Origin of the sequence: Blautia acetica (genome assembly GCF_038739805.1) — a bacterium.
In the GTDB taxonomy this organism is placed as follows: domain Bacteria; phylum Bacillota; class Clostridia; order Lachnospirales; family Lachnospiraceae; genus Blautia.
Genome location: NZ_JBBEWO010000016.1, coordinates 1 through 57671, shown reverse-complemented (window position 1 = coordinate 57671; position 57671 = coordinate 1). Strand labels below are relative to the sequence as shown.

Sequence of the window (57671 nt, the reverse complement as noted above, 5' to 3'; positions counted from 1 at the left end):
GCCTTTGAAAAGGGCATGCACATTCTGGTTATCCTCACAGATATTACTTCCTTCTGTGAGGCCATGCGTGAAGTTTCCTCCTCCAAGGGGGAAATTCCTTCCAGAAAGGGTTATCCGGGCTATCTTTACAGTGAACTGGCCACGCTTTATGAACGGGCGGGCATTGTCCGGGGCGGTACGGGTTCTGTTACACAGATTCCCATTCTTACCATGCCAAACGACGACATTACTCACCCTATCCCCGACCTGACGGGCTATATTACCGAGGGACAGATTGTTCTGGACAGACAGCTGCACGGACAGTCCATTTACCCGCCGATTAACGTACTGCCTTCCCTGTCCCGTCTGATGAAGGACGGCATTGGTGAAGGATTTACAAGGGAAGACCACCAGGACGTAGCCAACCAGCTTTTCTCCTGCTACGCCAAAGTAGGAGATGCCAGAGCCCTGGCTTCCGTTATCGGTGAGGATGAGCTCTCTCCTCTGGATAAGAAATATCTGAAGTTTGGTACGGCCTTTGAAGAGGAATTTGTAGGACAGCGGGCCGACGAAAACCGAACCATTCAGGAAACACTGGATAAGGGCTGGGAACTTCTGGGCATGATTCCGAGAGAGGAACTGGACCGTATTGATACCAAGATTTTGGACAAATATTATCACCCAATAGAAGAAGAGAGGTGATTGCATGGACCCGAATACCTTTCCCACCAAGGGAAATCTCATACTGGCCAAAAATTCCCTGGTACTTTCCAGGCAGGGATTTGACTTGATGGATAAAAAGCGAAATATCCTTATCCGGGAACTGATGGACTTAATCGACCAGGCCAAGGATATTCAGTCTCAGATTGACGTGACTTTCCGCACGGCCTATGCGGCTTTGCAGAAAGCGAATATGGAAATCGGCATCAGCAATGTGCAGGAAATTTCCAGAACTGTGCCTGTAGAAAACTCCATTTCCATAAAGACCCGCAGTGTCATGGGAACGGAAATCCCTCTGGTGCGTTCCGAGCCTTCCTCAGACGCTCCCACCTACGCTTACTATGGCACCAAGGCGTCTCTGGACGAGGCAAGGGCTGCTTTTGAAAAGGTGAAAGAACTGACCATTCGCCTGTCCATGGTGGAAAATTCCGCTTATCGGCTGGCTGTGAATATTAAGAAAACCCAGAAGCGGGCCAATGCGCTGAAAAATATCACCATTCCCAAGTTTGAGGCATTGACAAAGAGCATTTCAAACGCTTTGGAAGAGAAAGAAAGGGAAGAATTCACCAGGCTGAAGGTGATTAAGAGAATGCAAAGCAAGTAAGAGAAAGACAAGGAGCTATCGGGAAATAGATAGCCCCTTGTCTTTCTCATTTTCACTCCGGTATCGTCAATATAAATCTGCTGCCTTCTCCCAGTGTGCTCTCCACCTTCACATCCGCACCTAAAAACATGCTTCCGTGCTTCACAATGGAAAGCCCCAGCCCGGTTCCGCCGATGGCTTTGGAATGGCTCTTATCCACACGGTAAAATCTTTCGAAGATGCGCATTTTATCTTCTTCTGATATACCGATTCCTGTATCCTCCACCACAATCTGCGCATTCCCTTCCACCTCGGAAATGTTCACCGTCAAACTGCCGCTCTGCTTGTTATATTTCAAACCGTTATCACAGAGATTATACAGCACCTCTTCCAGAATTACCTTCACGGTGTTCACCTTTACATGAGGGCCATAGAGATACAGATGAATATTTTTCTCTGCTGCACGCTCTTCCAGCCGTTTCAGAATTTCCCTTGCCGCTTCATACAAATCCACGTCTTCTTTTTCACAGAAAAACTTGCCTTCGTCCAGTTGGGAAATCTTAATAACATCATTTACCAGCGTAATCAGTCTTTGCGCTTCTTTAAAAATTCTGCCTGCAAATTTCTTCGTATCCTCCGGCTTCACAAATCCGTCATTGATGATTTCCGCAAATCCTGAAATGGAAGTCAGGGGTGTTTTCAGTTCATGAGACACATTTGCCGTAAATTCCCGGCGCATTTGTTCACCCTTCATGCGCTCTGTCACGTCCAGAATTACAATCACCGCACCGGTTACTTTCTTTTCCTTCCAAACCGGGTTTGCTGCTACCTGGCAGCTTCTTCCCTGAAATTCCAGATTCGTAACCATGTGTTTTCCTTCCAGCACACGCTCTATCAGATTCTGGAAGCCCTCGCTCCGATTCAGAGTCAGCACACTTCTGCGTCCGGTCTGGGCTTCTGCGCCCAACAGTCTTAAAGCACTGGAATTATAAGAAAGCACCTCTGTATGGGCATCGATGACCAGAAAACCTTCTTCCATATTTTCCGTAATAATGGAAAATTCCTCCTGCTGCCTTTTGGCCTCTGCAATTTCATGCTTCAAGGACTTCTGCTGACGGTTGATTTTTGTCAGAAGCGGCGCAATCTCATCATAAATCTGATTTTCTTCCGGATGTTCCAAATCCAGAGCGTTCACCGGATCCACAATATGGCGTGATACCCTTGAAGCAATCCATGCAGCCAGAGCCGTTACAGCCACCAGCATAATCAGCAGCGGCTGAATCATTCCCCGCAAAAGCGCCGGAAGATTGTACTGCACACTGGAAACTCTGAGAACGGTTCCATCTTTTAGTTTCATGGCATAGTACAGAGTCTTCCTGGAAAGTGTATCCGAATTCCGCACAGCCGTGCCGGAGCCCGTTTTCTGCGCTTCTTCGATTTCTTCTCTTTGGGCATGGTTCTCCATGGATTCCGAGTCTGCCACATTGTCAAAAAGCACTGTTCCGTCTTCATCAATATACGTCACACGCTCCGCCTGTGCCGGAAGGGCTTCCAACGCATCAATCCCGTCTCGCTCCACAGCAATGGCAAGGTAAGCTGCTTCTGTTTTCAATTCCTTTTGCAGCTGATTCCCGAAATAATGGTATAGAATCCCCAGCGTCACTCCCGTACATGTTGCCAGTACAATGAGAGAAACCGCAAAAATGGATTTAAAAATTCGTTTTGTCATGATGACCCTCCTATTTTATATCCCATACCACGGACAGTCTCAATATAATGCCCGGCATCTTTCAGTTTCTGACGCAGCGTCCGGATATGCACGTCCACAGTTCTGCTCTCACCGTCAAACTGATAGCCCCAGATTTTATCCAGAAGCTGTGCTCTGGTAAATACAATCCCCGGATTGGAGAGCAGAAGCAAAAGAATTTCAAACTCCTTTAACGTCAGGGTAATCTCCTCTCCATCTACCTTCACCTGATGTTTTTTCTGTGAAACATACAAATTTCCCAGGGTGTATTCCGTATCCGTACCTTCACTTTTTCCGCTCCTTCTAAGCAGGGCTTTCACTCTGGATACCAGTTCCATCATGCGGAAAGGCTTTGGAATATAGTCGTCTGCGCCGCTGTCCAGTCCTTTGACCGTATCGTATTCACTGCCTTTTGCAGTCAGCATGGCAATAGGAACCTGTTTTGTATCGCTGCGCTTTCTCAGCTTTTGCAGTATGCTCAGTCCGTCTTCTTCCGGCAGCATAATGTCCAGAAGAATCAAATCCGGCACCCTTTTCTCCAGGGTTTCCCAGAAGTCCGAAGGCATGGAAAAGCCTTCTGCTTCTATCCCCTGACTGTTCAGGGTATACACTACCAGTTCCCGGATACTTTCATCATCTTCAACTAAATAAACCATTCTCACTACTCCTGTCTGAGTTCTTGATGCGAGCCTGTAATGGAATATTCCACCCACTGGGCAATATTCTCGGCATGGTCTCCGATGCGCTCAAAATATTTGGCAATCATAATCAGGTCAATATAATACTCAGCATTTTTAGAATCCTTTTCCATCATGGCCGGCAGCTCTGTTTTTATTTTTAAGAATAAATCATCTACTACATCATCATATTTTACTACAGCTGCGGCTGCTTTTAAATCCTTTTTTACAAAGGAATTAATGCTTTCTGTTACCATTTTAATAGTGGCTTCCGCCATTTCCCCGATATGGATTTTGTGGGCAATTTCCTTTACCTGCATAAATCTGGCCATATCCGCAATATCCTGCGCCTGGTCTCCGATTCTTTCCATATCGGAAATCATTTTCAGCGCAGAAGAAATTTCACGCAAATCCTTTGCCACCGGCTGCTGCTGCAAAAGCAGCTTCATGCAAAGGGTCTCTATCTCACGTTCCTTGTGATTGACTTCCTCTTCAATCCGGTCTACATCGCTGACTCTGGTGTCCTCTGGATTTTGCAGCAGCTCTACGGCTCTTCGGATGGCTCTTTCACACAGCGACCCCATCTTAATCAATTCCACATTCAATTCTTCAAGCTGCTGGTCGAATCTCTTTCTCATTATCCAAACCTCCCCGTAATGTAATCTTCCGTTTTCTTATTCTTCGGCATGGAGAATATCTGCTCCGTCTCTCCGTATTCCACAACCTCACCCAGAAGGAAAAACGCCGTCTTGTCCGAAATACGGGCTGCCTGCTGCATATTATGGGTTACCATAATAATGGTATAATTTTTCTTCAATTCCACAGCCAGTTCTTCAATCTTAGACGTAGAAATAGGGTCAAGGGCAGAAGTTGGCTCGTCCATGAGAAGCACTTCCGGTTCTACAGCCAGAGCTCTGGCAATACAGAGACGCTGCTGCTGACCGCCGGACATTCCCAGGGCGCTTAATTTCAAACGGTCTTTGACCTCATCCCAGATAGCCGCATTTCTAAGAGAACGCTCTACAATATCATCCAGCTTTACCTTAGAACGGATTCCGTGAGTTCTGGGACCATAGGCAATGTTATCGTAAATGCTCATAGGAAAGGGATTTGGTTTCTGAAACACCATACCCACTCTTTTTCTCAATAGATTGATATTCATGTTTCCGTAAATATCTTCCCCGTCCAGCAGCACTTTTCCTGTAATTTTACATCCCTCCACCAGGTCATTCATACGGTTTAAGGATTTCAGCAGTGTGGATTTTCCACAACCGGAAGGCCCGATAAAAGCGGTAATTTCCTTCTCCTGCAGTTCCAGATTAATGTTTTTCAGCGCATGAAACGCACCGTTATCATAATATAAATCCAAATTGGAAATCGAAAACTTACTCATAGTTTCTGTTTATCCTTTCTTAATCTTTCGCGCAATTCTTCCTGATATCCAGTTAATAATCAATACAATGAGCAGAAGCACTACGGCTGTAGCGTATGCCTGGTCCACATATAAACCTTCACTTGCCAGGGAATACATATGCACAGACAGGGTTCTTGTAGAAGACATCACACTCTTTGGAAGTTCTGCCACGGTTCCCGCCGTGTACATCAAAGCCGCCGTCTCTCCCACAATACGTCCGATAGACAAAATCACACCGGAAAAGATACCCGGAACTGCAGAAGGAAGAATGACAACGAAAATGGTTCTCAAGCGTCCTGCTCCCAGACCAAAGCTGGCCTCACGAAACGTATCCGGTACGGAAAGAAGGGCTTCTTCCGTGGTTCTCATAATCACCGGCAGTACCATAATAGCCAGTGTAAAAGCGCCTGCCAGCATAGAATAGCCCCAATGCAGGGTCGTTACGAAAAACAGCATACCGAAAAGTCCGTATACAATTGAAGGAATTCCGGTCAGGGTTTCTGCAGTCACACGAACCAGAGAAACCAGTTTATTGCCTTTTTTGGCGTACTCTACCAGATAAACAGCCGCCAGGATTCCCAACGGCCCTGCAATCAGCAGAGACAGCACAGTCATACAAATGGTATTGATAATGGCCGGAAACATGGAAACATTTTCAGAATTGTATTCCAACTGAAATAATTCCGGAGTCAGATTGGGAATTCCCTTAATGAGAATATATCCCACAATAAACACTAAAGTAAGCACAGTAAGCAGTGCGGCAAGTCCCACAAGTCCTGCCAGAATCAGAGAACCTGGATTGTGGGAATATGATTTTATTTTCTGTTTTGCGCTTTGTACATTAATTGGCTGAATTGCCTCATCCATTTGTTCCTCTCCTCTTTACCAATGAAAATAACAGATTAATCAGCAGAATAAACACGAACAGAACTACGGCTGTTGCGATTAGTGCATCTCTGTGCAGGTCTGTCGCATATCCCATTTCAATAACAATATTAGAAGTCAGAGTACGGACTCCTTTAAAGAGTCCCTTTGGCATACGGGGCTGATTTCCCGCAATCATAATCACCGCCATGGTTTCTCCAATGGCCCTTCCCACGCCCAGGATAATGCCTGCCATAATACCGGATTTGGCTGCCGGGACTACCGTAAAGAACACACTTCTTTCATGGGTAGCGCCCAGAGCCAGAGCGCCTTCATAGTAGCTGTTGGGCACAGCACGGATGGAAGACTCCCCTACGCTGATAATGGTCGGCAGAATCATAATCCCCAGCATGACCGATGCCGTAAACATGCTGGCGCCGCTTCCGCCAAATCCCAGTGTCCTTCCGAAAAAATCACGGACAAAAGGAACCAGAACCACCAAACCAAAGAAGCCGTATACAACAGAAGGAATTCCTGCCAAAAGGTCTACGGCTGGCTTCATAAACCGATACAGCTTTGGCGGACAAAATCTTGCCATAAAGATAGCGGTCAGGATTCCCACCGGCACACCAATCACAATGGCTCCAGCGGTTACATAAATACTTCCCAGAATAAACGGAAGAATCCCGTAAATATCGTTGCCCGGCTTCCATTTTTCTCCCAGCAGAAAGTCAAAAATTCCTATTTTGCCAATGGCTGGAACACCATTGGCAAACAGGAACAGACAAATCAAAACAACTGCCAGAATGGAAGCGCATGCACACAGGAGAAACACATATTTCATAACTGTTTCTTTGATGTCTTTCATCGCACTTTGCTCCTATTCCTCTGTGATTACTGTAAATCTTCCCAGTCGGTTACTTCACCTGTATAGATTTCTTTTACCTGGTCAGATGTAATATCTGTCATAGCGTTTTCGTTATTGACAATCACCGCAATACCGTCAAGGGCAATTTCCTGTCCCTTCAAACCAGCTTCTGTTTCAGAATCTTTTAACTCTCTGGAAGCCATTCCGATATCACATACACCGCTGATAGCAGATTCCATACCTGTTGTGGAATCGCTCTGCTGAATTTCGATTTCTGCATCCGGATTTACAGCTTCATATCCCTCTTTTAATTTTTCCATAACAGGCGTTACAGAAGAAGAACCTGCCACTACAATTTTTCCGGAGGGTTTGCTTCCCGCATAAGCGGCTGCGTCTGCAGCTGCTGCAATGTAACCGTTGTCTTCTACAATTTTCTGTCCTTCTGCACTTAAAATGTAATCAATGAAATCCTGTGCCGCTTCACTTACTTTATCTGTAGTAGCAATGTTGAAAGGACGGGAAATTTTATAAGTATCGTTCTTTACATTCTCTGCTGTTGCTTCTGCGCCATCTACTTTCAATGCCTTTACAGACTTATCCAGGGAACCTAAAGAGATATAGCCGATAGCCTGCGGGTCTCCTGCCACGCTGGTCATCATAACAGAAGTATTGTTGGTAACCTGCGCGTCTTCCGTTGTATTGTCAATTTTTTCTCCTGAATCATCTTTTTCTTCAATACCGAAAAGTTCAATAAATGCACCTCTTGTGCCGGAACCATCTTCTCTGGAAATTACCGAAATTTCTCCTGTAGGCGCCTCTGCGCTTGCTTCCTTATCAGAACCGGAGTCGCTGCCCGCATCAGAAGTGCTTTCTCCATTGCTTCCGCATGCTGCCATACCAAATACCATAACACCTGTGAGTACTGCTGTTAATACTTTCTTCTTCATTACCAGAATCTCCTTTTCACTGTAAATTTCGTTTTTTATTTATCCTTTAAATTTGTTTTGCTTTCCTGTTGACAACATCAACTATAAAAAAGTTTTGTAAAATCACCAATCGTAAAAAGGTTAAATATTTGTAAAATCCAAATTTTACAAAAGCAGACCCCCATTTTACATTTCACCTGTTTTTACAATATATAGTAGATACACAAACGTTCCTCACCTAAATATCTTCTACCCTTTTATAAATTATGGTAAACTGATATTATCAGACAATTATTTTAATTTTTTCGTTATTTCACCAAATTGTATTTCTTCCTGTTAAAAATTTGACTATAGAAAAATCAACTCTTTTTCTCCTTTTTTCCACAAAAAAACCCTTTTTATAACAAGTACACAAAACCTTTGTTCTTTATTTCTTTATGTAAATCACATTCATCCACACACATTTTTGTGGACAATGTGGATAACTTGGTGTATAACTGGACTTTTCCCCTGTCTTGAGAAATTTTTAATGTGTATAACTTTGAGGATAAGATGTGGGAAACTTTCCACAGTTCGACATTCTTTGTATATTTTTTACAAACGTGAATATTCTGACAATAATTGATAAAAACAGAAGTGTTTCCGCTCTTTTCTACATTCGACGGGAAGACTGTTATTTCGGTATTCTTATGTAACCCAAAATCCAACCATTTTCGGTTAAAACTTCTTTTAAATATTACCGTTGCATTTTTCCTTTTTTTGTACGATAATATTTCCGTTATAATTATAGAAAGGAAGTGTATGTTTTGAAAAAATCGTTTCAGATTTTTTTCCGCGACCTGCGGCGGCTGGCGGGGAATCCCGTGGCTCTGATTGTTCTTATCGGCATTACGATTCTCCCCTCTTTATACGCATGGGTGAATATCGCCGCCAATATGGACCCCTATGGAAATACTTCCGGCGTAAAGGTCGCTGTTGCAAACAATGACAAAGAAGCGGTGAAAAAAGACCTCTCCATCAACGCCGGCAAGGAAATTATAGATAATTTGAAGAAAAACGACCAGTTGGGCTGGGAATTTGTTTCCGAAGAAAAGGCCATAAAGGGCGTGAAATCCGGCAAATACTATGCTGCCATTGTCATTCCTGATGATTTCAGTAGTTCTCTTGTCAGCGTTTTATCCGGCAAAATCGAAATTCCGGAATTAAAATACTACATAAATGAAAAACCCAACGCCGTAGCGCCTAAAATTACAGACGCCGGGGCTACGACCATTCAGACACAGATTAACAGCACCTTTTCTTCTGTAGCCTCTGAATCGGTTTCCAAAATATTGAAAACTGCTGTGCGTGATATTTCCGGAACTGTAACCTCCGTAAATTCTGAGATTACAGATATGCTGGACAAAACCCAGCAGAATATCGCTGAATATGAAACTCTTCTGGATACCTTCCGTACCCATGCAGACAGCAGTAAATCTCTGATTTCGGACACACAGGGAACTTCTGATAATCTGAAGACAGCTGCCCAATCCTCTGCTTCTGCCTTAAAGGACGCAGATTCTTTGCTTAAAGATACCAGAACAGCGGCAGGCTCCTTTTCTTCTGTTCTCTCCAAGTCCCTTTCTGATGGGGAACTGCTTCTGAATCAGGCAAACAGCTCCGCCTCTGCAGGGCTGACGGATTTGGAATCCAAGGCAGATAAAATCAACGGGCATGTGGGAAATGCTCTGGATAACGTAAATAGCGTAGTAGACTTAAACGGTCAGATTCTGAATAAAATGCAGGAAATTAATGATGTTATTTCCCAGTACCTCCCTATTGTACCGGATGAAATCGGAACAGCCATTGAGAAACTGCAGGAACACAACCAAAGCAATAAAGAACTGGTGGACAGCCTTACAGCCAGCAATGACGGAATCAAAAATGCTATTTCCGTCACCGGCTCTACCAGAGAAGAACTGACCTCCCTTACTGAAGAGAACCTGAACCAGCTTCACACACTGCGTTCTTCTTTAAACGAAAGCGTCCTGCCTGCACTCAGTCAGTCTCTGGATACCTTTTCTGCGCTTTCCGGGGAGCTTTCCGGGATTTTAAACAATGTTCCTGCCTCCGCTGACCAGATAAAAGGAGCACTGACCCAGCTTGGAACCGGACTGGAAGATGCCCGGACTGCCCTGGACAGCACACAGACTGCCCTGGCTAAGATTCAGGAAGATTTGAACACTGTACGCACCGATGTAAATGCCATTGTAAGCTCTGATTCTTTCCAGAAGTTCCTTTCACTGGAAGGCATTGACGCAGAAACCGTTTCCTCTTTTATGGCCTCTCCGGCTGAAATTGAGACGAAAACCTTCTATTCTATGAAGAACTACGGCTCCGGCATGGCTCCTTTTTACACCAACCTGGCTATCTGGGTGGGCGGCATTGTCCTCATTGCCATTTTGAAGCTGGAAGTAGACCGGGACAAAAAGATTCCTTCTTTTCGTCCTGTCTCCGGATTTTTCGGCAGATGGCTGCTTTTTGTCTTCATAGGCGTATTCCAGGGGTTGATTGTATGTGCCGGAGATATCTGGCTGCTGAAAATCCAGTGCAAACATCCTGCTGCCATGCTGGCTGCGGGCATGCTTTGTTCTTTTGTGTATGTAACGATTATTTATGTCCTTTCCCTGACCTTTAAGCATATCGGAAAGGCTCTGGCCGTCATTCTGGTTATCCTGCAGATTCCGGGCTCCTCCGGTACGTTCCCGGTGGAAATGACCCCTGCTTTTTTCCAGAAGCTGCACCCGCTTCTGCCCTTTACCTACGGGGTAGGCGCCATGCGGGAATGTATTGCCGGCATGTATGGAAACGTCTACGCAAAAGATATGCTGCTTCTGCTCTGCTATATACCGGTTTTCCTTCTTATAGGACTTGGGCTGCGCCCTATGCTGGCAGGGCTTAATCACTTATTTGACCTGAAGCTGTCTGAAACGGAGTTTATGATTTCCGATACACCGGGCAGGGAGCCGGGTCGAAGCGCACAGCTTTCTCTCCTTTTAAAGGCTTCCCTGTCACAGGAGGAGCTGCAGCTGCAGACCACCCAAAAAGCACAGGCTTTTGAGAAAAACTACAGGAAAATGGTTCGCCTTGGTTTTCTGGCGATTCTCATAATCCCGCTGATATTCCTGATACTCATGTTCAGTCTGGAATCCAAGCTGGTCTTCCTGGTGCTCTGGATTGTCTCCATTATCGCCATCTGCCTGTGGCTGATTATTATAGAATACATTCACACAAAACTGGCCGAACAGCAGCAGTTGGCAGGCATGTCCTTTGAACAGATGCTGGAAACCTTCCGCAGAAAGGAGAACGACTGATGAGAAATATTTTTTCTATTTTCCGTAATGACATAAAGAAAATACACAACAATGTCATTGCCATGGTAGTCATTATGGGAATTCTCGTAATGCCCACTCTGTATGCATGGTTTAACATTGCGGCGAGCTGGGACCCTTATTCCAACACGCAGGGCATTAAAATTGCCGTAGCAAGTTCGGATAAGGGATACACCGGAAAACTGCTTTCCATCCATCTGAACATGGGAGATGAGGTACTTTCCACACTCCATGAAAACGAACAGATGGACTGGGTTTTTACCTCTGCCAAAAAAGCGGCTGACGGTGTAAAATCCGGAAAATATTATGCCGCCATTGTGCTGCCGGAGGATTTCACCCAGGATATGATGAGTATTTTTTCCTCTGACGTAAAGCACCCGAAAATCATTTACTACACCAATGAAAAAGAAAATGCCATTGCCCCCAAGGTAACCTCCAAAGGCGCCACAACGGTTCAGCAGCAAATAAACAGCACCTTTACAGAAACTGTATCCGAAGTGGCTTTGGAGGCTCTGGACTATGTAAATACCTCTAAGGCCGAGGCAGGCGACGATTCCATTGCCTCCAATCTCCAGGCAAACCTGACGAAAATTTCTTCTGATTTGTCTGCCGCCTCTGATACAGTGCAGGCTTTCTCTCACATGGCCGGTGCAGGAACGGAAATGCTGAAAACCACATCTGCCCTTTTGGAAGACTCCCGGACCGGAGCCAAAGATACCCTTTCCCGGCTGAAAGAATCCACCGACGGCGCAGATTCTCTGAATACTGCCGTTTCCGGCACAACACAAACCATCAGCGATGCCATGGCACAAAACGAAGCCTTCTATCAGGCTGTATCGAATGAAATCGACAACGCTTTGAACTCCTATTCCAATGATGCGGCTGCGGCTGCCGATTCCCTGTCTGAAATCAGTAAACGGGTACAGAAAATCATTGACGGATACACGACCGTGCGAGACTCTCTGACAAGTGTTTCAGACGCTTACCCTGTGGTGGAACCTGTTATTCGCCCGGCTGTAAACTTAATACAGGAAGCGATTGACCGACAGACTGCTGTAAAAGACAAACTGGATAACGCAGCCTCTGATGTCACAGGAGCGGTATCGGATGCTGCCGCATTAAAAAGCGATATGGATACCCTGATTTCCCAGAGTAAAGATTCTGTAACTGCAGTGAAAGAAGAATATGAAATTTCCGTAAAAGACAAGCTGAACAGCCTTACAGAAAACCTGAATCGTGCAGATGACTCTGTGGCCGGTCTTATGAGCGAGCTGGACAACAGTGTAAAAAATATTTCCGATATTACAGACACGGCTTCTTCCGACCTGACCCAGGCAGAAGAGACGCTGAACAATTCCGCAGCGCTCTTAAAAGAAGCCTCAGATAAGCTAAATACTGCGATTTCGGCCCTGGCTTCCCCGGACAGCGAAGGACAGCAGACCTTAAAAACCATTTTGTCCGAAAGCCCGGAAACCATCAGTTCCTTTCTGGCTTCTCCTGTAAAGCTGAAGGAAATCAAGCTTTACGGAATCGAAAACTACGGCTCTGCAGTGGCTCCCTTTTACTCCACACTGGCCATCTGGGTAGGCGGCGTCATTATGGCAGCCATGCTGAAGACAGCCGTTTCCCAAACCACTATGGATAAGCTGAAAAACCCAAAACAACGGCATCTTTATCTGGGACGCATGGTACTGTTTCTTTTGCTTGGGCTCTTTCAGAGCGGGCTTATCTGCCTGGGCGATTTGTACTTTCTGGGCATCCAGTGCAAGCACCCCCTCCTGTTTCTGCTGGCAGGCTGGTTTACCAGCATGGTATATGTAAACATCATCTACGCCCTGTCCGTTTCCTTCGGGGATATCGGAAAAGCCATCTGCGTGGTTCTGATGGTTATGCAGGTGGCTGGAAGCGGCGGTACTTTCCCCATTCAGGTGGCGCCGGAATTTTTCCAGAAGGTTTATCCTCTGCTTCCGTTTACGCACAGCATGAACGCCATGCGGGAATGTATAGCAGGATTTTATGGAAATAACTACTGGCAGGAAATGGGTATGCTGGCTCTCTTCCTGATTCCCTCCCTGCTGCTGGGACTGCTTCTGAGAAAACCAGTCATTCGACTGAACAATGCTTTCATGGAAAAACTGGAAAGCACCCATGTGATTTAAGTAAAAAGGAGACTGCTGAAAACGGCAGTCTCCTAAAAAATCCTGTATTTTTTTCTGCTCTATGGCCATTCTTTACAGCACATGGATTCCGCCATGCTGACGTACCTTCAGCACATGGCAGGCTCCTTTTCCAAACACCTTATCCATAGCTTTTCTGTATTCTTCTACAAAGCTGTTCTCTACAAAGACCTGAATGGTTCCTGCGAAGCCGCCTCCATGAACACGGCTGACACCGTGGCTGCCAAGGACGCTTTCGCTGACGCCCAAAGCAATGGACATGGCCTGTTTCTGTACGTTTCTGTTGGTATAAATATTCTGCAGATATTTAAAAGAGGAATCTCCGGATGTTTTCACCAATTTTAAGAATTCCTCAAATTCTCCGTTTCTAAGAGCATGTACCTGTGCTTCCACACGCTTCTCTTCTTCAAAGAAATGCAGCGCACGCAGTACCGGACGGTCACCCAGAACACTTCTCAGTCCTGATATCTGCTGGAAAAATTCCTTCTCGTCCACTTCACGAAGCACTTTTTTCTTGAAGAATGCAGCCACTTTTTTCATTTCTGCAGGAATTTCTGCATAATCTTCGGTTAAATCATCATGGAATTCTTTTGTATCTACAATGCACAGGCTGTATTTATATGCCTCAAAATCAGACGGTACTTTTTCTACCACCGGTTCTTCCGGATTCTTGAAATCAATGTGAATCAGGCCGCCTACAGAACAAGCCATCTGATCCATCAGACCGCTTGGCTTTCCAAAATAAACATTTTCTGCAAACTGTCCTGCCTGGGCAATCAAAACCGGGCTGATACTCATATCATTAAACAGACCGGAAAGTATGGTTCCGATAATGACTTCAAAAGCTGCAGAGGAAGACAGACCTGCGCCAATAAGCACATCACTGGTAATATAGGCTTCAAATCCACCCAGCTTATATCCTCTTTCTTTCAGATTTGCCGCCACACCTCTGATTAAGGCAATCGTGGTTCCTTCTTCATAAGCCTTTTCTTCTAAATCTTCAATATCCACTTCCACCATGTCGTATCCTTCTGATACCACACGAATAAGATTTCCTTCTGTTCTGCTGACAACTGCGATAGCGTCCAGGTTAATAGAAGTAGCAAGCACCATGCCCAGCTGATGGTCTGTATGGTTTCCGCCTACCTCGCTTCTTCCCGGAGCGCTGTAGATTTCCACTTCCTTTTCCCCAAATAATTCTTCAAATTTTGCTACTGCCTCTGCATACCTTCTGTTCTGATATTCCAGAAGACTTTCATCCAGGTAAATATCCTGAAATAATGCACTGTGTTTCCCCTGACGTAATTCTTCCTTTAAAACTGCGGAATTTTTCATGTCAATTCCTCCTCCTTGTTCCTGTAAGTTTTTAGAATTTTTTGTCTATAAAGAGCATATCATACCCGGCAGCTTTTCGCCACTGGATTTATTCCTCTGCGGGCACTTTATTTTCGTCGGGAAGGACTGTCGAATTCGGTTCTTCCCCGGAAACTTCCTCTTCCTTCCCGTCCGAAAGACTTTCCGGGCTGTTGGATACCTGAATTTCCCGTACAAGACCCAGGTCTTTGTCTATGAAAATCCGGACAAAATTTTTCTTCGTCTCATCTGAATACAAATAATAAGAAGTTCCCTTTTCCTCCTCTTGGCTTTCAAAGGCATTTCCTCCCAAAAGAATTTTCATATTTTCCTCTGACATCCCCAGTGTAATGTTGTTCCCCACAGCAACCGGCACTTTTGTCACATCAAAATCTCCCGACAGACTGGTGAGGAATGCATACTTCACAGCAATGGTCTGCTCTCCGTAATTTCTCACCACTGCATACAGCGTATGGCCATCTTTTTCCAGCGTTACATATCCGTGGCGTCCGGGTTTTACATAGGTATCCGAACCCTCTTCCTGTATTTTCCATCCATGTTTTACAAACTCAGACACCGGTGCGGGAATACGGTACAGTTGATTATCATAAGAAACCACATAATCTCTGGGATTTTCCGAAAATTGCTCCGGTCTCTCATATTCCTTTACGGCCTGAGGCTCCTCTTTACTCACCTCTTCATCTGCCCCCTGGGATGCGCGGTAGTTCTGCAGAGAAACCCGATAAAGGGTTTCATCCTCTATATGAAATACAAACTCTGCCTTCTTGTAAAGACCAAATTCATAGGTAACATAGACATCCTCTTTTTCTTCATACTCGTCCGTAGGTGGACCGTACTGCTCTGTCACCTGGTTCAAAGTTGCCCTTCCCAGACAGAGTTTCCCCGGAAGCTGGTACACGGTGCCCCCTTCCCGGTATTCCAAAGTCACACCGCCTATCATACTGTCTTCCAGAGTCCGACTTTCCCCCTCTTGATTGACAAATGCTGCTGTCAGAGTGTCTTCTCCTCTTTTCAGACTTTCCCCTTCTATAAAAGATTCCGCTTCCAGATGTTCTTCTCCCCTGTCAGAGGGGATTTCCCATCCCCGCTCCTTCCAGACTTCCATGCTTTCCGGAAGGGTGTAAACTTCCTCGTTCATGGCAAATTGAAAATCTGAAAGTTTATCTGACAAATTCACTTCGTATTCCCGAAATGCTTCCTCGTTCTGTACCACAGTCTCATCCTTTCCCTGACATCCTCCCAGCGCCAACAGCAAAGCTGCTGTCAGAAGTATCCATTTCTTTTTCAAAAAAATCTCTCCTTCCATGACGGATTTCCTGCTATCACTAAGTTTTCCCTATATAAGAAATCTTAACACAAAGGTATGGCCTTTTCCATGAAAAATACACATACCCTGCCGTTTTTTTCATACACTGTAAAGAGTATTTTATGCAAAGAGGCCCTCCTTTGAAAAAGTTTTCTTTCAGATTCTCCCGCAAAATCACTGCTGCTGTTTTTCTTCTGCTTCTTGGCATTTTTTCGCTTTTCTGTCTGAAAACCCGTCCTTTTTCCTCCTGGGATACACGCTTTGAAGCCTTTACCCGGCAGCTTTTTTGCCAGGAACTTTCATCCAATACGCTGAATCTCCATTATACTCTGGCTTATCCTGAAAAATACAATATAGAGAATTACAGCATTAGCCTTGGCAGTATGAAACCCCAGAATCTGCAGGAAAATTTCGACTCCATAAAGGCTTTGAAAAAGCAGCTTGAGCGTTTTCCTGCCTCCAAACTTTCCACAGAAAATCAAATGGTTTATGATATCCTGCGGCTGCAGTTTGCCACAGAACTCTCCTCTGAAAACTGCTATCTGCTTCAGGAACCCCTTAGTCCCAATCTTGGAATACAGGCTCAGCTTCCTGCCCTTCTGGCAGAGTATACTTTCCGAACCCCGGCAGATGTCAAAGACTATCTCTCCCTGCTCACTTCTCTCCCGGATTATTTTAAGGAAATCCAGCAGTTTGAGCAGGAAAAATCCCGCCAGGGACTCTTCATGAGCGACGACAGCGCAGAACGGACCGTACAGCAGTGTAAAGAATTTTGTGAAGACCTAAACTCCCACTATCTCTCCGAGACTTTTAAAGACCGGGTTCAGAAGCTGACGGAACTCAAGGTCATAAGCAAAAAACAGAGGGATTCTTACATAAAAACACACGAAAAAATCTTAAAAAACTGTGTCTTTCCCGCCTATAAATCCCTTGCACAAAGTCTGGAAAAATTGAAGGGAAGCGGGAAAAACCAAGGGGGACTCTGTCACCTTCCAGAGGGCAAAAAATACTATGCTTATCTGATAAAAAGCAGTACCGGAGACTATCGTTCTGTCCGGGAAATTCAGAAACATCTGTATCAGCAGCTCTTCCTGGATTTTGAAGAAATTCAGAATCTGGTGCAGAAAGACCCTGACATTTTTACAAAAGCAGCACAACTTCCCCAGACTGCTTCCTCCTCTCCGGAACAAATGCTGGATTATTTAAGCCGGGTTATGACAGACGATTTTCCCAAACTGACGGTCAAAGACTATGAAGTAAAATACGTTCCGGATTCCATGGAAGAATTCTCCAGTCCTGCCTTTTATCTCACGCCGCCTGTGGATACTCTGACACCCAATACCATTTACATTAACCAAAGCACTACCGTCTCAGATGTCCAGCGTTTCACCACCCTGGCCCACGAAGGTTTTCCCGGCCATCTGTACCAGACCGTCTATTTCGGAAAGCAGGATTGTCCCCCCATCCGGCATCTTCTCGGCTGCAGCGGTTATGTGGAAGGTTGGGCCACTTATGTGGAAAATATGGCTTATGAATACAGCTGCTGCTTCCTGCAGACAGACCCGGAGGTTATGGAATTTCTCCGCCTGAACCGCTCCGTCACCCTCTGCCTGTACTCCATTCTGGATATCGGTATCCACGATACCGGCTGGAATCTGCAAACCGTTCAGGAACTTTTGAAAAGTTTCGGCATTACAGACGAAAATGCCTGCCGGGAAATCTTTCAATACATCGTAGAAAATCCTGCCAACTACCTGAAATATTATCTGGGATTTTTAAATTTTACAGCGCTCAAAAGCAATGTCCAGGAAATCCAGGGAACGGATTTCAACCTAAAACTCTTTCATCAAAACCTTTTGGAAATCGGGCCCGCGCCCTTCCCCATTGTGAAAAAATATTTGCTTATGCGGTACTGAAGCAAAAAGAGCCGACACCCCCTGCTATTTAAAGGTGTATCGGCTCTTTTTATTGTTCTTTTTTCTGATAAGAATTGAAGAATTCTCTCAGGTTCAACAGGGATTTCACCAGAACTTCCTGCTGGCTTTCATCCAAATCCTTCAGTACTGCCTGTATCATTCCCTCATGAAATTTCTTATGATGTGCATTGGCTTTGCGTCCCTTATCCGTAAGCGAAATCAGCACCACTCGTCTGTCTTCTTCGCTTCTTTCCCGGTGTGCATAACCCTTTTTCACCAAACCGTTCACAGCAATGGTCAGGGTTCCCACGGTCACAGACAAGGTTCTGGCAACCGAAGACATATTTCTGGGGCTTTCCTCTCCAATGGCTTCTATAATATGCATATCATTAACAGAAATATCTTTAAATTCAGGAGTAATCAGTGCCTTCCCTTCAATATCCATGATTTCCTGAAAGAGATTCACCAGAATATCATGAAAAACCTCATAATGCTTCACTTTATCACTGCCTTTTCTGCTTTTACTGTATTTTTTGTTCCTATTGCTTTCATTATAGCTGATTCAGGCAGCAAACACAATGAGATTTTTATAATCCGATTATTTTACAATCATTTCTCCGTAGCATTCTTTTCCAGGAGCTAACGCATTTGCTTCATCTGTATCAATGTGCGCTGCTGTTGCGTAGGATGCGCTTACACGAACCACTACATCACCGAAAGTCAGGCTTCTTCCATTTGGAGATTCGATAGCCAGTTCTACGATCTGTTTGTCAGCCACGCCTGCTTTTTCAGCGTCTTCCGGTGTCATGTGTACATGACGTTTTGCAGCGATAACGCCCTCTGTCAGTTCTACTTCACCTGCCGGTCCTACTAACTTACAGACACCGGATTCTTTGATGTCACCTGATTCACGAATCGGAGCAACTACGCCAAGACTTCTTGCGTCTGTTAAAGAAACTTCTACCTGTGTGTCTTTTCTAACCGGTCCTAAAACAGACATTTTCAGGCTGCCTTTTGTTCCGATTACTTCAACTTTTTCTTCACAAGCAAACTGACCCGGCTGGCTCAACATTTTTTTCACTGTTAATTCATGTCCTTTTCCGAACAGAGCTTCCAGATGTTCCTGTGATAAATGCACATGTCTTGCAGATGTTTCTACTAATACTTTCATGTTTAAATCCTCCAATTTTTGAAATATTCACTATCTTTTATTATAGCTTTTTCGTGGGGCTTGTCAACTTCTATTCTTGTTTTCTTCCAGAAACCTGTCTTTCAGATAATGATATTCCTTTACAATACTTCTGGTAATCTCATCCTCACCAAAATCATTCACCGGATGGTAAATCCGAAGCAGCGCCCCATATCTTCTTTTCAATTCTTCCACATTCTTAATTCCCTTAAAATAGTGTATGTGCACTTCCGAATCATTGCTTTCTCCGCCCCTATAGCTCTCATCAAAAGCGGACCATTTGTAATCAGGACGCTTGTAAAAAGCCTTCAGGCTGTCCGAATTTCCCATGTAAAACTTCCATATCCAGCTGCACACCGCCTCCAAAACCACCATAACCATGCCTACGCCTGCCACCGGTACATAAGCCAGACCTCCGGCAAGGGCCATTGTCAGAAAAACAGGTGCGATTCCCGGCCCTTTTCCCTGTATCTGCAGAATAATTTCTATCAGCACTCCAAGGGAAACCACCACGGATGACAAAATGCAGACAAACGAAACAACCGGTCCGCACAGCTTTAAGAAAAACTGTACGCACCGTATCAGAATAAATATAACTGTCAGCGGTACTGCCAACAGGATTTTCAGCAATATCTTGAACGCAATCCTCTTCTTTTCTTCCTTCATAGTTTTACCCGCATTTCCATAAACTGTCTTTTTTCTTACCCACAGTTTATCATATCCGGCAGGATTTTCACAGAATAAATTATGAACAAATCGGCAGAAATTTTATCCTCTGTTTCAGGTATTGTGGTCACTGACATGAAACGTTTTCAAATTTCCTATTTTTTGCCGTCTCTCCTCCAGAATCCCTTCTACTTCCTCTACAGAAATCCCGGCTTGTACCATCATGACAATAAGATGATACAGCAAATCACAGATTTCATTGGCCGTATCCTCATTGTTTCCGTTCTTGGCTGCAATAATCACTTCACTGCATTCCTCTCCGCATTTTTTCAGGATTTTATCCAGCCCCTGCTCAAAAAGATAACAGGTATAGGAGCCTTCCTGCTTTGTCTCTTTTCTCTGCTTTGCAACTTCATATAAACCTTTCACGACATCCATCATAGCATTTCTTCCTTTCCGATTTCTCTGAAAAAACAACTGTGGGCACCTGTATGGCAGGCCCCTCCCGTCTGAACCACGGTGATTAAAACCGTATCCTTATCGCAGTCTCCCTTAATATCCACTACCTTCTGTACATGGCCGGAGGTCGCTCCCTTGTTCCACAATTCCTGCCGGGAACGGCTGTAAAACCAGGTGTATCCCGTCTCAAGGGTTTTCTGAAAGCTTTCCCGGTTCATGTAAGCCAGCATCAGCACTTCTCCTGTTTCCGCCTCCTGTACAATAGCAGGAAGCAGGTCTGCTTTTGTAAAATATTCCTCTATCTCTTTCATCCTTTATTCTGTCTCCTTACCGGTATTTTATGTTCCTCCAAATGAGCTTTCACCTCATCTACCGTCAATTCTTTATAATGAAACAAAGAAGCTGCCAACGCTGCATCCGCCCCTGTCTCTTCAAATACCTGAGAGAAATGCTCTATCTTTCCGCAGCCTCCGCTGGCAATGACAGGAATGGAAACTGCCCCACAAACAGCCCTTAAAAGTTCCAAATCAAACCCCTCTTTTGCGCCGTCCGCATCCATAGAAGTCAGTAAAATTTCTCCGGCTCCCAGCCTTTCACACTCTTTTGCCCACCAGACAGCGTCCAGTCCTGTATCCTTTCTTCCGCCGTGAACCACCACATGAAATGCGCCTGTTTCATCTCTTTTTGCATCAATAGCCGCAACCACACACTGACTTCCGAATACCTCTGCCGCCTGGCGGATAAGGTGAGGATGATCCACCGCAGCTGAATTTACCGCTACCTTATCTGCACCTGCCCGGAGGATTTCCCGGAAATCCTCCACACTGCGGATTCCTCCTCCCACAGTCAAAGGAACAAAGACATTTTCCGCCGTTTTTCTTACCACATCAACCATGGTTTTCCTTCCCTCATGGGTGGCTGTAATGTCCAGAAAACAGAGTTCATCCGCCCCTTGTCTGTCATATGCAACAGCACATTCTACCGGGTCGCCAACCTCCCGGATACCTACAAAATGAATCCCCTTGACTACCTTGCCATCCCTGACATCCAGACAGGGAATAATTCTTTTTGCCAGCATTACTGCTCACCTGCCTTTTCTATCGCTTCCCGCAAATCCAGGCTGCCTGTATATACGGCTTTTCCACAGATACAGCCATAAAGCCCCAGCTTTTTGCACGCTTCAATATCTTCTATGGAGCGGACACCTCCGCTGGCAATAATATTACAGGACACCGTTTCGTTTAATTTTGCAAGCTGCTCCAGATTCACGCCCTGCAAGGTTCCGTCTTTGGATATGTCTGTATAAATAATGGTTTTTACACCTGCCTGTTCCATCTTTTTTGCCAGTTCCAGATAGGAAAGACTGCTCCTTTCCAACCAGCCTTCTGCTGCGGGTGCACCGTCCCTGGCGTCAATTCCCACTGCAATCTGACTGCCGAAAATCCGGACTGCTTCCTCTACAAGCACAGGATTTTTGATTGCTGCAGACCCCAGAATCACCCTGGAAATTCCCCTGGTCAAATACCACTCTATGGTTTCCATACTGCGGATTCCGCCTCCTACTTCTGTGTGCAGTCCGGATTCTTTTGCCACCTTCAGAAAGATTTCCTCATTGACCGGGCAGGCTGCTTTTGCACCGTCCAGATCTACCATATGTATCCATTTTGCCCCTTGCAGCGCAAAGTTTTCTGCTGTTTTTAAGGGGTCTTCCGCTACCTTATGCGCGGTGCTGTAATCCCCCTGTACCAGGCGTACACAGGTTTTATCTTTTACATCTATTGCAGGTAATATAATCATTTTTCCACCAGCCTCGCAAAATTTTTTAACATATTCAATCCCACACTTCCGCTTTTTTCCGGATGAAACTGTGCACCGTAAACCATATCTTTCTGCACCAGTGCGGGAATCTCTTCCCCATAAAAAGTGGTACAGGAAAGGTATTCAGGCTCTGTATCCGCTCTGTAGGAATGAACAAAATACACATAGCTGTTTTCCTCCATTCCTTCCGTCATACTGCAGGGTTTTAATACCTCCAGATGATTCCAACCCATATGGGGAATTTTTTCCCCTTTTCCATCTATTTTGATGACTTTGCCCGGTATCAGGCCCAATCCTTTTGTCTTCTTAAATTCCCAGCTTTCTTCAAACAAAAGCTGCATTCCCAGACAGATTCCCAGAAGGGGTTTCCTTGCCGCCTCTTCCTGAATTACGGACACCAGCTGCTTCCTTTCCAGCCTTTCCATGGCATCCGGAAAAGCTCCCACCCCGGGAAGAATCAGCCCGTCCGCCCGGCGTATTATCTCTGCTTTTTCTGTCACACAATTCTCTATCTGCAGGTAATCCAGGGCATTTTTCACACTGAAAAGATTCCCCGCACCGTAATCAATAATTGCTATCATCACAACACTCCTTTTGAAGAAAGAACACCGCCTCCGGTTTCTGTTACAGCGTCTTTCAATGCATGAGCAAATGCTTTGAAAAGGGCTTCTGCCTTATGGTGGTCATTCTCACCATAGAGGATTTTCATGTGCAGCGTAATCCCTGCCTGAAAGGCCAGCGCACGAAAGAATTCTTTTATCATACAGCAGTCCAGGGCGCCAATACTTTGGTTTTCATATTCTGCTTCATACACCAGAAAAGCCCTGCCGCTGATGTCCAAAGAACAGAATCCTAATGTCTCATCCATGGGAATATATGCCGTACCATAACGACGAATGCCGCCTTTTTCTTCTAATGCTTTTGCAAGAGCCATCCCCAGAACAATGCCCAAATCTTCCGTGCTGTGGTGACAGTCCACTTCCAAATCTCCCTTCATGGACAGTTGAATATCAAACTTTCCATGCACGCACAGAGCCTGCAGCATATGGTCCAGAAAGCCGATACCGCAAGTGCCTTCATAAATTCCCTGCCCGTCTGTGTTCCAAATCAGCGCAATCTGCGTTTCCTTTGTATTTCTCTCTATTTTTGCTGTTCTCACTGGTCTCTCCCCTTTCTTTTTGCAGCGGTTTTCCTATTGCAGCAAGTTCTCAAGGCTCTGTAAAATTTCCTGGTTTTCTCTTTGAGAACCGGCGCAGATACGCAGATATCCTTTCATAAAACGCACGGAAATCCCCGCCTTTTTCAGCCCTTCAAATACAGTTTCCCCAGCTTTTATATCGACGTAAACAAAGTTTGTACTGGTAGGATACAGTTTACGGATTTGCTGCTTTTTTTCCTTTAGCGCCTTTAACCCAGCATATAATTCTCCCACAGATTCTTTAATTTTCTCCGTACATTCCTGCAGATATTCCCTGTGTTTTAAGACAGCACAGCCCGCCGCCTGAGTGAGGGAATTCACATTATACGGAGATTTTGCCGCCTTTAAAATCCGGGTAATTTCTTCATTGGCTGCTGCAAATCCCAAGCGGATAGCCGCCATTCCAAAGGCCTTGGAACAGGTTTTCAATACAATTAAATTTCCGTAATTCTCGATTTCGTCCAATACAGAACCTTCTGAAAAATCCATATAAGCCTCATCTACAACCACCAGTGCATCTGTCTGTGCCACAATCTGAAGAATATCCTGCCGCTCCAGCTTCAGAGCCGTGGGATTGCAGGGGTTGGAAAAGATAATCAATTCTGCTCCGGTTTCTCTTGCTTTTTGAATCATATCCTCTGCACAAAGCACCATATCCTGCTTATCCAGAATTTCAACTTTGGCTCCTGCAGCCTGCGCATAAAATCCATACATGGAAAAATCCGGACTTACGGTAAGCATAGTCTGTCCAGGTTCCAGAAAGTTCTGCACAATCAGGGAAATCAATTCATCCGAACCATTTCCTGCAGTAAGAAGCCTGGAATCCACCTGAAAAAATTCACCAAAACACTGACAAAGTTCCTTTGCTTCCGGGTCCGGATAACGGTTAAATTCCACCTGACTGATAGCTTCCAGAACCTCTTTTCTAATCTCATCCGGCAGGTCTATAAAGCTTTCATTGGCATCCAGGCGCACTTTGTAAACTTCTGTAACCGGCTCATAAGCCTGGAGTTTTTTCAATTTTTCCGGTATCTGATATGCCATAAGTGCACCTCCCTATTCTCTGCTTTTTACATCTTGCTCTATCTTCTCAATGAGTTTTTCTATCTCATTTTTTCGCAGCTTCATGCTGGCGATATTGACAATCAGACGAGCGCTGATATCACAGATGTTCTCTTTGACTTCCAGTCCGTTTTCCCTTAATGTAGTGCCTGTTTCTACAATATCCACAATGGCATCCGCCAGTCCAAGCACCGGGGCAAGTTCTACAGAACCTTCTATTTTCACCAGATTAATGTCCATATTTTTGCTTTCAAAAAAGGCTTTCGCTACATTCATATACTTGCTGGCAATCGTTCTGGTTTTATATCCGCGATACACATCTGCCCCCTTTAAAGCTGCCAGGGCAAATCGGCATTTTCCGAATCCCAGGTCTGCAATTTCATAGAAAGTTCCACCTTTTTCCATAATGGTGTCTTTCCCTACCACACCCATATCACAGACTCCGGTTTCCACATAAGTAACCACGTCCGCAGCCTTGGCCAACACAATCTCAATACTGCCGTCCCCTATGGGCATAATCAGCTTCCTTCCCTTTTCTCTCACACTGGTACAGTCATATCCCAGCCGCTCCAGCATTTCTATGGTTTTATCTTCCAGACGCCCTTTGGTCAGTGCCATTCTAATTGGTTTCATCCTCTTTCCTTCCTTTCCCTGTCTGATATTCCGTGATTTCTTCACCAACCAAATGGACTGTTAAAATCCCTTTCTTACGGGCATATGCAAGAGTTTCCTCTAAGGTATCAAAGACACTGTTTTCTGCTGTTTTTCCCTGCTCTTCCAGTGTTTTTCTATAGCGCACACTATCCGGAACTGCACTGATATCCCTGGCAAAAATCAGAATTTCCGGTATTTTTTCCGGCTCCGGATGAACCATCTGACTTGCCAAATCCACATTGATTCCAAAGCCAATGGAACCGTGATTTTCTCCAAACTGACCCAGAAGCGTATCGTACCGCCCCCCGGAGAGTACCTGCTCTCCCACGCCGTCAAAGTAACCGCGAAAGATAATTCCCGTATAGTATTCCGCCAGATTTACAAGTCCCAAATCAATAATAACCTTATCTCCCAGGCCCAGTCTGCAGAGGTATTCATAAATGCCTTTCAGGTAATCCAGGCTTTCCTTTGCCCCATTTTCATCAAACAAGTCATAGGCTTTTTCAAAGACCTCTTCCCCACCGAACAGTCTCGGCAGTTTTCGCAGCGCTCTGGCCGCTTTATTCTCCTTGGCCTTGCCTAAAATATCTGTCAGGCTGGCATAATTTTTCTGTTCAATCAAAAGACGAATCTCTTCTTTCGTATCCTCATCTGCATCCAGACTTCCCATAATTGCCTTGAAATATCCGATGTGGCAAAGTTCCAGCCGGTACTTTCCACTGCCGATTTTGTCCAGACTTCTTGCGGCCAGTTCCACAACTTCCAAGTCACTGCGCAGAGAGGAGCCGCCTATTAATTCGATTCCTACCTGGTTGATTTCCACACTTTTACTCTTTCTCTCAGGAAAACCCCGGTAAATATTATGGTTATAATACAGTCTGAGAGGCAGCGGCATTCCTTTCAGTCTGGTTGCCGTCAGCCTTGCCACAGGAACTGTACAATCCGGACGCAGCACCATGAGTCTTCCTTTGGAATCTGTCAGCTTATACATGGTTTCCTTTGGCAGATATTTCGCTGCTTCTCCGAAAACATCGTAAAACTCCAGTGCCGGTGTCATCACCCTGCGGTATCCCTGGGAGACAAATAAATCCTTTAAAGTCTTCGTCACCTGAGAACGCTGGTCGCACTCGGCAAAGAGCAAATCCCTGGTTCCGTCCGGTGTTATTTTATCGTAGTATCTCATCTTTATCCCCCTTTGCTTTAGCGTGTTACCATATTAGCATTATGATGTATTTTTGTCAACAACTTTTCTATTACATCATTCCCGCCAATACCACACTGGCTGCAATTCCCGCAAAAGAAGCCAGCAGCGCCCCCCACACCGTATACCTGGTTTTGTTCACTTTTGCAGCAATAAAATATACAGAAATCGTGTAAAAAATCGTTTCTGTGCAGGACATCATAATAGACGCAATAAGTCCTACACGGGAATCTGTGCCGAATTCCCGGAAAATATCCAGTACCAGGCCTGTAGCGGCGCTGGAAGAAAACATCCGTACAATCGTTAAGGGAACCAGCTCCGCGGGAAAACCCACATGTGCAGTAAACTTTCCCAGCAGTTCTCCCAGCATATCCAGAAATCCCGAAGCCCGCAGAACCCCTACAGCTACCATGAGGCCAATAAGTGTGGGCAGAATTCCCACCACAGTTTTCAGTCCATCCTTTGCACCCTTTACAAACTCTTCATATACATGGCACTTCATCAGAATACCAAAGCCTACTATGTAAAACAGGATAAGAGGAATACTAACCTCTGAAAGAAAAATCAGAAATTTCATGTGTGTCTCCTTACTGTCTTTTGTTCAGTTTACGCAGGAAAAGGCAAAAAAAGAAGAGACTGCGAATTACAGTCTCTTCTGTATGCTATTTTTCTGATTCTTCACCCCTTTTCACTTCTCAATCCCGTTTTCCTTTATAAAATTTCGGATTTCCTCTGCAAATGCCTCTCCGTATTTCTCATACTTACTGTTTCCCACCCCATTTATGGAAAGCATTTCTTCCTTCGTAACCGGAAGATAGGTGCTCATCTGACGCAGTGTTTTATCGGAAAAAATAATGTAAGGCGGCACCTTGGCCTCCTGGGCCATTTTGTACCGTTTCTGCCGCAGACGTTCAAAGAGAAGGGGATATTTCACCTCATCTGTGACTTTCTGTTTGCCGGATTTCGCACTGCTTTGCATCTTAGGCTGCTCTTTTGGCAGTTTCAAAAGCACTTGTTCCTCTGCCCCGTCAAGCATTGCTTTTCCTCTTTCCCCCAGCCTTAAAACAGGATAATCTCCCGCTGTCAGAACCAGATAATCCTTTACCAGCAGGTCATTTAAAATCTGTCGTATCCGCACAATGGTTCGGTCTTTCAAGACTCCGTAATATGTATTTTCGTTTAAATGAAACTGCCGTACTTTGGCGCTGTCCGAGCCATGAACAGCGTCTGTAACAGCCTGTATTCCATATCTCTGTCCACTGGTTTTTACCAGTTTCAAAATACTTTCCGCCTCTTTCGTCACATCTGTATCCTGAAATTCCGTGAGACAGTTTTTGCAGTTTCCGCAGTAATTTCCTCCGTATTCACCGAAATACCGCAGAATATATTCCCGCAGGCATTCGTTGGTAAAACAATAGAATGTCATTTTCCGCAGCCGTTCAAAGTTTCTTTCCCGAATCAGTTCCATGTCTTCCCTGTCAAATTCCTCGTTTTCCATCTGCTGGTTAATAAGAAATTCATTCGTCTTCACATCCTGTCCGGCATAGTACAGCACACACTCTCCCGGCTCACCATCCCGCCCGGCGCGGCCTGCCTCCTGATAATAGCTTTCAATATCTTTTGGCATATTAAAATGCAGAACAAAGCGCACATTAGACTTGTCAATACCCATCCCAAACGCATTGGTTGCCACCATAACAGGCATCCGGTCATAGATAAAATCTTCCTGATTCTGCTTCTTTTCTTCATCAGACAGCCCGGCATGATACCGCACAGCAGGATATCCCTCCTGTATCAGACGACGGTGGATTTCTTCCACATTTTTCCGGGTATTGCAATAAATAATACCGCTTTTTTCCCGGTTTTTATCCAGATAATCTAACAGCGCCTGTATCTTATCCTTTGGCTTTTCCACTGCAAAACAGAGATTTTTCCGGTCATATCCTGTTACAGCCACAAAGGGATTTTGAAGTCCCAGAATACACAAAATATCCTCTTTTACTGCCCTTGTAGCTGTTGCCGTGTAAGCGGCAATCACAGGGCGTTTCGGCAAAACCTGAATAAATTCTGCAATTTTCAGGTAACTTGGACGGAAATCCTGTCCCCACTGGGAAATACAATGGGCTTCGTCTACAGCCACCATAGAAATTTCCACCTGATTGACAAGCGCCAGAAAGGAATCTGTCATCAGTCTTTCCGGTGCTGCATAAATAATTTTATACCGCCCCCGGGCGGCAAATTCCATGGCCTTCCTATACTGTCCTTCTGTCAGCGAACTGTTGATGAAAGCCGCATGTACGCCTGCTGCATTTAAAGCAGCCACCTGGTCCTTCATAAGCGAAATCAGAGGCGACACCACAATGGTTATCCCCTGAAAAAGCAGGGCAGGCACCTGAAAGCAGATGGATTTTCCCGCCCCTGTAGGCATAATGCCAAGCACATCACGTCCTGCCAGGGTACTGTCTATAAGCCCCTCCTGGCCTTCTCGAAATGTATCGTATCCAAAAACATCCTTTAAAACCTTGTATTTATCCATAAACCCTTCCTTTGCCCTCTGTATCTCTGCCAATTTTTCCTGCAGATTATAAAAATTCCTGCACTTCCTTCATCAGTTTTTCTTCTGTTTTTATGATATTTTCCGCCAGCGCAAGGCTTTGTCTGGAGGCATTCTTATACTGATTCACAAATCCCCCAAGGGTCTGAATCCCCATGTTGCAGCCATCCATAATCATCTTTGCAATCTGGCTGCTGTCATCTTTCATAAGCAGTTTCACATCCGTAGAAAGTCGGGAAAAGACAGAAGCCATAACGCCCGGCTCTTTCTCTTCGCTTCCTCCCTCCTTCAGCATTTTTCCAGCCTGTTCTTCGTATTCCTTATGTTTTTTATCATAGGTATTCATAAGTTCTTTCAGCTTTTCATCTTCCACATAATCCCGCATCTGATTGAAGCTGTTGATTGCCATTTTACATCCTGTACTGCATTCCCGCAGCAGGTTTCTGGTCTGTGATTCCATCTGAAATGCCCTCTTTTCTTTTTTATTAGTATTGGCATTTAAGATTTCTTTTTATTCTTCAGAAGACCTTTTTTCCTGAAATAACGAAGCTCCAGTCCAATGATAACAAGGGTCAGAAGCACCACGGTGAGATATCCGTACTTCCAGTTTAAAAGGGGAATGTTTCCGAAGTTCATACCGTACCAGCCTGCCAGCAGCGACAGAGGCAGGAAAATAGTTGTGACTACGGTAAGCATAGTCATAATTTCGTTCTGCTGAATGTCTATCTGTGCCTGATATAATTCGTGAAGCTGCAGCAGATTCTCTCTGATATTTTCTGTGTAATCATGAAGACGGGACACTCTGTTTGAAAACACGCACCAGGCATTTTCCTCTTCCTTCACCAGAATTTCTCCTGCCGCTCCCTGCAGTTCCTCCGCCATATCCAGAAGCTGTACATAGAATGTATGAAGCCTCATCATTGCTTTTCTAAGTCCCATCAAAACCCTTGGAAAATCCCTTGGTGTCTCCTCCAGAAGAATATTTTCCAGTTCTGTTATCTTTTCTTCCACCTTCTGCAGATAAGGAACTTCCTCATCAATCAATCCGTTAAACACAGCCAAAAGAAGCTGTCCCTCCAAAGCATTTCCACCAAATTCCATATCCTTTATTTTCTCTAAAATCCGGCTAATCTGCCCTCCGTCATCCAGAAAAATCAGTTTATTTTTCATAAAATACCAGGCGGCAATCCAGGGCTTTTTCTCTAAATTTTTCTTATCGGGAATCTTCAGCACTCCGAACAGACACTGGGCGTACACTTCCGCTTTGCAGGAAACTGCCTGCTCCATGCTGTGAATCAGTTCTCTCTTATGAGGATAATTTCCCTTTAATGCAGAAAATTCCTGCAGATTCATCAGACTTACTGATATGGTATGGGGGTTCTTTCCCAGCAGATATTCTGTCATTTTACTCTTCCTCTCCCTTTGACTGTTTTCCTCCGAGAAAATCCAGATTTTTCTCTATCCATCCGCGGTTTTGCCTTCCTTTAAAAAAGCCGCCATTGTACCTCTCACTATCCTTTTTGCTGACAGAAACCATAAACTGAATCCGAAAAGAAAAGTCCTCTGCCTCCAACAGCGTAAAAGGATGTTCCTCCATGGCCAGTATCTGCATACTGTCTTTTCGGAAAAAAGGATACGATCCCGTAAAACCTTTTTCCTGTAATTTCCGGGATACTGCCCGCCTTTTCTCCTCTGTTTCCTCATTGCTTTTTCTTCCGTAATCACGGATGGGATAGACCTTGGACGCAGCTTCTGTTTTCCTGTACAGCACCTCATAAAGAGGAATTCCCGCTCTGCTCTCCATATGCCTCTGTATCCGTTTTTCTGCCCAGGGAAAAGGAAATCTCCGGTAAACTTTCAGCAGGTGTGCCAATCTCCAATCTCCGGCTTCCAATGCCAGCTTTTTCATGCATTCCACCCCTTCCAGCGTGTCCGGATATTCCTCATCCAGGGATTCCTTCACCGGCGAAAAAGCACGAAAAGGCGCCAGTTCCATAAGAGGAAGCAGTTCTTTTTCCGCCTGTGTACACACAGTATCCCCCATATAAGAATATTTATCGTAAAGGGTTCCCACTATATATACCAGCCGCCGCCACTGTTCCTGTCCTTTTACCCAGAAATGTCCGATACGGTGATACTGATAACAGGTCATTTCTTCCCGAATAGACGAAAACCAAATGGTAAATACATTGTCGTCTCCCTGCCTGACTACCAAAAGATAAACTTCCCCGTCTTTTGCCATATGTGCTTGTGTTATTCCCTTAAAATCCACGAGATACCTGCCTGTCATGCGGCATTGCTCCAGAATCAGCAAACACTCCAGTGCATCGTTCATCATATAAGGAATATAATACTTTTCTTCCCCGGCCGGCAATGTTCTAATATGCAGTTCAAAGGCCTGTGCCCGGAACAATTCTGCCAGTTTCATGCAGGAATCCGGCATATCCGGAGAAAGTCCGGGGAGAAACTGCTGCAACTCTTCATAATATGTCTGCGCCATGATAAGCCCGTCCTGTCTTCAAATCTGTGATATTCTTATCTTATCACATGGGTGCGTATTTTAAAAGAAAGAGATTCACAACAAAAACAGGCATACAGGAATGCTTCTGCTCCTGTATGCCCGTTTTTTTTACAAATCTGTTCCGTACACTTCTATCTGCGCAAGAGCCGGAAATGGTGACGGTTCCGGGGAAGGAATCAGCTTGGACAGCTTCACCCAGGTCACTTTTTTCTTTTCAAAGGTGAATTCCTGTCCACAGCCTGTTTTCTTTAAAGAAAACTCTTTTTCTTCTCCGTCTGAGAAGGTTACAGTCACCTTTTTCCACCAGTTATCGTGTGGAAAATCTGCCCGGATATAGAGAATGATACGGTCGATTTCCACTTCCCGTCCGAAATCCACAGTCATTTCTGCGTCCGGATTCCGGTTGATTCCCCAGGAATCATAGGGCCATTCGCCGTGACATTCATTGGCTGTCACTCCGTCAATGGCATTCTTTGCCGCAAAAACAGACTCGCCTCTTGTCTCCACATTGGCAAAGGCATGGGGAAAACAGGTGGTATTTTCATGCGTATCGTTGACATTTAAAGCTAAATTACGATAGCTTTTCACCTCAAAATCTCTGGCTTTCCGCACACTGATTAAGTGCTTGTTTCCGGAAAATGCCTTTGGTGAAAGATTGATTCTCTTCTCGCCAAAAGGAATTTGATACTGCGCATTGCCGGTAAGATAAACCAGATTTCTGCCCAGGGCATCGTCAAACTGTACCCATGCATATTCTCCTTCTTTGGAGATTTCCAGAACAATTCTATCTCCTTCTTCGTAGGTTCTTGCCACCATGAGATTGACTTCTTCTTCCCCTCTGGCCCACGCCACCGTTCGTTCATTTTTATCAATTACTTTTAAACTAAACATGCTTTTCTCCTCTAGCAGCCCAGGATTTCTCTTACACAGGCAGCAATTTTTTCACACTTGCAGTTTGCGAAAAACAGTTCCTGGAAGTGCTCTCCTGCCAGTGCGCCTTTCACCAGTTCTCTGTCCATTTCCATTAAAATATCTGTGAATTCTCTGTAAGTAACCTTCTTTACTTCGTCCAGAATCTTCTTATTTCTCTGTTCCGGTACGGCTCTTTCTCTCGGATATCCCTGTCCGCTTTCTTCACAGAACAGCTTTTCAAAAATGTATTCCAGGTTCAAATCGCCGCCCCAGCCAAATCCTTTTGCAAAGGGCAGAGAAATAGCATTTCCGTCATTAATCTGTGCAAAAGTATATGCGTCCAAAGCGTCTTCTACATGTCCGCAGATAACGCCCGGGAAAGAATTACAAGCCAGCATAGCACCTTCTCCTGTGCCGCATCCGGTAATTACATAGTCCGCTGCGCCGGAATTTAAGAGCACTGCTGCCAGGATTCCCACCTGTACATAAGTGAGCTGTGCCTCGTCTTCTGCTGTATACATGCCGTAATTATCCACAGTAAATCCCATGGGTTCTACAACTTTTCTAAGAGATTTTTCAATCATCGGGTTCTTTGCACCCTGGCTGTTTTCATTCATTAATGCAATTCTCATTCTTGTTTTCCTCCGCTTATCTTTCATTCCTTATCTCAAATTATTTCGGCTGTTTTCCAATGTAAGCTAAAATACCGCCGTCTACATACAAAATCTGTCCGTTTACAAAGTCAGAAGCCTCGGAAGCCAGAAATACGGCCGGTCCCATTAAGTCTTCCGGATTTCCCCAGCGTGCAGCCGGTGTCTTGCTGATGATGAACTGGTCAAATGGATGTCTGGAACCGTCCGGCTGGATTTCTCTTAAAGGCGCTGTCTGCGGTGTGGCAATGTAGCCAGGTCCGATACCGTTGCACTGGATATTGAACTCCCCGTATTCAGAAGCAATATTCTTTGTCAGCATTTTCAGTCCGCCTTTCGCTGCTGCATAAGCAGACACGGTTTCTCTGCCCAGTTCACTCATCATGGAACAAATGTTAATAATCTTTCCGTGCCCCTTTTTCAGCATGCCGGGAATGACTGCTTTGGACACGATAAACGGGGCATTTAAGTCTACGTCAATGACCTGACGGAATTCTTCTGCACTCATGTCTGTCATAGGAATACGTTTGATAATTCCTGCATTATTTACCAGAATATCAATGGTTCCCACCGTTTTTTCAATATCCTGAATCATATCTGCTACCTGTGCTTCGTCTGTTACGTCACAGAGATATCCTTTTGCGTCAATGCCTTTTTCTTCGTATGCTTTCATAGCAATATCCATGTGTTCCTGGCCTCTGCAGTTAAACACAATTTTTGCGCCTGCTTTTGCGTAAGCTTCTGCAATGGCAAACCCGATTCCATATGCTGCACCTGTCACCAGGGCTACTTTTCCTTCCAGTGAAAAACTCTTCATAACGTCCATGTCTGTTCTCCTTTTCTACTTAGTTTCCTGTTATTTTAATTCCTGATTTGCAATGTGGTCCATATCGTCAAAGTCCTGATTTTCCCCTGCCATACCCCAGATAAAGGTGTACGCCTGAGAACCGGAACCAGAGTGGATAGACCAGCTTGGTGAAATCACGGCCTCTTCATTTCTCATCACAATGTGGCGTGTTTCTGTAGGTTCTCCCATGTAATGCATAACAAACGCATCTTCTGGAATATCAAAATACAGATAAACTTCCATTCTTCTGTCATGGGTGTGGCATGGCATAGTGTTCCATACACTGCCCGGCTCCAGTTTTGTCATGCCCATTTCCAGCTGGCAGCTTTCTACCTGTCCCGGCAGAATGTATTTACAGATTGTTCTGTGATTGGATTGTTCCAGTGTTCCCAGCTCTACCTTATTTTCATCTTTTACAATCACAACGCCCTCTTCCGGTGTTCCTTCCGGCTTAATCAACACCGTAGGATATGTATGGTGCGCCGGTGTGCTGTTAAAATAGAATTTCGCCGGTACTGTGCTTTCTTTGCTGGCAAAAGTGATTTCTTTTACACCCATGCCAATGTACATGCCTTCTTTGTGTCCAACTTCATATTCTTTGCCGTCTGCCACAATGACACCTGCACCGCCGATGTTGATAATTCCCATTTCACGTCTCTGCAGGAAATACTCTGCTCTTAATTCTGCCCCCGCAGTAAGCACCAGCGTTTCTCCTGCCGGTACTGCTGCACCTGTGATAATGCGGTCAATATGGCTGTACACCATTTTTATTTCCCCCGGCACAAACAGGTTCTGAATCAGAAATTCCTCTCTTAAACGGTCTGTTGTATAATGTTTTACGTCTCTTGGTGATGACGCGGTTCTTACTTCCATGTTGGTTCCCCTTTCTGTTTCCTGTACGGTAATCTTTCATATGACTTTATTATAGCAGGCCGCTCTTTGGGGAAGGTTTCTTTTCCTGTTTAAAACCTTGCAAATCTTGAACTTTCTTCATTGCTTTTTAGAATATTCTCTTATATACTGGATATAACGACATGGGAATTTTATTTCAGATATTTTACGAATTTACAGAAAACAGAAAAGGAGGCACGGGATATGAAACTGCTCAATTCCTGCAAACAGTCCATCACCGACTGCCTGCAGAATAAAACTTTTTCCATCGCACATTTATACAGCGACGAGAAGCCTATGGACATGCATATTCACGACAGTTACGAAATTTACTATTCCATTTCCGGCGGCAAACAGTTTCTCATCGATAACTGCTTTTATAACATTTTCCCGGGTGATATTTTCTTCATTAATCAGTACGAAAGCCACCATCTGACTCAGATTGACAGCCAGATTCATGAACGGATTATCTTGTCCATTTACCCGGATTATGTGAAATCCCTCAGCACGTCAAACACGGATTTAGATGCGTGTTTTCAGAATCGTTCCCTGCGTTCCAACCATAAGGTCTCCCTTACCCTGGAGGAACAGAAAAATTTCCTGTACTACATACACAAGCTCACACACACAGCAGGATACGGAACCGACATTCTGGAGCAGGCGGCTTTTCTGGAATTGATGGTGTTCCTGAACAAACGGTTTCAGAAGAATCACATTGCAGATACGGAAACTCAGATTAATTCCAATGCACAGGTGGACAGTATTCTTTCCTATATTAATCAGCACATTGAAGAACCTTTGAGCCTGGAACAGCTTTCCGCACATTTTTTCATCAGTTCTTCTTATCTGTGCAGGCTTTTCAAGTCTGCCACCGGAACCACCATTAATAAATACATTACGGCGAAGAGGATTTCCCATGCCAAAGAATTGCTTGCCGAGGGGTATACGGTGACTGAGGCCAGCGCCAAGTGCGGATTTAATGACTACAGCAATTTTTTCAAGGCCTTTACAAGGGCCACCAGCGTGTCGCCGAAGAAATATGCACAGTTTCTGACGCAGTAAAAAACTGCAGAAGCTTACGACTGTAAGAATCTGAAAACAGTATCCCAATATTGCTGTACCGTCCAGTCATCTGCATGATAAATCTCATGTTTTGTTCCCGGTACCAAAATCAGATGTATCAGACTGTCTGTATTTTTATGTACTCTTTTTACAAAACGGTTTTGCTCCTTATTAGAAACATAAAAGTCTTTCTCTGCCTGAAATACCAGAACCGGCATGTGCATTTTGCGATACGCTTTCCTCATGAGCACATGGTACAATCCCGCCATTTCCTTCAGCCAGCCATAAGAAGCCCCTCCCAGCTGGTAATCCGGTTCTGCAGCTTTCTTTTTCTGATAGTAAGAAAACCGTTCTTCTGATAAGGCTCCGCTCTGTGCAAAAGATTCCTCCCCTTCGTAATCATGCTGCCCCGGCATATAGTTCTTTCCCTTCCCCAGACAGCACATTATGTACGCAATACATACTGCAGCTCTCCATGGAACGCCAGGCGTCAGAGGACGAATCATGGGGGATGACAGTATGACCTTCTGAAAGAGTTCCGGCTTTTTCCCTGCCGCTGCGGCCCCGATTCCACCGCCCATAGAATGACCATAAAGATAAAGAGGCAAATCCGGTTCTCTTTTTTTCGCCCAGAAAGCCGCATAGAGCAAATCGCAAACATAACGTTCCCAGAAATCCACATACACCGGCGAATTTTTCTTCAGCAATCCATAACTCCTTCCGTGTCCGCAATGTTCGGGTATATACACGCTGTAATTCTGCTGCAGGAAATAATAAATGTTTTCTTTATACTTTTCTGCTGTCTCTGTAAACCCATGAGAAATAATTACAATTCCCCTGGCATTGTCTGCCCGATAATACACGCAATGAATTTTTCTTCCGGTTTCCCGTTCCAGCCAGAAATCCTCACGCCGTTGTTTCAAAAAAGGTTCTGCCACATCCTGCATTTTCTTTTCATACTCTTTCTGACTGATGAAACCTCTCATTTTTCTTCCTCCCGTATGAGTTTATTAATCTTCCCCTCATCATAAAGCAGGAACAGAATTCCTCCTGCCACACAAAATGCCGCTGCGCAAAATGCGGTCATCCGATATCCAGTCCCAACAGACTGTCCAATGGTAGAAACAGCCGTAAACAGCAGCATGGACAGACTTTGTCCCAACTTAAAGGCAAAGGTTCTGGCTGCATAAAACATTCCCTCCCGATTCTGGCCTGACACCAGGGCATCGCTCTGAGCAATGTCTGCTACCACGGCCTGGGGAAGAATTCCAAATATTGCCATAGGCAATGCCGCCCCTGCAGTAAGAATCCCGCCCTGCACTACAGGAGAAATCCCGGAGAATGTCCCCAGAAAACCCGTATAAAAGTAAGCACAGGCAAATATTGCGAAAGCAAACACCAGCAGTCTCTTCTTACCAAACCGCAAAACCAGCTTATGAACCGGAACATAAAATACCACAGAAAGTGCCGTCATTCCCACAAAATAAATGGTAGTCATGGATTCCGGAAGCTTTAAAAGACTGGTTACAAAAAATGGCAATCCTGTCTGAAACATAGTAAGCCCAATCCAGTAAAAAATATCAGAGCCCACAAATTTTCTGAATTCTCCGTTTTTAAACGTAGATGCCAGAGAACGAAATGCAGTGTCATTGGTCGGCACTGTGTTGACATACTCCTTCTCTTTTATAGAAAATACAGGAACCAGCATACACCAGAATGCCAAAAATGCCATTCCGGTAAAAGTAAGCCGAATGGCCTGCACCCGCCCCAATGAAGGAATCAGCATCCCCCAAATAGCCGGCGCCAGATAAGCTACCGCTGTTCCTGCAATAAACGTAAAGGAAATTACCGTAGAAATATTCAACCGTTCTTCCTGCGTATGGCCCAATTCCGGTATCAGGGCATTATAAGGGGTACAGTAAGCTGTAATAGAAAGATAATAAATCATCACCATAAAAAACAGAAATACTCCGTTTATCCAGCTTGTCTTTTCTACCGGTGACCAGAAAACCAGAACTGTGGACACGGCCAAGGGCAGGGAAGCCCATTTCAAAAATGGAATTCTTCTTCCGTTTTTTGACTGGCAGCGGTCAGACCAGGAAGCAATTAAGGGGTCTGTCACAGCATCAAAAATCCTCCCAAATGCAGTAATTCCTCCAATCACCGTTATAATTCCAAAGATAACCATCCCCTGAGGGATAAAAATGTTCTGTCCCTGAGCCACTGCTGTCTTATCCGGCTGATAAAAATAAACCAGCCAGTTGGATATAATCCCCGACAACAGGGACCACCCGAACTGTCCCACAGCAAACAGCCATATTTTACTCGTCGTCAATCTTTTCATGCCTGTAACCCCCTTATCATAATTTCCGAAACAATCTTTATCTGAGTAATCAGTTCCACTCTCTCGTCAGAAGAAAGCATGCTCCCATTGGAAGCCAGCTTCTGCATCAGGCTGAGCATGGCATGAGTCACAGAAAAATAAACTTTCTCCACCGGCTGCGTCAGATACAGACTGCCATCCTTAATTCCCTTCTCTAAAGCGTCTGTCACATACGGTTTCAGATTCAGAATTTCCTGCTCATACTCCTTTAAACGTTCCTGGGAAATTTGATATTTTCTTACAAACACATCGAACTCTTGAAGAAATTTCAGGAAATCAAACTCCTGTTCAAATATCCACACAAAAATATCCATAATCTTTCTAATCTGGTCCCTGCCGTTGCTTTCCAGATACTTCTGTTTTGATAAGTGAACCAAGTACTTCTCAGAAACCTCCCTCCAATACAAAATCCCACCCTGAATGGCAACTTCTGCTTTTGTTTCAAAGTAGCGGTACACCGTAGCCGGCCCCACCTCTGCTTTCCCGGCTATATCCTCAATCGAAGTTTCCTCAATTCCTTTTTCGCAGAAAAGTGTAAGCGCTGCCGACAAAATTCTTTTGTATCTCTGCTGATACTGATGCTTTCTTACTCCTGAACTTCCCATTGCACATTCCTCCTTTTGATAGTTATACTATCACTTTTAGGCAATATGTGCAATCTATTCTTAAAAACCAAATATTCCTATACATTTTGACGCTTTTTTATAAATACACAAAAAAAGGACTTTTACAGGAATGGTTTAAAAACTTTCACCGCTTCTTTAAACGCAGTACCTGTGTCAGTCCTTCTTATTTTCCTATTGCTATTTTATCCCTACTCCTCTATATGATTCCCCATATGCAGATATTTTTCTCTGGTAGCCAGTCCACCGCGGATATGGCGCTCGGACTTGTTCAAATCCAGGATCTTCCGCGCCTCCGCCGCCAGAGCCGGATTTATCTGAAGAAGTCGTTCTGTGCAGTCTTTATGTTTGGTCGTTACAATTTAGAGCTGTTTTATTTTCACATTCGTCTTCCACTAAAATGCTTTCATTTAATCCCAAATCACCTAGTAAACGAAGGTAAATATCCACATTTCCATCTTTGTCTACTTCTATTTTCTTAATCAGTCTCTTTAACTGTACATTGGTCATCTCATGAACATCTGTAATATTCTCAATCTGCTTAAAGGTATCATTTAAGATTTTTTCCATCTGATCTCCTTTTGTCAAATTACTGGATACCATTTTCAATTCATTCTCCAGACGATCCAGTTCTTGGCGAGTACCACCCAACTTATCGTTCAATTCTTCTCTGGAGATCAAATCATCGGTATACATATCCATATATTTCTGCCTCATCCGCTGTAATTTGGCAATCTGCAAATTCAATTCCTTCTCGTACTCTGCATTTTCATCTTTCGCTTTGTACACTCTTTGGAATTCTTTCACAACATAGTCAATTACTTTATTTTTTTGTTGAAGAACCCGATTAAAATATTCTTGTAAAACCTGGATCAATTCTTCTTCATCTACAGCGGTTTTATTTGGACAGCTATCTGCTCCTTTTCCATTTCTTCCGGAACAAACCCAACGCACATACGTATTTTTATAAGTACGAACTGTTCTTCGGAAAGACCAGCCACATTCTTTACATTTAATCAATGTAGAAAACAAATATTTGTTGCTTTGTCGCTCATGATTCAGATTGAATGCATCGTTTCTTCCACGAAGAATTTCCTGTGCTTTTTCAAACACCTCATCTTCAATCATACGAAGTTCTGGACGTTCCACAACAAGCCATTCCGTCTCATCCTTCTCTCTTCTCTGACCAGTCAGAAAATCACTGATTTCCTGCTTTCCATTGATAATCTTTCCCGTATAAATCTCATTGGTCAAAATCCGGCAGATGGCATTCTGGCTCCATTTGCAGTTTCTCTTTGTCCGATAACCTTTTTCATTCAGCATATTTGAAATTTTGGCAGCACCGTAACCTTCTTCTGTGTACCACTTATAAATTTGCTTTACAACCTTCGATTCTTCTTTGTTAATCTCAAGATTGAAATAATCTCCGATTGTTTTATCGTATCCGTATACAATGTTAGGAACTCGTCCTTTTTCTGCGTTTAGTTTCTTTCCAAATTTCACTCGCTTAGACGTATTGGCACTTTCTTCCTGAGCCAATGCTCCAAAGATGGTGAGAACAAACTCACTATTTCCCATACTTGTCATATTCGCTGTAAGGAACTGGGTTTCAATACCTAACGCTTTCAGCTTGCGAACATTCTGTAAAAGATCTACGGTATTTCTGGCAAAGCGAGAAATGTCCTTTACAACCACCATATCAAAAAGTCCCTTTTCCGCATCGGACATCATACGAAGAAATTCCTTACGATTTTTTATTTTCGTTCCGGAAATACCTTCGTCTGCATATAATTTTACTAAAACATCTCCGGTACGCTGGGTGTATTCGGAGAAAAATTCCTTTTGCGCTTCTAAACTGTTGAGCTGGTCGGCTTTATCGGTGGAAACACGACAATATGCTGCTATCTTCATAGGATTATCCTTTCTGTTAGGTAGATATCATTCTGTTACTACTTTTTATTATATCGTAAAAATAGGGGATGTAAACAGAAAAACAAGATATTACTGATAAAATCAATAATACCTTGTCTTATACTTATCCATACTATTTATATGAAACAATTTGTTGCCACATAATTGAATATTACTAGAATACTAGAAAGAGATATTAGTTTTAATATTTTCCATATAATTTATCTAAATAATCCAAATAGTCTTGTAATTCATAATCGTAGGGATTTATAAATAATCCATATTGTATTCTTCCCTTTAAATGTTGTAAATAATTTTCCTTAGATATATCACAATACTGCATATGCGATTCTAGACCATACTTTCTTACATAATACATTTCCTGACGAATTTGCTTTCTTACAGGCTTAGGTAATTGCATTTTTTCATTAACAACGATTCCCGTTACCTCTTGACGTTGACATTTTTTTCTTGTTCTTATTTTTCTTTCATTCAATTTTAATCCCAAGTTACTTAAATTATATTTTACAAAAGATATTATTTGTCCCGGTTTAAAATCTCCCGAAAAAGTCATATCATCAGCATATCTAGTATACCTAATTTTTTTTTCATTTGTATATTTCCCAATTATATTATCGAACTCAGTTAACACTATATTAGAAAGCATTGGACTTGTAGGTGCTCCTTGTGGCAAACATCCATTTAAACAACATAAATTGGTAAGTAACACTGATACATCTTCTTTATAACCCAATTTCAAAAACAAACTATATATTTTATCTGATGTAATACTATCGAAAAATCTTTCTACATCTAGTGACAATACTATTGGTTGCCGCTTATGAAACCTTGCATTCTCCTTAATTGATTTCTTTTTAACATAAGCTTTGGCATAAACACTTATATTTACTGGTGCTAAAACATTATCTAATATCCACCTTTGTATTTCTTTTAAACTCGGTAATGGTTCAGATATTTCTCTCGTTCCACCATTCTTTTTTGGAATTTTATAAGTCCTATAAAAATTAATTGCCGAATTACTTGCAGCATAAATATATTCTTCTTTATATCCAAGCAACAAACACAAATGTTTTTGATTATAAATTATAGGTAATTTTTTTTCATATAATGACTTTGCATATTGCAACCACGTATTGCAATATGTAGCGTTTTTACCGTTATGTTCTGCTTCCTTACAAAATTCATTACAATATTTATCCCAATTCACAATACCCTCCATTAAATATCTTGGAACTACTACAAAATTGTATCTGTCATATAACTGCGACAAATGAGACGCCTCATTTGTCACAGTTATATGATGAGAGAATTCTATGAATTCTCGAGTTTGTAAGAACAAGATAGATTTTGCTCCCGCAAAATCGAGCTTGTTCTTACACAGGCTTGTTAATAAGTTCTTCTTAAGTTGGCAGACTCGCCAACCTCGCACAAAGTGCATAAGTCTAGCAGTTCCAAGATATTTATATTATATCAAGGTAGATATACTTCTTCAAGTGACATTTTCTTAGTTTTATATTGTTCCAATTTTCCAATAGTACGATTCTTATATTTTTTTTCCAATTGAATAAGCTTATTTTCTCCTTTTTGTGTAATAAATTTACTAACATCATCCTCTATAAAAATATAACCTAAATTCTCTAAATCGGAAAACCATTTTATCACGCTAGAATAAGAATATCCTAATTTAAACATAACACTTATCGTTTCTTTTTTATAAATTGAATCTAATAACTTATACATCACAAATTCATCCATATCTACACATCTACTCCTACATTATTTCGCCTAGGAAACGGTGCTAAACTTAATTTTCCCTCTCTTTTCCCTTCATACCAATAAAAAGGAAAAGTATTATTTGGGGTTTTTATCATTGATACCAACCCTTCAGATTCTTTATACCCCAAATATAAATTCTTATCTTTTACTTTAAATCTTTTACTAATCCTCTTCATTTGTTCTTTTTTTTCCTGAGCCTCTTGTTCACTATAGTTATCTGTAATTCCTTTATTTCTTAAAACAGAAGTGTATATCTCTACACCATATTCATCTGCCACTTTTTTACCACATTCTTGCAATACTAATGTTAATACTTTGATTTTTTCTTTTTCGATTCCTTTTTCTTCTATCGAATTTACACATCCTAATAATGTATCTCCAGAACCAACAAAATCATCAACAACTAGCAGGCACTTAATGTCATCTTTATGCTTTACCAATCCGTCAAAAGTCTCTATTATTCTGACTCTCTTATTTCGAAACACATCGAATCTTCGCATAAGAAGTCCTTGAAACAAATAACACATCATATTTCCGCTCTTTGTTTTTTCTGGATAATCTTTGTCTTGTACAGGGAAAATATGTATCGTATCTATATCCATCATAACATCTCGATTACAATTGATAAATTTTTTGAATACATCAAACATATATTTATAATATTCTCCCGCTCCAACAACTAAATATTTACGAGTCAATTCAATCATCAATTCCCTGTCTGCATCCGTTTCTAAGTCTTCTAATCTTTTACAAAATATATCAAATATCGAATATTCATCATTTGTACTTTCCTCAATCTCCCAATTTTGATCATTAAAAATTGCTGCCAATTCAATAACAAACTTCTCTGCTAAAGTATTTTTCTTAATAAGCACATTTTCACCTTCGTTAATTCATTCTAAATCTCAATTCATGTATATTAAATTGATAATATTCACTTTTACTATTTTACACACTGACCTACATTATTACAATTAGTTTTGTCAGTGCATTATCATGCTATCATAGCGCAAACAAAAAATAATTGCAATTCGTATTTACTTCATTATATTAAATCAAGACTTCATAATTATCATTTTCAGTTTATCTTAGGCCATCCCCATTATTTGTTTAAAGTTCTCATATGCCGTTTCATCTTTTAAAATTTCAACCATTTCTGGGGTCACTATTTTCTGAAATGCAATAAAGGAATCCGGTTCCGCAACTTTGGATAATATAAAATTCTTAAGCATAAGTGTTAGCGGTTCTCCAATTGCAACTTTATAATTGAATCCCAATAATTGCATCGTCTTTAATGTGTCCACACTAATCAACGCTTTGATTTGCTCATATGACTCAACCTGTTTCTTTACAGCTTCTACAGCTTCCTCTCCTAGTAGTGTTGCACTTGCTACTTGAGATTCTTTTATAATTTCTAAAATTCTCGAAACCGTATTATGTAGATGTTGAATATCTTCATCACTAATAACCACTTTCTCCAATTCAGATTTATATGCCTGCGCAATGCGAACTGCTTCTTCTCGTTCATTAAGAAGTTCGTTAATAATTTCATCATATGTACTTCTTATTCTTTCTACATTTTTTTCCTCTTTAATTGCTTTTAATTTACTTGATACCGCAGTCGCAGTTCCTTTAACAGCCAATTCTGTTAGTGTAGAACCCAGCCCCAAAAGTTCTGTTGTATATATATCATTCATTTCTTAATGTCTTCCTCTTCACATTTTTTTACAACAAAGCTAAAAATCTTCTTTGTTCTTCTTCCGGCAAATACCTTGCCAATTCCTCCACCAACTCATATACTTTCGTTCCCGGTGCTATCTCCGTCGGTGTTTTCCCTTGTCCCTCTTTTATAATTCGCTTCGCATATCGTATCGCCAATTTGGGACTTCCATACTCCATTAACAGTTCAAAAATATTATCCATGTTTTTCTCATACTTCCCAATCCCAAGTTCTTGAAATTTCTCATTAAGGAACTTCTTATACTCAGATCTGTGATTGTTTGAAGTATAATATGCAAAATGCAGAAGAAACCAAAACTCTATGCACTCGTTACTCCATGCCGCATGATATTGTAACTCTGGATTCTGTTTATTCAATTTCTCAGCTCGTTCAACCACGCCATTAAAATGCTGCGCTGGAAAACTATCTTTATCATACACACACCATATCTGCCCTTTTTGAAGTCGGTTCTTTTTCACATATTCTTCTGCCATTCCGATTACACGCATGGTCTCCGCCTGACAAGGCTCTATTTCAATCAAAACCATGTCTTTGTAAATCGGATTTTCTTCAATCCATTTTTTGAACCCTTGGAAATAATTCGGTTCCGTTTCCTGACCTTCACAGAAAATGTAATATCTGTATTTTTTCATTTCCAAATGCTCTTGGCGGCGCTTCTTTCTCCACGCTTCTGTTCTGGCTTTCTTAGGCATTAACCTTCCCCCAATCTATAATTCTTCTGAGGTATGGATCTGCACCGTACTTACCTTCAAGATACTGTTTATCAAATTTGGCATCTTTACGAACAGACTCGCCCTTCTCATTTTTAAACTCTACAAGAGAATATAATTGAGAATTCTGTGCATTTCCTTTCGCCACAAACCAAATTTCATCCCTGCGAAATACCTCACTATTCATTGTAGATAAATCATGAGATGTAAAAATCAGCTGTGCCTTTTTCTTATTGATACTCATGTCATTGAACATCATAATTATATGGCGTAATAACACGGGATGGATTTTTGCATCTAGTTCATCAATTACCAGTGTTGCTCCGGATAATAAGCTATCAGCAATAAATGGCATTAACCCAAACAATTTCTTTGTACCGCTGGATTCATCAAACAAATTTAGTTCTGCTTCATATCCCTCTACCATGTGTTTTGTATACACATCAATTCGATCATTTTCATCTTTCACAACTCGGAAATCCACAATATCCAAATCCATTTCCTGAATCATATCCAACATTAATTGCTTTACATCCTCTGAATTTGATACTGCCATACGAAGTTCTTCGATCGGATTCCCATAGTTTAGGAAATCAATGCCGTATTCAAACCATTCTAAAACGTCTTTTACCACCTCATTTTTCTTATAGGTAATTCCTAAATAAGATAATAATGGTAATGTTTCAGAAAGTTCGTCACTAATCTTTAATTTTGCAAACACACCCTTTAATATTGTTTCCTCTGCATTTCGCTCAAAAAGAGCTGAACGTCTTCCCGTCTCCAATTTCACACGATCCAGGCACTCATATACAACAATTTCTCTTTTCACATGAAGTATATATCTATACTCTGCCAGTTCTGTTCGGAAGAAAACTTCAAATTCTGTCGGTTCATTTTTCATTTCTTCCGAAAATGCAAAGGGCTCAATCAATAATTTTTTCTGAAGAAAAACACGTTCCTCATTATCTCCTGTTGCATACAACGGGCGTAACACTTTTGCTGCCACAGTATGCAATGCTTCCAAGACATTTGATTTTCCACCACCATTTGGACCATATATTGCAGAAACCGGCAAAAACTGCTCCCCATTTTTATCCATTATCACTTTATCTTCATGCTCCGAAATAGCCGCCGCCTGCATATCAAACGTCATCTCATCTCGTATGCTCTTATAATTCTTAACTGTAAATTGACATAACATACCGTTACCTCCATTTCAGATTTTATCTTCTTTACTCTTTATTATACTTCATTTTTCATTTTTGTAAACAATATATGAGATTTTCTCTCATATATTGTTTTATAATTTTATTTTTTCTGTTTTTCACAGTTGAAAACAACTATTGATGGCATACATTTCGCAACATCTGAGACAATTCTTGATTTCCATCTCGAATAAACCTTGAATATGCTTGGATAATTTATTTTTCCTCCTGCTTGTCCTCTTCCAAACTTCTTCCAGCCACCTCCTGCATAATTCGTTCAACTTTCTTCGAATTCACCTCAATAAATACTTTTAATATGTAATCGGCGGTCACTTCCGCAGTATTCGGATTATGAAAACGATAATTCAGTTTTTGTTTCTTCATAGCGGTGCTCCCACCTCCCTTTTCTCTTTGTCCATTACTATGAAAATATCTATTAAAATAGACCTTAACTATCATCTATTCGTAATTACTCTGACATTGGCAGCTGGCAAAGGTATCTATAAAGACTGCCAATGCCAAAGCAGTTTTTTGCCAATGTCATCTTTTATTCTGTTGTCAACGCAACTGTTTTTCTTCCCTGCCACCAGTCGTAGCTCAGTCTGTTTTCCAGCTGCTTTCTTGCATCTCTTCCTGTTCTGGAAGAAATCCCATAGGCAAGTAGTTCTGCCTCTAATTCTTCTAAACACATTACTTTCCGTTTGGTTAATAACTCCAGGATCAATTTCTGTGCCTTTTCCAGTTTCGTTTCCTTTTTCGTTCCTGCTTTCCCCATCAGCAGATCTTCAATGGATATATCGTATTCTCCTAACCATTTTAAGCCTTCTTCTCCTAAAGAAAACGCTACCGGATTTTCCTTCTTAGCAAGAGAATCCTTTTGCTGATATACCACTCGGATATCCTGTTCCTTCTCTTTTTCCACCTTTTCTACAAATAAGATGCTTCGTACTGCCGCTGCGATATCAATGGATCCCAGGGAACGGTAATCGCTCTGACTTCCCGACGACTTATTCAAATGTCCAATGAGAACAATGGCACATCCAGTTCTCTCTGCAATCGTACTGAGATGCCGGAATAATGGCCGTATCTCATTGGCCCGGTTCATATCCACATTGGTTCCCAGATAGGCCTGTATGGGATCCATGATCATGAGGCGTACATTGTTCTGGCGGATGGCTTTTTCAATCCGATCGTCCGTCATAGAAAGCTGTTTTTCTTCTTCATTGATGAATCGCACCCTTGTCATATCTGCACCACATTTTGCTAATCTAGGCTTAATGGTATCTGCTATCCCATCCTCTGCTGTTTGATACAATACATTAAAGGGTTCTATGGGAAGTGCATTGGGAAGTTCTTTTCCATTCGTACAGTATGCGGCGATTGCCATTGCAAGCCACGTTTTTCCTTTTCCCGGATTCCCCTGGATCAAAGTAACCTTTCCAAAAGGAATGAACGGATACCATAGCCACTGGACCACCGTTTCTTCAACCTCCGACATCTTCATGACCGGAACTGGTTTTTCCCTGGCATCTCTCCAACACATCTGCTTTGCCATATTTTCTACCGGAACTTCTGCTACCAGACATTCATTCCAGTCTTTCTTCACCGGTTCTAATCGGTACACACTCAGTTCCTTCGGAATAAGAGAAACAAACTGCCTGCATCTCTCATTTCCAGGCTCATCATTATCCAGACACAAGTAGGTGGAATGGATATGAGGATATTCTGTATACATCCGTTTCATTGCTTTTTCACTCAATCCGCCCAGAGAAATATAACTATGCTTTCCCCAGTCTTCCGGAACTGCAGTGATATAAGACAAAAGATCAATGGGGGATTCAAACACAAACAGTTTTTCACCCGTTCCTATATGGCCAAATCCATAGGCTTTTTCCGAACCTCTTGCCTCCCCACGATATCGGTTCTCATCGGTTCCCCGCATAGCTGCATATCTAGGATTCTGTTCTTTGTCTCTTCCGACGAATACCACATTGTGATAGTTTTTACTTTCGTGAATATCCCCCTTTGCAATCATCTGATCTATCAGCCATTCCGATAGTTTCCTCTGCTCAATGAGATACTTCCTTGCAATCTCACAGCTTTCATTTCTTTCTGGCAATTCCAATCCAGGCAAGGGGATGGGGCAGACCTTCTGTCTGCCTGCATCTTCCTTGGCCGTTCTTCTGTTGGTTTCTCCAACTCCCTCTTCTCCTAATAATTCTTTGACTGCCTCTGCAAAAGAAAGACCGTAAAATTCTTTCATAAAATCGATGGCATGACCACCTTTATTCTGACTAAAACGATACCATTCGTTCTTGTTGATCATCACACTGTCATATCGCAACCATCGGTATTCCTTCCCACATCGTTTGAACTGTTCTCCTCTCCCAGAAAGAAAAACATATAAATCAGTATCATCTGCTCTTTGAATCTGTTCTCTTGTATATTCTTCCATCTTCTAAAATTCCTCCTATAACTCCATTCCATGATGTTTCTTCTTTCGTTTCATGGTTCTCACTGCTTCTTTTGTTTCTGTGGATTGCTCCCGTTTGTTTGTTTCTGGAAGAGAGACACCTTCTCCTTCCTCTGCCATCAAAGCTTCCACATGATTTTTGATTCCCTCATACTTTCGTAACATGGCATGGATCCGTTTATCTTCTTTTCGTAAAGCAGCTATCTCTTCTGATAAACGAGCGGCTTCTCGTTTCCATTGTCCTTCCGGAATCTTCCCACTTGGGTCTAGATTTTCTTTTAAGATTCTTTCCGAACGATAATATCCGCTAAGTTCCTTCTTATGTTCCTCTTTAAATTTTTCCCTGCCAAAATATTTGTTCTTTAATTCCAGATAAACAGGTCTTGTTTCAAAATACTCTTTCATTGCATAAAGGTTGCTGTTGACACTTCGCAAAGCAGACAGTTGTTGATTCAACCGCTGACTTACCTCTTTTAGCTGAGTATCTAATTCCTGGATTTTCTCTGTCAGCTGTTCTGGGGTTCTCACATCCTGCTCTTCCAGAAAGCGAATCGTCTCTGCAAATTGTTTCAGATTTGTATTCTTCGCCTTTTGTGTTCCATAAGCGTAGGATTCTGCAACTGCATTTCTCTTATCACAATAGTTTCTCAGATAATCCGCTAAGGTTGGCTGATGTAAGAACACCATCCGTTCCATCAGTTGGCTTTCTCGAAACAAGGACCATTGAAGAAGATTCTTTGCCCGTTCTTTCATATCATTTAAGGCTCGGATGAGTCGGTTTAAACTTCCCAGTGCGGTTGAAATCCCTCTTGCTTCCATTGCCTGTACATTCGGTCCTTCATGCACCATCGGGATCTTATCAATCCCCCGTTCCTCATAAGACCTGGCATCGACTCTTTCTGTAAGTCCTTTTTCTTCATACAGTTCATTGCACATCCTCGCCCAGGCACTTCGCAATTCTTCCAAGGTTTCTTTCCTGCTCCAATCCGTTGTATGTACCGCCCGAAATACCGGTTGTCCTTTCCGATTCAAAACCGGCTGTCCATCCGGTGTTAATACTGGAACCTTTTTTTGTTTTTGTCCCCAGGTACCATCTTCCTGTAAAGGGCGGATGGGAACCATGATGTGCATATGGGGATTGGGTATTTTATCCTTTGCCTTCTTCGGATCATGGATCGCTAGATCTGCGATCATCCCTCTTGCGACTAACTGTTTTTCTACAAATCTTCTTGCAAGCTCAATATTTTCTTCCATAGAAAACTCATTCATCAAGGCAATATCAAAGCTGTGTGCCAGCTGTGCTTTCTTATTCCCTTCGATCCATTCTACCTCATTCCAAAGAGTCTCCCTGTCTTTGAATCTCTCCGGAGCCTGTTTTGGAAGATGGATCTCCGCTAATACCACACCGCCTTTTCTCGTATAATCACTTACTTCTCCATAATACGTACATTCCAATTTTGTACCAGCCCGATAGGCAGCACTGGCAATGGCAGACTGTCCTTTTCCTCTGGATAATTGATTCAGATGAAAGTGATAACATCCCATCTTACTCATCTCCCTGTGGCAGTTCACCTCGTTGCATCGCCTTTAATAGTGCTTCCTCTTCTGCAAATTCTCGTTCCTTTGCTTCTGCCGCTTCCGCCCGTCCACGAACCATTTCATGAACAACATCACAAAACTTACAATCGAGATCATGAAGAAGTTCATCCATCAGCTGATAAAATTCTGCCTCTGTCAGATATTTGGTATCTTTACAGATTGCTTCTATGACTGCTCCTTTCTGAATCAACAGATGGGTTCGTGCCTTTCGCTTTTTCTTTTTCTGTGTATCCAGATAATTCAAGGATCTCTGGATCCTGTGCTCTGCCTGCTCCTTCTCAAGCTTTGCCTGTTTCAATGCAGCTTCTGTTTTTTCAATCTCATAAAGTGCTTCCTTCGTATATTCCTGAAATGTTTTTTTCTTCGCCATATCATTTTTTCTCCTTTTCAATTCTTCCTTTTTCTCTGTTACGAGATAGGCATTTCTGCCGGAAGGGGAACCCTTCTTCGGATGGATCATCCGCAAACACTTTCGGAATTCCCCTTCAGAAAGATGCTACTTCCGTAGGACGCACATACCTTGTAAGGTATATAAGTGCGCTCTTCTGCTTTCAGCATCCGAGTTATTCTTACTCAAACGGAAGTTCTTCTCCGTCTGGAAGATTCATAAATCCATCTGGAGCGGTATCTTCTTTCTTTTCTGATCCTGACAGTTTCTTCCCTTCTGCGAAATAATGTTCTTCTATGATCACGTTAGTGGCATAAACTTTATTCCCCTCCTGATTCACATATCTTCCAGTCTGGATCCGTCCGCTCACTAAAATCTTCAAACCTTTTTTCAGATATTTTTCTGCAAACTCAGCATTCTTCCCAAAGCTGACGCAAGAAATAAAATCTGTTTCTGCCTTTCCATCCTTTCGATATCGTCTGTCTACTGCCAGCGTGTATCTTGCCATTGCAGTACTGTTTTCATCCTGGAGATATTTCACCTCCGGATCTTTTGTCAGTCTTCCCATTAAGATTGTTTTGTTCATGTAATTTCTCCTTTCTCTTTTCATTTTTTCTTTGTTCTTGAATCCGGCCCGATTCTTTTAAGGCAAATGTAATTTGTTCCTCATATATCAGAACGTAGAGAGGGATTTTTACAAATAAAAAATGAATTTTATTTATTTGCCTTCACATAACGAAAGGCTCAGAGGGGAAAATACAGGGTGGAAAAGGAAATTTTTTATTTTTCTGCACAAAAAAACCCTATGACTTCAAAATCGAAATCATAGGAGTATTGAGTTCAACCTACTCAGTAGGTGTTTTATATTTCATTTTACATATTCTTTTACAGTATTTTCTCAGTTAAACAAACTGAATGTATCATTACTTATTATATTTATTTGTAAAATAAATATATGCATCCTCCAATGTTGCCGGAACAGACATACATTCCAACTCTGGCGGTGTTTCAGAAATCACTCTTAGTTGTAATCCTCCTTCAACATATTGTTTTGACGTAATGCGATACTTACGTTCTATATCTCTTGCCTTATTTTCATCAGGCACTTTGCAAATCCAGATTTTTCCCTGTGCTTCTTCTGACAAGTCTTTCATAGAACCCGCATATAAGAAACTACCTTTGTGCATAATCGCAAGTTGGTTACAGGTAGCAGCCAAATCTTCCACCACATGAGTTGAAAATAAAACCGTTCTGTTTTCAGAAAAATCTACTAACAAATTGCGGATGCGAATACGTTCCTCTGGATCTAAACCGGTAGTCGGCTCATCCACAATTAAAAATTCCGGTTCATTTAAAAGCGCCTGCACTAATCCTACCCGTCGTTTCATGCCGCCTGACAACTGTTTCATTTTCTTTTTCCGGTGTTCTGCAAGACTGGTCTTTTTCAAATAATATTCTATTCGTTTCTTGCACTCTGCTTTTGGAACACCTGCCAAATCACCCATATACTCTAAACACTCCTGAACAGTCAAATTAGGATAAAGTTCAATTTCCTGTGGCAGATACCCTATTTTTCTCTGAATTTTTTCATAGTTTCCTTCACTATATAAAATCCCGTCCAATGTGACCGTTCCACTTGTAGGCTTAAGTACAGTAGTTAAAACCCTCATCAAAGTTGTCTTTCCTGCTCCATTTTCTCCCAATAATCCGAAAATTCCATTCGGTATATTTAAATTCGCATGATTGATTGCTGTCACACCATTTTTAAATCTTACTGTTAAATCCTCAATATGAATACTCATAAACTTACCCTCTCTTTCTAACTATTTTCGGCAATACTACCAATAAAATCAATCCAATACCAATACACAAAGCTTTCCCTTGCAGCCATGTAACATCAGCAGTATTTTCTATATCTCTAAAAGCATAGGAAAACAGATTCCATGCCCCAAAAAATTTATCTCCTCCCGTGGAATTTGTTGTTACCCATATCAGAAGGCAGCTTCCAATCCCCATCCACATATTGCTAAAAAGCATAGACAATGTATTGACCAATATTCCCCAAAAGAAAATGGTTACTACAATCGCTAAAAAATAGGTAATAAACTGAAGTATTTCACTTTCCGTTGCCGGATGTGTAACTGGTTTTTGAAACACAAAAAACAATCCGTAACCTAAAACAGCAAGCAGTAATAAAAAAACTTCCTGTATCATTATTCGCTGCTTGATGGCGCAAATTCTCTTTCTTATTGGATACAGCCTATGGATTTCTGATCGCTTGCTTGTAATTTCCTGCACATAAGTGTCCGCACAAAAAACAGCAGTCAATATAGCAAAAGGTGCCTCAATGGAAAGTCCTATTTCATTTGTGAATACAACCCCACGTATCAAGCTTAAAATCACAACAAAAGATACTGCATAAGCAATCTTATAAAACGGCAGAACAATCTTCATTTCCTTCTTCATTTACATCCGCCTCCTCTTCCAAATCTGTATTGAAATCAGAATAATCACTACCGATGCTAAAATAAGTAAACTCTGATTTAAAAATGCCATTGGCGGCGGTGTCGTATCGAAAAGCTGATCGGGGAATCGAACCATAATCGCAAAAGGTCTTCCCCAATATCCATAAACTCCTTCCGCATTTCTTCCGCCCATATTGGAATATACCATGTAAAGAATCAGAAGCGGCACTCCCGGAAGTGGATTTTTAAATATGAGTGAAATCAATGTATATACACTTACAATCATCAGCATATTGGGAAGTATATAAAGTACAGTAGACACTATAAAATCCCAGAACCGCACTTCAAACCCACTGTCTTTTGTATAAATAACACACAATGCCCAAAATAATAGATTTATAATAGTCAGAGCAATCAAACAAATTGCAAATCCTGCGCTTACTTTTCCCAATACATACTTTCCGGCAGTGATCGGTTTCGTGTGAAGCAATTCATAAGTATGCTTTTTCGTATCCTGTAAAAACAGAACCGCTAACATAATTGTTGCAAAAAAACACATAAACAACCCTGCAAAATCAGCAAATTTTCTTGAGTAATAAAAAGAAAACGCCTTATTTTTCATTTTTTCGTTCAGATATGTGTTGATTTCTTCTGGTGTTCCTTTGTAATAGGCACTATCTTCGTACATATATCTTGCACTATACCAATCATATTTTTCCTCCAGATATACGAATGCTTCTTCTAACTCCATATCAACAAGTTTGCTCATTACGGATTGTGCCTCTAAATTAGACATTTCTAGTTCATCAATTAGTGCTTGTTTTATCTGTCCACTCCATATTTCTCGATGTTTTTCAGGATTCGCAGGAATATATCCTTCATAAACATCTCCTAAGCGAACTGTATCAGGATAATTATTGACAATTTTCTCGCCTTGCCCTAAATAATGTGTGGTTAAATATGGACTTGTCGTATTAAACACACCATAAATCACAAGCAGAATACCTACCCAAAATAACGGTCGCTTTAGATAATTCTTAATCTCTCTTTTAAAAATAGCAATCATACGTTTGCCTCCTTTCCTTGTTATAGACATAATAAAATATAAATCACAACAAAAAGACAACAGCATAAAAAATCGGACTGCTTATGCAATCCGATGAAATACTGCTGTTATTACAGCGCCACTCTGTTTTTCATTTTCTATTAGTAACTGTCCGCCATGCTTTTCACAATACAATCTACTGATATACATGCCCATTCCTGAATGTTTCAAACTGTCTTTCACATTTTGCTGATAAAAAAGCTCTGTTGCCTTTTGCTTGTCTACTGTAAAACCCACTCCATCATCCTTTACTCTGATTTCTAATTCAGAACAAGTAAGGAGAACTTCCATTTCCACTTTTGTTTTAGCATAACGAAAGGCATTTGACAAAAGGTTTTCTATAACTTCTAAAATCACTTCCTTATCTCCCGAAAATTTTTCTGCTGTTTCCACACATTCTAATTCGCATCTCTTCCCAAATTTTTTCTCAAACACATTCAACTCTGCCTGTATATCTATTTCTAACTGCATACTTGTAATTTCTTCTACCACTAACTCCCTTGTATCTAAACTGCTCATCTTCCTCATTGTTTCTACGAATGTATCCATGCGTTCAATCTGTTTTTTACTCTCATTTACCATACCTAAGGCTTGATCCATATCTATCTCTTCTTCAGGAAGATATTCTGAAAGCATTTCCTGATACCCCGCCAGTACAGATAGCGGTGAACGGATATCATGTGCAATCGCTGCTCGCAAAGCCTTTTCTTCCTCAATTATTTTCCATAATTGATGGTTATTTTCTGCAAGCTGCTCCTTCATCCGTTCAAATTCTTTGCACAATCTTCCCATTTCATCTTTATTTTCATAGGTAATATGAAAATCCAAATTGTTTCGACCAACTTGTTGTGATGCCAGTTCTAATTCTTCAATGGGATTTTTTAATTTATGTTTATAAAAAAGAAACACTGCTATGATATTGCCTGCCACAGACACAATAAGTACTGTAAATGTCTGAAGGAAATCGCATACCTCTGATATATGATAATCAACTTTCTTCATCTCGTAAGAATTCGGTCTCGGAACATCTGTCAAATACTTTCTACCCTCACCTTCTGCCATTTCAAAATACTTTTCTTGATCTACGTATTTCCACCAAATGTCATCTTGTATAGTGGCTGCTGTTCGCATAATCAATGCTGAAAGATAAAAACTAACTATCAAACTAACTATCATATATAAGACAATGGTTTTTCTTAACGAAAGATTTTTTATTTTCTCCATTTATATCCCATCCCCCATATCGTTTCGATATATTCATGTTCTGTATATCGTTTTATTTTATTACGAATTCTGCGGATTAGTTCAGTCACTACTCGACTATCTCCTTCCGTGTCATATCCACTAATCTTTTCATAAATACGTTCTTTATCAAAAACCATTTCCGGATTCATGGATAAAAATTCTATAATCTCATATTCCAATTTCGTAAGCTCTAAGGCATTCCCTTTAATATGTACACATTTACTGGCATAGTCAATTACTAATTCTCCATAAAACCTTTGTTCTTTTTTCCTATGTAAACGTTCTTCACGTTTCAAATGAGCAATTATTCTAGCATCTAATTCTTTCAAACTAAATGGCTTCGTTACATAATCATCACCACCAGACAATAATCCCTTTATCCGATCCTCCTCTTCTACCCTCGCAGTCAAAAAAATAATCGGACAAGAAACTATATCTCTGATTCTTCTGCACACTTCAATCCCATCCATTCCCGGCATATTTACATCTAATAAAACAATATCGGGATTTACACTTATCTTTTCCATTGCCTCTATGCCATTTTCTGCAATAATCACTATATAATTCTTCAATGTAAAGTATTGATTCAACATTTTTAGCAATTCTCTATCATCGTCAACCATTAAAATTTTATATTTCATTATGCTTACCTCTGATTTCATCATGTTTAAATTATAGTATAGTTCATAAAAAACAACAAATAAACAATCGTTTTAAAAAAGCCCGGTCAACACCGAGCTTTTTCATCATGAATCAGATTCTATAGAAACTTTTTCTTTTTCCTAATATATCTTATACACACTATCCGTTTTATCTTCACCTCACCTCATAAACGACCTTCACAAAAGTACCTATTTTGTTACATCTATATGTACCGTAGACTTCGATACCCCAAACTTCTTTGCTGTCTGCCTTACTGTTGCCTTTTCTTCAATAATATAATTTGCTATTTCAACCGCCCGTTCCTCAATATAATCTTTCAAGGAAAAATCCCCCGAAAACATTGTTTTTACAATGTATGCTGGGGATTTAGTATTTAGGACTTAGGAACTCTTTACTTTCCCTCTTTCCTATGCTACAGTAATTTTAATCACAGCAGACAGAGGAGACAGTTTTCTGTCAGAGAAGCGAGTCGCTTTTCTATTTTTTATTCCGAAAGGTATGGCTGCGCCAGCCCTCCTTCGGCTCCGAGGTACATCTGCACACTGCATGTGCTTTCTCGCCTGCGGCGCCGTACCTCTTCGCCGAATCCGGTATCACCATTTAGTGTCTGCTGTGTTTTTAAAAATACATTTTCATGAATAGCAATACAGGAAACACGGAGGTATCATATGGCTCCCTCTCTCTGGAAATATTATACAAAAGAACAGACACAGGATTTCCTTCTTTCTCTGCATCTGACAGAAAATCTCACCCACACACCGACCGCTGAAATGGCTCTTTTATACGCTCTTGCCAATCACGCAGACGAACACTACGAAAAAATCTCCATCCCTAAAAGAAACGGCACTAAAAGAATTCTTCATGCGCCGGACAGTGTATTAAAGTATGTCCAAACACAAATTTTGCGGCAGGTTCTAAGGGAATTTCCGGTATCCGGCTATGCCTGCGCCTATCAAAAAGGAATCTCTCTTCGCAGCAACGCTTTCCCTCACCAGGCACAAAAACTGGTGTTGAAACTGGATATACAGGATTTTTTTGACAGTATTTCTTATATCAGCGTCTATCAGCATGGATTTCCCTGTGAGAGAATACCGGATTCTGTACGCACACTTTTGGCTCATCTGTGCTGTTATAAAGACAGACTGCCTCAAGGCGCGCCAACTTCCCCCTATCTTTCTAATCTTGTCATGAAACCTTTTGACGAATACATGGGAAACTGGTGCCGGGTACGAGAAATTGCTTATACCAGATATTGTGACGATATGACCTTTTCCGGTGACTTTCATCCAAAAGAAGTACTAAAAAAAGCAGAGGGCTTTTTAAACCGTCTGGGCTTTGAGTTGAACCATAAGAAAACCCGTATCTGCTCCCAGAAAAACCGGCAGGAGATTACAGGCATTGTAGCGAACGAAAAACTTCAGGTTCCGAAGAATTACCGCCGTCGTCTGCGTCAGGAGTGTTATTATATCCGAAAATTCGGCTTAGAAAACCATTTATCTCATATTGAGTATACGGGTGATAAACAGAAATATCTCCAAAGACTCCTTGGCAAAATTCAATATGTTCTGCAGATAAATCCGGAAGACGGGGAATTTTGTGAATGGAAGAGGTGGATAACAAACTCTTTTTTTATTCATGAATCATGACCACCCGTCCAACGGGTGGTTTGCTCTAGGGCTATAAGCCCTTGTTACTAGGCCAGCGTCTCAAGGCGCTGGCTTTCTCTTTCGGCTATGGGAATTCTGTTTACACATCCT

General features: G+C 42.2%; 57 protein-coding genes and 2 pseudogenes (1 of these 59 running past the window's edge). 7 read left to right on the top strand and 52 right to left on the bottom strand.

The window, feature by feature from the left end:
• Together WBS51_RS11240 and WBS51_RS11235 are read left to right on the top strand one after the other, a co-directional pair.
• Positions 1-681, top strand: partial view of a V-type ATP synthase subunit B gene (locus tag WBS51_RS11240; protein WP_173749435.1) — the end only. Its footprint begins 708 nt before the window's first position; only the last 681 of its 1389 coding nucleotides appear in the window; its start codon lies off the left edge, out of view; it ends in the stop codon at positions 679-681.
• Positions 682-685: 4 nt separating this feature from the next.
• Positions 686-1303 (top strand): V-type ATP synthase subunit D, encoded by a 618-nt coding sequence (locus WBS51_RS11235; RefSeq protein WP_173749434.1) that lies wholly within the window; start codon positions 686-688, stop codon positions 1301-1303.
• A gap of 52 nt (positions 1304-1355) precedes the next feature.
• Here WBS51_RS11235 and WBS51_RS11230 read toward each other — a convergent pair whose 3' ends face one another.
• From WBS51_RS11230 to WBS51_RS11200, 7 genes are read right to left on the bottom strand one after another with little or no spacing between them, the layout of a single operon-like run.
• Entirely contained in the window at positions 1356-3011 is a 1656-nt protein-coding gene (locus WBS51_RS11230) for a sensor histidine kinase (protein WP_173749433.1), read from the bottom strand.
• Positions 3008-3685: a response regulator transcription factor gene (locus WBS51_RS11225; RefSeq protein ID WP_173749432.1), complete on the bottom strand. Its 678-nt coding sequence runs from the start codon at positions 3683-3685 to the stop codon at positions 3008-3010. Before WBS51_RS11225 ends, WBS51_RS11230 begins: the two co-directional genes overlap by 4 nt.
• 5 nt (positions 3686-3690) lie before the next feature.
• On the bottom strand, positions 3691-4344 hold the full coding sequence (gene phoU, locus WBS51_RS11220) for a phosphate signaling complex protein PhoU (RefSeq protein WP_173749431.1): 654 nt from the start codon (positions 4342-4344) through the stop codon (positions 3691-3693).
• Positions 4344-5099 carry a phosphate ABC transporter ATP-binding protein PstB gene (gene pstB / locus WBS51_RS11215; RefSeq protein WP_111920569.1) on the bottom strand — a complete coding sequence of 252 codons (756 nt, stop codon included), beginning with the start codon at positions 5097-5099 and terminating at the stop codon, positions 4344-4346. Before pstB ends, phoU begins: the two co-directional genes overlap by 1 nt.
• Before the next feature lie 9 nt (positions 5100-5108).
• The gene (pstA, locus tag WBS51_RS11210) at positions 5109-5987 is read right to left on the bottom strand and encodes a phosphate ABC transporter permease PstA (RefSeq protein ID WP_173749430.1); all 879 of its coding nucleotides are present in this window, start codon (positions 5985-5987) and stop codon (positions 5109-5111) included.
• Positions 5980-6852 carry a phosphate ABC transporter permease subunit PstC gene (gene pstC / locus WBS51_RS11205; protein ID WP_173749429.1) on the bottom strand — a complete coding sequence of 291 codons (873 nt, stop codon included), beginning with the start codon at positions 6850-6852 and terminating at the stop codon, positions 5980-5982. The genes pstA and pstC overlap by 8 nt, the downstream gene beginning before the upstream one ends.
• Positions 6853-6878: 26 nt before the next feature.
• Complete coding sequence (locus WBS51_RS11200; RefSeq protein ID WP_173749428.1) at positions 6879-7799, bottom strand: substrate-binding domain-containing protein; 921 nt, start codon at positions 7797-7799, stop codon at positions 6879-6881.
• A gap of 785 nt (positions 7800-8584) precedes the next feature.
• On the opposite strand from WBS51_RS11200, the gene WBS51_RS11195 reads away from it, so the two are divergent.
• On the top strand, positions 8585-11131 hold the full coding sequence (locus WBS51_RS11195; RefSeq protein ID WP_173749427.1) for a YhgE/Pip domain-containing protein: 2547 nt from the start codon (positions 8585-8587) through the stop codon (positions 11129-11131).
• On the top strand, positions 11131-13308 hold the full coding sequence (locus WBS51_RS11190) for a YhgE/Pip domain-containing protein (protein ID WP_294461217.1): 2178 nt from the start codon (positions 11131-11133) through the stop codon (positions 13306-13308). The genes WBS51_RS11195 and WBS51_RS11190 overlap by 1 nt, the downstream gene beginning before the upstream one ends.
• Positions 13309-13380: 72 nt before the next feature.
• Here WBS51_RS11190 and WBS51_RS11185 read toward each other — a convergent pair whose 3' ends face one another.
• Positions 13381-14661 (bottom strand): galactokinase, encoded by a 1281-nt coding sequence (locus tag WBS51_RS11185; protein ID WP_291681778.1) that lies wholly within the window; start codon positions 14659-14661, stop codon positions 13381-13383.
• Positions 14662-14749: 88 nt separating this feature from the next.
• Complete coding sequence (locus WBS51_RS11180) at positions 14750-15988, bottom strand: hypothetical protein (RefSeq protein WP_291681780.1); 1239 nt, start codon at positions 15986-15988, stop codon at positions 14750-14752.
• A 158-nt stretch (positions 15989-16146) separates the two neighbouring features.
• Here WBS51_RS11180 and WBS51_RS11175 point away from each other — a divergent pair, with 158 nt between their 5' ends.
• A complete protein-coding gene (locus tag WBS51_RS11175; RefSeq protein WP_226853607.1) occupies positions 16147-17922 on the top strand; it encodes a DUF885 domain-containing protein in 1776 nt (591 codons plus the stop codon).
• A gap of 49 nt (positions 17923-17971) precedes the next feature.
• Here WBS51_RS11175 and WBS51_RS11170 read toward each other — a convergent pair whose 3' ends face one another.
• From WBS51_RS11170 to kduI, 21 genes are all read right to left on the bottom strand, one after another.
• Complete coding sequence (locus WBS51_RS11170) at positions 17972-18421, bottom strand: MarR family winged helix-turn-helix transcriptional regulator (protein ID WP_173749457.1); 450 nt, start codon at positions 18419-18421, stop codon at positions 17972-17974.
• A 99-nt stretch (positions 18422-18520) separates the two neighbouring features.
• The gene (locus tag WBS51_RS11165; protein WP_291681786.1) at positions 18521-19093 is read right to left on the bottom strand and encodes a PduL/EutD family phosphate acyltransferase; all 573 of its coding nucleotides are present in this window, start codon (positions 19091-19093) and stop codon (positions 18521-18523) included.
• A 63-nt stretch (positions 19094-19156) separates the two neighbouring features.
• A complete protein-coding gene (locus WBS51_RS11160) occupies positions 19157-19777 on the bottom strand; it encodes a hypothetical protein (protein ID WP_294461225.1) in 621 nt (206 codons plus the stop codon).
• A 114-nt stretch (positions 19778-19891) separates the two neighbouring features.
• The gene (hisE, locus tag WBS51_RS11155; protein ID WP_173749420.1) at positions 19892-20218 is read right to left on the bottom strand and encodes a phosphoribosyl-ATP diphosphatase; all 327 of its coding nucleotides are present in this window, start codon (positions 20216-20218) and stop codon (positions 19892-19894) included.
• Complete coding sequence (hisI, locus tag WBS51_RS11150) at positions 20215-20547, bottom strand: phosphoribosyl-AMP cyclohydrolase (RefSeq protein ID WP_173749419.1); 333 nt, start codon at positions 20545-20547, stop codon at positions 20215-20217. The genes hisE and hisI overlap by 4 nt, the downstream gene beginning before the upstream one ends.
• On the bottom strand, positions 20544-21314 hold the full coding sequence (gene hisF, locus WBS51_RS11145) for an imidazole glycerol phosphate synthase subunit HisF (RefSeq protein WP_294461229.1): 771 nt from the start codon (positions 21312-21314) through the stop codon (positions 20544-20546). The genes hisI and hisF overlap by 4 nt, the downstream gene beginning before the upstream one ends.
• Complete coding sequence (hisA, locus tag WBS51_RS11140) at positions 21314-22033, bottom strand: 1-(5-phosphoribosyl)-5-[(5-phosphoribosylamino)methylideneamino]imidazole-4-carboxamide isomerase (protein ID WP_173749417.1); 720 nt, start codon at positions 22031-22033, stop codon at positions 21314-21316. The genes hisF and hisA overlap by 1 nt, the downstream gene beginning before the upstream one ends.
• Positions 22030-22635 (bottom strand): imidazole glycerol phosphate synthase subunit HisH, encoded by a 606-nt coding sequence (hisH, locus tag WBS51_RS11135; protein ID WP_173749416.1) that lies wholly within the window; start codon positions 22633-22635, stop codon positions 22030-22032. Before hisH ends, hisA begins: the two co-directional genes overlap by 4 nt.
• Positions 22635-23213 (bottom strand): imidazoleglycerol-phosphate dehydratase HisB, encoded by a 579-nt coding sequence (gene hisB, locus WBS51_RS11130; protein ID WP_173749415.1) that lies wholly within the window; start codon positions 23211-23213, stop codon positions 22635-22637. The genes hisH and hisB overlap by 1 nt, the downstream gene beginning before the upstream one ends.
• 33 nt (positions 23214-23246) lie before the next feature.
• The gene (gene hisC / locus WBS51_RS11125) at positions 23247-24296 is read right to left on the bottom strand and encodes a histidinol-phosphate transaminase (protein WP_173749414.1); all 1050 of its coding nucleotides are present in this window, start codon (positions 24294-24296) and stop codon (positions 23247-23249) included.
• Positions 24297-24308: 12 nt separating this feature from the next.
• A complete protein-coding gene (hisG, locus tag WBS51_RS11120; protein WP_173749413.1) occupies positions 24309-24947 on the bottom strand; it encodes an ATP phosphoribosyltransferase in 639 nt (212 codons plus the stop codon).
• The gene (gene hisZ, locus WBS51_RS11115) at positions 24934-26151 is read right to left on the bottom strand and encodes an ATP phosphoribosyltransferase regulatory subunit (protein WP_173749412.1); all 1218 of its coding nucleotides are present in this window, start codon (positions 26149-26151) and stop codon (positions 24934-24936) included. Before hisZ ends, hisG begins: the two co-directional genes overlap by 14 nt.
• Before the next feature lie 70 nt (positions 26152-26221).
• A complete protein-coding gene (locus WBS51_RS11110) occupies positions 26222-26746 on the bottom strand; it encodes a spore maturation protein (RefSeq protein ID WP_173749411.1) in 525 nt (174 codons plus the stop codon).
• 111 nt (positions 26747-26857) lie between these two features.
• Positions 26858-28705: a DNA helicase RecQ gene (gene recQ / locus WBS51_RS11105; RefSeq protein WP_294461239.1), complete on the bottom strand. Its 1848-nt coding sequence runs from the start codon at positions 28703-28705 to the stop codon at positions 26858-26860.
• A 46-nt stretch (positions 28706-28751) separates the two neighbouring features.
• The gene (locus tag WBS51_RS11100) at positions 28752-29183 is read right to left on the bottom strand and encodes a DUF2383 domain-containing protein (protein WP_173749409.1); all 432 of its coding nucleotides are present in this window, start codon (positions 29181-29183) and stop codon (positions 28752-28754) included.
• Between the two features lie 38 nt (positions 29184-29221).
• Complete coding sequence (locus WBS51_RS11095; RefSeq protein WP_226853605.1) at positions 29222-30127, bottom strand: magnesium transporter CorA family protein; 906 nt, start codon at positions 30125-30127, stop codon at positions 29222-29224.
• 1 nt (position 30128) lies between these two features.
• Positions 30129-31223, bottom strand: coding sequence for a DUF3878 family protein (locus WBS51_RS11090; protein ID WP_294461245.1), 1095 nt, complete (start codon positions 31221-31223; stop codon positions 30129-30131).
• A gap of 129 nt (positions 31224-31352) precedes the next feature.
• Entirely contained in the window at positions 31353-32135 is a 783-nt protein-coding gene (locus tag WBS51_RS11085) for a DUF7402 domain-containing protein (protein ID WP_173749407.1), read from the bottom strand.
• An 11-nt stretch (positions 32136-32146) separates the two neighbouring features.
• Complete coding sequence (locus tag WBS51_RS11080; protein WP_173749406.1) at positions 32147-32788, bottom strand: RpiB/LacA/LacB family sugar-phosphate isomerase; 642 nt, start codon at positions 32786-32788, stop codon at positions 32147-32149.
• Between the two features lie 40 nt (positions 32789-32828).
• Positions 32829-33632, bottom strand: a complete 804-nt coding sequence (locus WBS51_RS11075; protein ID WP_173749405.1) for a gluconate 5-dehydrogenase — start codon at positions 33630-33632, stop codon at positions 32829-32831.
• 30 nt (positions 33633-33662) lie between these two features.
• Positions 33663-34526 carry a 5-dehydro-4-deoxy-D-glucuronate isomerase gene (kduI, locus tag WBS51_RS11070; protein WP_173749404.1) on the bottom strand — a complete coding sequence of 288 codons (864 nt, stop codon included), beginning with the start codon at positions 34524-34526 and terminating at the stop codon, positions 33663-33665.
• A gap of 222 nt (positions 34527-34748) precedes the next feature.
• Between kduI and WBS51_RS11065 the strand changes: the two genes are divergently transcribed.
• A complete protein-coding gene (locus WBS51_RS11065; RefSeq protein WP_173749403.1) occupies positions 34749-35606 on the top strand; it encodes a helix-turn-helix transcriptional regulator in 858 nt (285 codons plus the stop codon).
• Between the two features lie 14 nt (positions 35607-35620).
• On the opposite strand, the gene WBS51_RS11060 is transcribed toward WBS51_RS11065, so the two are convergent.
• The 22 genes and pseudogenes from WBS51_RS11060 to WBS51_RS10955 all read right to left on the bottom strand — a co-directional run.
• Positions 35621-36592 (bottom strand): alpha/beta hydrolase, encoded by a 972-nt coding sequence (locus WBS51_RS11060; RefSeq protein ID WP_173749402.1) that lies wholly within the window; start codon positions 36590-36592, stop codon positions 35621-35623.
• A complete protein-coding gene (locus WBS51_RS11055) occupies positions 36589-37950 on the bottom strand; it encodes an MFS transporter (protein ID WP_294461253.1) in 1362 nt (453 codons plus the stop codon). The genes WBS51_RS11060 and WBS51_RS11055 overlap by 4 nt, the downstream gene beginning before the upstream one ends.
• Positions 37947-38594 (bottom strand): TetR/AcrR family transcriptional regulator, encoded by a 648-nt coding sequence (locus WBS51_RS11050; RefSeq protein ID WP_173749400.1) that lies wholly within the window; start codon positions 38592-38594, stop codon positions 37947-37949. The genes WBS51_RS11055 and WBS51_RS11050 overlap by 4 nt, the downstream gene beginning before the upstream one ends.
• Positions 38595-38803: 209 nt before the next feature.
• Positions 38804-38968: pseudogene (locus tag WBS51_RS11045) on the bottom strand (sporulation transcriptional regulator SpoIIID); the annotation flags it as partial.
• Positions 38955-40523: a recombinase family protein gene (locus WBS51_RS11040; RefSeq protein WP_302702815.1), complete on the bottom strand. Its 1569-nt coding sequence runs from the start codon at positions 40521-40523 to the stop codon at positions 38955-38957. The pseudogene WBS51_RS11045 and the gene WBS51_RS11040, both read right to left, overlap by 14 nt.
• 202 nt (positions 40524-40725) lie before the next feature.
• Positions 40726-41751, bottom strand: a complete 1026-nt coding sequence (locus tag WBS51_RS11035; protein ID WP_294461270.1) for a retron St85 family RNA-directed DNA polymerase — start codon at positions 41749-41751, stop codon at positions 40726-40728.
• Positions 41752-42014: 263 nt separating this feature from the next.
• Positions 42015-42299, bottom strand: coding sequence for a hypothetical protein (locus WBS51_RS11030; protein ID WP_294461274.1), 285 nt, complete (start codon positions 42297-42299; stop codon positions 42015-42017).
• Between the two features lie 2 nt (positions 42300-42301).
• Positions 42302-43195 carry a phosphoribosyltransferase gene (locus WBS51_RS11025; RefSeq protein ID WP_072447619.1) on the bottom strand — a complete coding sequence of 298 codons (894 nt, stop codon included), beginning with the start codon at positions 43193-43195 and terminating at the stop codon, positions 42302-42304.
• Between the two features lie 213 nt (positions 43196-43408).
• Entirely contained in the window at positions 43409-44017 is a 609-nt protein-coding gene (locus WBS51_RS11020) for a hypothetical protein (RefSeq protein WP_072447616.1), read from the bottom strand.
• Between the two features lie 28 nt (positions 44018-44045).
• Complete coding sequence (locus tag WBS51_RS11015; RefSeq protein WP_342694087.1) at positions 44046-44693, bottom strand: RloB family protein; 648 nt, start codon at positions 44691-44693, stop codon at positions 44046-44048.
• A gap of 52 nt (positions 44694-44745) precedes the next feature.
• The gene (locus WBS51_RS11010; protein WP_022038154.1) at positions 44746-45972 is read right to left on the bottom strand and encodes an AAA family ATPase; all 1227 of its coding nucleotides are present in this window, start codon (positions 45970-45972) and stop codon (positions 44746-44748) included.
• Positions 45973-46192: 220 nt separating this feature from the next.
• Positions 46193-46360 (bottom strand): hypothetical protein, encoded by a 168-nt coding sequence (locus WBS51_RS11005; RefSeq protein WP_302702824.1) that lies wholly within the window; start codon positions 46358-46360, stop codon positions 46193-46195.
• 163 nt (positions 46361-46523) lie between these two features.
• On the bottom strand, positions 46524-48431 hold the full coding sequence (locus WBS51_RS11000; protein WP_342694086.1) for an AAA family ATPase: 1908 nt from the start codon (positions 48429-48431) through the stop codon (positions 46524-46526).
• 15 nt (positions 48432-48446) lie between these two features.
• Positions 48447-49994, bottom strand: a complete 1548-nt coding sequence (mobQ, locus tag WBS51_RS10995; protein WP_342694085.1) for a MobQ family relaxase — start codon at positions 49992-49994, stop codon at positions 48447-48449.
• Position 49995: 1 nt separating this feature from the next.
• Positions 49996-50418, bottom strand: coding sequence for a DUF3847 domain-containing protein (locus WBS51_RS10990; protein ID WP_302702830.1), 423 nt, complete (start codon positions 50416-50418; stop codon positions 49996-49998).
• 199 nt (positions 50419-50617) lie between these two features.
• Positions 50618-51022 carry a single-stranded DNA-binding protein gene (locus WBS51_RS10985; protein WP_302702832.1) on the bottom strand — a complete coding sequence of 135 codons (405 nt, stop codon included), beginning with the start codon at positions 51020-51022 and terminating at the stop codon, positions 50618-50620.
• Positions 51023-51359: 337 nt separating this feature from the next.
• A complete protein-coding gene (locus WBS51_RS10980) occupies positions 51360-52238 on the bottom strand; it encodes an ABC transporter ATP-binding protein (protein ID WP_101878547.1) in 879 nt (292 codons plus the stop codon).
• Between the two features lie 4 nt (positions 52239-52242).
• Positions 52243-52902, bottom strand: a complete 660-nt coding sequence (locus WBS51_RS10975; RefSeq protein WP_302702835.1) for a hypothetical protein — start codon at positions 52900-52902, stop codon at positions 52243-52245.
• Positions 52903-53967, bottom strand: a complete 1065-nt coding sequence (locus tag WBS51_RS10970; RefSeq protein WP_302702836.1) for an ABC transporter permease — start codon at positions 53965-53967, stop codon at positions 52903-52905.
• Between the two features lie 81 nt (positions 53968-54048).
• Entirely contained in the window at positions 54049-55230 is a 1182-nt protein-coding gene (locus WBS51_RS10965; protein WP_302702837.1) for a HAMP domain-containing sensor histidine kinase, read from the bottom strand.
• Positions 55218-55892 carry a response regulator transcription factor gene (locus WBS51_RS10960; protein WP_302702839.1) on the bottom strand — a complete coding sequence of 225 codons (675 nt, stop codon included), beginning with the start codon at positions 55890-55892 and terminating at the stop codon, positions 55218-55220. The genes WBS51_RS10965 and WBS51_RS10960 overlap by 13 nt, the downstream gene beginning before the upstream one ends.
• Before the next feature lie 216 nt (positions 55893-56108).
• Positions 56109-56234 (bottom strand): annotated as a pseudogene (locus WBS51_RS10955) (sporulation transcriptional regulator SpoIIID); the annotation flags it as partial.
• A 348-nt stretch (positions 56235-56582) separates the two neighbouring features.
• Here WBS51_RS10955 and WBS51_RS10950 point away from each other — a divergent pair.
• Positions 56583-57560, top strand: a complete 978-nt coding sequence (locus tag WBS51_RS10950) for a reverse transcriptase family protein (protein WP_302702841.1) — start codon at positions 56583-56585, stop codon at positions 57558-57560.
• The last annotated feature ends 111 nt before the right edge of the window (positions 57561-57671 follow it).

Excerpts from the sequence above, each read along its gene's own strand:
- WBS51_RS11235 (WP_173749434.1), top strand. The coding sequence starts at position 686 with ATGGACCCGAATACCTTTCCCACCAAGGGAAATCTCATACTGGCCAAA.
- WBS51_RS11230 (WP_173749433.1), bottom strand. The coding sequence starts at position 3,011 with ATGACAAAACGAATTTTTAAATCCATTTTTGCGGTTTCTCTCATTGTA.
- WBS51_RS11225 (WP_173749432.1), bottom strand. The coding sequence starts at position 3,685 with ATGGTTTATTTAGTTGAAGATGATGAAAGTATCCGGGAACTGGTAGTG.
- phoU (WP_173749431.1), bottom strand. The coding sequence starts at position 4,344 with ATGAGAAAGAGATTCGACCAGCAGCTTGAAGAATTGAATGTGGAATTG.
- pstB (WP_111920569.1), bottom strand. The coding sequence starts at position 5,099 with ATGAGTAAGTTTTCGATTTCCAATTTGGATTTATATTATGATAACGGT.
- pstA (WP_173749430.1), bottom strand. The coding sequence starts at position 5,987 with ATGGATGAGGCAATTCAGCCAATTAATGTACAAAGCGCAAAACAGAAA.
- pstC (WP_173749429.1), bottom strand. The coding sequence starts at position 6,852 with ATGAAAGACATCAAAGAAACAGTTATGAAATATGTGTTTCTCCTGTGT.
- WBS51_RS11200 (WP_173749428.1), bottom strand. The coding sequence starts at position 7,799 with ATGAAGAAGAAAGTATTAACAGCAGTACTCACAGGTGTTATGGTATTT.
- WBS51_RS11190 (WP_294461217.1), top strand. The coding sequence starts at position 11,131 with ATGAGAAATATTTTTTCTATTTTCCGTAATGACATAAAGAAAATACAC.
- WBS51_RS11185 (WP_291681778.1), bottom strand. The coding sequence starts at position 14,661 with ATGAAAAATTCCGCAGTTTTAAAGGAAGAATTACGTCAGGGGAAACAC.
- WBS51_RS11165 (WP_291681786.1), bottom strand. The coding sequence starts at position 19,093 with ATGAAAGTATTAGTAGAAACATCTGCAAGACATGTGCATTTATCACAG.
- WBS51_RS11160 (WP_294461225.1), bottom strand. The coding sequence starts at position 19,777 with ATGAAGGAAGAAAAGAAGAGGATTGCGTTCAAGATATTGCTGAAAATC.
- hisE (WP_173749420.1), bottom strand. The coding sequence starts at position 20,218 with ATGATGGATGTCGTGAAAGGTTTATATGAAGTTGCAAAGCAGAGAAAA.
- hisI (WP_173749419.1), bottom strand. The coding sequence starts at position 20,547 with ATGAAAGAGATAGAGGAATATTTTACAAAAGCAGACCTGCTTCCTGCT.
- hisF (WP_294461229.1), bottom strand. The coding sequence starts at position 21,314 with ATGCTGGCAAAAAGAATTATTCCCTGTCTGGATGTCAGGGATGGCAAG.
- hisA (WP_173749417.1), bottom strand. The coding sequence starts at position 22,033 with ATGATTATATTACCTGCAATAGATGTAAAAGATAAAACCTGTGTACGC.
- hisH (WP_173749416.1), bottom strand. The coding sequence starts at position 22,635 with ATGATAGCAATTATTGATTACGGTGCGGGGAATCTTTTCAGTGTGAAA.
- hisC (WP_173749414.1), bottom strand. The coding sequence starts at position 24,296 with ATGGCATATCAGATACCGGAAAAATTGAAAAAACTCCAGGCTTATGAG.
- hisG (WP_173749413.1), bottom strand. The coding sequence starts at position 24,947 with ATGAAACCAATTAGAATGGCACTGACCAAAGGGCGTCTGGAAGATAAA.
- hisZ (WP_173749412.1), bottom strand. The coding sequence starts at position 26,151 with ATGAGATACTACGATAAAATAACACCGGACGGAACCAGGGATTTGCTC.
- WBS51_RS11110 (WP_173749411.1), bottom strand. The coding sequence starts at position 26,746 with ATGAAATTTCTGATTTTTCTTTCAGAGGTTAGTATTCCTCTTATCCTG.
- recQ (WP_294461239.1), bottom strand. The coding sequence starts at position 28,705 with ATGGATAAATACAAGGTTTTAAAGGATGTTTTTGGATACGATACATTT.
- WBS51_RS11100 (WP_173749409.1), bottom strand. The coding sequence starts at position 29,183 with ATGGAATCACAGACCAGAAACCTGCTGCGGGAATGCAGTACAGGATGT.
- WBS51_RS11095 (WP_226853605.1), bottom strand. The coding sequence starts at position 30,127 with ATGACAGAATATCTGCTGGGAAAGAACCCCCATACCATATCAGTAAGT.
- WBS51_RS11090 (WP_294461245.1), bottom strand. The coding sequence starts at position 31,223 with ATGGCGCAGACATATTATGAAGAGTTGCAGCAGTTTCTCCCCGGACTT.
- WBS51_RS11085 (WP_173749407.1), bottom strand. The coding sequence starts at position 32,135 with ATGTTTAGTTTAAAAGTAATTGATAAAAATGAACGAACGGTGGCGTGG.
- WBS51_RS11080 (WP_173749406.1), bottom strand. The coding sequence starts at position 32,788 with ATGAGAATTGCATTAATGAATGAAAACAGCCAGGGTGCAAAGAACCCG.
- WBS51_RS11075 (WP_173749405.1), bottom strand. The coding sequence starts at position 33,632 with ATGGACGTTATGAAGAGTTTTTCACTGGAAGGAAAAGTAGCCCTGGTG.
- kduI (WP_173749404.1), bottom strand. The coding sequence starts at position 34,526 with ATGGAAGTAAGAACCGCGTCATCACCAAGAGACGTAAAACATTATACA.
- WBS51_RS11065 (WP_173749403.1), top strand. The coding sequence starts at position 34,749 with ATGAAACTGCTCAATTCCTGCAAACAGTCCATCACCGACTGCCTGCAG.
- WBS51_RS11060 (WP_173749402.1), bottom strand. The coding sequence starts at position 36,592 with ATGAGAGGTTTCATCAGTCAGAAAGAGTATGAAAAGAAAATGCAGGAT.
- WBS51_RS11055 (WP_294461253.1), bottom strand. The coding sequence starts at position 37,950 with ATGAAAAGATTGACGACGAGTAAAATATGGCTGTTTGCTGTGGGACAG.
- WBS51_RS11050 (WP_173749400.1), bottom strand. The coding sequence starts at position 38,594 with ATGGGAAGTTCAGGAGTAAGAAAGCATCAGTATCAGCAGAGATACAAA.
- WBS51_RS11040 (WP_302702815.1), bottom strand. The coding sequence starts at position 40,523 with ATGAAGATAGCAGCATATTGTCGTGTTTCCACCGATAAAGCCGACCAG.
- WBS51_RS11030 (WP_294461274.1), bottom strand. The coding sequence starts at position 42,299 with ATGGATGAATTTGTGATGTATAAGTTATTAGATTCAATTTATAAAAAA.
- WBS51_RS11020 (WP_072447616.1), bottom strand. The coding sequence starts at position 44,017 with ATGAATGATATATATACAACAGAACTTTTGGGGCTGGGTTCTACACTA.
- WBS51_RS11015 (WP_342694087.1), bottom strand. The coding sequence starts at position 44,693 with ATGAAAAAATACAGATATTACATTTTCTGTGAAGGTCAGGAAACGGAA.
- WBS51_RS11010 (WP_022038154.1), bottom strand. The coding sequence starts at position 45,972 with ATGTTATGTCAATTTACAGTTAAGAATTATAAGAGCATACGAGATGAG.
- WBS51_RS11005 (WP_302702824.1), bottom strand. The coding sequence starts at position 46,360 with ATGAAGAAACAAAAACTGAATTATCGTTTTCATAATCCGAATACTGCG.
- WBS51_RS11000 (WP_342694086.1), bottom strand. The coding sequence starts at position 48,431 with ATGGAAGAATATACAAGAGAACAGATTCAAAGAGCAGATGATACTGAT.
- mobQ (WP_342694085.1), bottom strand. The coding sequence starts at position 49,994 with ATGGGATGTTATCACTTTCATCTGAATCAATTATCCAGAGGAAAAGGA.
- WBS51_RS10990 (WP_302702830.1), bottom strand. The coding sequence starts at position 50,418 with ATGGCGAAGAAAAAAACATTTCAGGAATATACGAAGGAAGCACTTTAT.
- WBS51_RS10985 (WP_302702832.1), bottom strand. The coding sequence starts at position 51,022 with ATGAACAAAACAATCTTAATGGGAAGACTGACAAAAGATCCGGAGGTG.
- WBS51_RS10980 (WP_101878547.1), bottom strand. The coding sequence starts at position 52,238 with ATGAGTATTCATATTGAGGATTTAACAGTAAGATTTAAAAATGGTGTG.
- WBS51_RS10975 (WP_302702835.1), bottom strand. The coding sequence starts at position 52,902 with ATGAAGAAGGAAATGAAGATTGTTCTGCCGTTTTATAAGATTGCTTAT.
- WBS51_RS10970 (WP_302702836.1), bottom strand. The coding sequence starts at position 53,967 with ATGATTGCTATTTTTAAAAGAGAGATTAAGAATTATCTAAAGCGACCG.
- WBS51_RS10965 (WP_302702837.1), bottom strand. The coding sequence starts at position 55,230 with ATGGAGAAAATAAAAAATCTTTCGTTAAGAAAAACCATTGTCTTATAT.
- WBS51_RS10960 (WP_302702839.1), bottom strand. The coding sequence starts at position 55,892 with ATGAAATATAAAATTTTAATGGTTGACGATGATAGAGAATTGCTAAAA.
- WBS51_RS10950 (WP_302702841.1), top strand. The coding sequence starts at position 56,583 with ATGGCTCCCTCTCTCTGGAAATATTATACAAAAGAACAGACACAGGAT.